A 49,717-nucleotide genomic window follows, 5' to 3' on the forward strand; every position below is an offset into this window, starting at 1 on the left:
TGGCGCCGCCTTTCGCAACCATAGTGGGCGTTGGGAGCCGTTGCCAGGCGCAGGCTCGCTCKACGAGATGGCCCAGGTGGTCGTCACGCTCCTGGAGCCGTACCTACAGCCTGATAATTATTAAATCTATTTACGGGATGTTGTACTAKAGCGCCATCCCGCCTACTCGCTGCGCCGTGAAGCCATCGAATCCGCACGACGAAAGGATKACAGAGTGAATGTGACACCCCGCCAACTCCGGATCTTCCTGGCCCTTGCCAAGTCGCTCAACTTCAGCCGCACGGCCGAGCAGTTCTTCGTGACGCAACCATCGCTGCGCAAGGCCGTGAAGGACCTGGAGGATGCGCTGGGCGTCGTTCTGTTCGAGCGCTCGACGCGCTCGGTGCGCCTGACGCCGGTCGGCGAGCGCATGACCTCGCTGGCAAGGCGCGTCGTAGGCGAATTCGACAGCGGCCTTCAACGCCTGCAGAGCCTGACCGACCTGGAGGCCCACCATATGGCCATCGCCGCTATCTCATCGCTGGCGAACACCGTGCTTCCGGGCGTGTGCGCCAAACTGGAGAGCCGCTTCGCCGGGACACGCTTCACCATCTACGACGGCACCAACGCCTCCACGATCCAGCGCCTGATCAACTACCAGGTGGATTTCGCCCTGGCCTCCGCCGCCCCCTCGCACCCCGAACTGGAGTACGAGGAAATCATGCGCGACCGTTTTGCCCTTCTGGCACCAGCAGCATGGAAAAAGATGGTGCGGCCAGTCATGCGCATGGAAGAGCTTCCCGAACTGCCGCTCATCAGCGGCACCGACGCAAGCACCGCCAAGGAGTACGTGAACGCGGCCTTCCTGCAGCGAGGCATCGTCTTCCGGCCGAAGCTCTCGTTTGACCAGGTGGCCACCGCAGCGGGGTTCGTGCGCCAAGAGGTGGGAATCGCGATCCAACCCTACCTGGGCATCATGCCGTTGCTGGATTTGCGGGGCATGCGCCTCTGCCAGATCGAGGATGGCCCGATCCGATCCGTCGGCATCGTCAGGCGCAAGGGCTCATCCTTGTCGCCCATCATCGAGCAAGCCGTGGCAGAAGTGCGCGCGGCGGCCAAGCAATTAGTGCAGCAGCTTCCGGCCTGGATTCATCCGCCCGCGGCTTCGTGAGCGGTTCTCCTGAAGCGACGGCCTTCGACCATGATATCCCGCGGAGCCCACGCATGCGTCGTCATGCTCGGCGGCGATGGAAAAACACGGTTTCTCAACAGGAATCAATTGCGGGGCCGCCGATCTACCGCGAGCGAGGCGGAAGGCACAGCGGTCCGATTGTGTCCGGTAGCAATGTGGCACAGCCACAGCCATTGAGAAAAGGCACTGAATGCGCAGGCACTCATACTGCGGGTCGACGCTCGCAACGCGCCAAGGTGATGTATGGGACAAAATTCGTGAAAGGGTGCTACGAGGCATCGCCCACGCAAGACAGCGAGGGTATTGCACCACTGTCTGCCAACCCGGCCAGCCGCTTGGCGTCGGGACTACTTTTGTAGGACCAGATCGGGAACTGCCGGATACCATACGCACGGATACGAACCTGAGCCAAAGGCCCGCATGGCAAGAGAAGACATCAATGATTTGCTCGCTTTCGTCCATGTTGCGCGCGAGGGCAGCTTTACGCGCGCGGCGGCGAAGCTGGACGTGACACCGTCCGCGTTGAGCCATGCAGTGCGGGGACTCGAAGCCCGGCTTGGYGTCAAGCTGCTGGTCAGCACGACGCGCAATGTCTCGACCACCGAAGCCGGCGCGCGCTTGTTCGCCAGCGTCGCGCCACGGTTCGACAACATCGACGCCGAGTTGTCCGCGATTGGCGAGTTCCGGGACAAGCCGGCCGGCACGATCCGGATCAATTCGGCCGAACACGCCGCCAACAGCGTGTTGTGGCCAAAGCTGTTGGAGGGCCTGAAGGACTATCCCGACATCCACGTCGAGATTACGGTCGATTACTCGCTGGCGGACATCGTGTCGCAGCGCTACGATGCAGGCGTTCGCATTGGCGATCAGGTGGCGAAGGACATGATTGCCGTGCGTATCGGCCCAGACCAGCGCATGGCCGTGGTCGGCTCCCCGGCCTATTTTTCCGGACGCAAGCAGCCGAAGCATCCACAGGATCTGTCCGCACACGACTGCATCAATCTCCGGCTGCCAACCTACGGTAGCCTGCTGCAGTGGGAATTTGCCAAGGGCAAGCACAGTCTCAAGGCGCGCGTGAACGGGCGCTGGACCTTCAATAGCAGTTCGCCAATGTTGCGCGCGGCGCTGGCCGGGCAAGGCCTGGGCTATGTGCCTGAAGGCATGGCGCTGGAGCATATCGCCAACGGCAGCCTGATCCGCGTKCTCGACKACTGGTGCCAGCCTTATCCCGGCTACTACCTCTACTATCCCAGCCGCCGGCAATCGTCCCGCGCACTCGCCATCGTGGTCGAGGCGTTGCGGCATCGGCGCTGATTCCGTTCGGTGATGGCGTCCGGGGGCGGCCAAACTGGACGCCATTCATGAATCTGGCTCAAGATCACATGCGCCGTTGCTGTCTTAATCTGCGGCTCGGCAGTCCGTAGCATTGGGGTAACCAAAAACGCCCAGTTTGGGGGCAAACCCGCCCCTGCTTTCAGAACGCATGATCCCGCCCCAGTCACCGACCGCCCCGACCCACGCCGCACAGCCMGAGGCAACGCTGCGGCTGATGCTGATCCTCAGCGCGCTGATGTCGTTCGCATCTATCTCGACGGACATGTACCTGCCCGCGCTGCCGACCATCAGCCGGATGATGCATGCGAACCCGGCCAGCCTCCAACTGACGTTCTCCGCATTCCTGATCGGGTTCAGCATTGGCCAACTGATCTGGGGCCCCGTCGGAGACCGTCATGGCAGGCGACTGCCCATTGCACTCGGCCTGGTCCTGTTCACTATTGGTTCGGCCGGATGCGCAATGTCAACGAGCGTTTGGCAGATGATGGGATGGCGGGTGGTCCAGGCCCTCGGCGCCTGTGTCGGGCCGGTGCTGTCACGTGCCATGGTCCGCGATCTGTACGCGCGCGACGATGCGGCGCGCGTCCTGTCGACGCTGATCCTGATCATGGGCGTGGCGCCGCTGCTGGGCCCCTTGCTCGGTAGCCAGATCCTGGCGTGGTGGTCCTGGCAAGGCATCTTCTGGAGCCTTGCCATCGTGGGCCTGCTGACGATGTTTGCATTGCGGGCATTGCCGGAAACGCTGCCGCCCGCCCGCCGGACGACCACGCCGATGCGCCATGTCGTGCGGGACTACCTCGCGCTCGTCAGCGACCCGCGGCTGATCGGCTATGCCTTCTCGGGCGGATTCTTCTATGCCGGGGCCTATACGTTTATTGTCGCGACGCCGTTTGCCTACATCGACTATTACCATGTCACCCMTCGGGCTTACGGCCTGCTGTTCGGCGTGAACATCATTGGGATGATGGCGGCCAATTTTGTCAACGCACGCCTGCTGAAGACACTTGGAAGCGAGCGCCTCTTTCACCTGGGCACCTGGGTCCTGGCGATTTCGGGTGTGGTCCTTGCGCTGGACGCCCGCTTCGGCTGGGGCGGTCTGACCGGCCTGGTCCTGCCTATCTTCGTGTACATGTCCATGAACGGCTTTATCGTCGCCAACTCGGTGGCCGGCGCGCTTGCCGCGTTTCCGCACAAGGCTGGCTCGGCATCGTCGGTAGTCGGCGCCATGCACTACGGCAGCGGCATCCTGAGTGCCGCCATGGTTGGCTGGTTTTCGGACGGCACCCCCTGGACCATGGCATGGATCATGGGTGCGGCCGGCATCGGCAGCCTGGCTACGTCACTGCTCTCGCGGCACCTCGCCGCGCAAAGGGCGGGGGCGTCGTGCCCGACATAGTCATTGACGGGCCGGCATGAACGTCTCCGAYGCCAGTTTTGCCAACGGAACCATCCGGGCGAACGGCCGCAGCCGCTCCCTGGCATCGTTGGCCGGCAAGGACGGCATCGTTGCGCAAGACCACATCGAGTTCGGCGATCTGGCGCGGCGATTCCAGCAATCGACGGCCGATGCGCCCGTCGACCGTTCACACGTTCTCGCGCAGCGCCTCCACCAGCACGGCAAGCGCGCGCGACGAGTGTCGGCTATTGGGGTAGTAAAGGTGATAGCCCGGAAAGACCGGCGACCAGTCTGCCAGCACCCGCACCAGCTGGCCCTGCGCAATGGCCGTATCCACGGCGCTCAGTGGCACATAGCCGATCCCGAATCCGGCCAGACATGTCGCAACGATCTGCGCGACATTGTCGAGCACGAGCTGGCCATTCACCCGCACCTGCAATGAACGCCTCCCCTTCTTGAATTCCCACGCATACAGGCCACCTTGCGTCGGCAAGCGCAGGTTGATACAGCAATGCCCGGTCAGCTCCTGTGGAGCCGCAGGTTGCGGCCGCGTCGCAAAGTATCCTGGGGTGGCGACCACCGCCATTGGCATATCCGGGCCGATGCGTACGGCGGTCATGTCCTTGGCCACTTGGTCGCCCGGCCGAATCCCTGCATCGAACCGGTTCGCCACAATGTCGGTCAGCCCGTAGTCAATGCAGACCTCGATACGGATGTCCGGATACCGCGGCAGCACGTCCACCAGTCTTGGCCACAACACCGTATTGGCCGCATGCTCGGTCGCGGTGATGCGCAGCGTTCCGGCGGGCTTGTCGCGCAACTCACCCACGTTCGATAACTCCGCCTCGATCTCTTCAAACTGCGGCGCAACGGACTGAAGCAAGCGTTCGCCCGGCGCCGTGGTCGACACGCTGCGCGTCGTACGTGTCAGCAAACGCACGCCAAGGCGGGATTCCAGAGACCGGATCGAATGGCTGAGCGCCGACTGCGAGACGCCCAGCTGCCCCGCGGCGCGCGTGAAGCTGTGCTCCCTTGCGACAGCAATGAAGGCCAGCAGATCATTGAAGTTTTCGCGTGGCATTCACGAATCCAGCTCAAGAAGATGTGTGGATTCTATCGGCTAGTTGTCTCACATCCAAGCCGATGCAGTGGTGGCACAGTCAGGGCTGCAGCAGCACCTTGATCGCCCGGCGCTCGTCCATCGCCTTGTAGCCCTCGGCCACCTCGGCGAGCGGCAGCTTCAAGTCGAACACCTTGCCCGGCTCGATCTTGCGCTGGAGCACGAGATCGATGAGGTCTGGCAGATAGCGCCGCACCGGGGCGGGACCGCCATGCAGCCGCGTCTGGGTGAAGAACAGCCGCTGGCCTTCCAGCTCGACGCCATGCGGCACCCCGACATAGCCAACCGATCCGCCCGGCCGTGTGGCATCGATGGCTTGCATCATCGCTTCGCGCGTCCCGACGCATTCCAGGACTGAATCCGCCCCGATACCATGAGTCATTTCCTTGATCCGCTGCACACCGGCATCGCCGCGTTCCGTGATGATGTCGGTCGCACCGAACTCCAGCGCAAGGTCCTGGCGCGTCTTGTGGCGGCTCATCGCAATGATGCGCCCGGCGCCCATCTGCCTGGCGGCCAGCACGCCCATCAGCCCAACGGCACCGTCGCCAACCACGACTACCGTAGAGCCCGGCCGCACGTTTGCCGCGTCCGCCGCATACCAACCGGTTCCCAGCACATCCGACACCGCTAGCAGGCTCGGTATCAGATCCTCGGGCGGCAGCTCCGCCGTCGCGATCAGCGTGCCATCGGCCAGCGGCACGCGCGCGCGCGGCGCCTGCGCACCGCTCATGAATTMGCGCTGCTGGCATGAGGACTGATATCCGAAGCGGCAATGTGGGCATGTGTTGTCGGAAAGGCAGAACGAACCGACCACAAACTGACCCGGACGCACCGACGTGACCTCGCTGCCGACCTCCTCGACGATGCCGCAATACTCGTGCCCCATCGCCTGCGGTTCCGTGACCTCGTTGAGCCCGCGATACGGCCAAAGATCAGAACCGCAGATGCAGCTCGCCGACAGGCGGATGACGGCGTCGGTTGGTTTCAGAATCCGCGGCTCCGGGCGCTCTTCGTAGCGCACGTCGCGCGGGCCATAGAGAACGGTGCCAAGCATAGCTATGTTCCTCGTTGATGTGATGTCACCCACTCGACATGCTATCGAGCGGTCCCCTGTCAGGCGCTCCCCTCGTACTGCTCGGCGCAAACTTGTTCCATCCAGTCCACTACCTTGCCATCGAGAGACTCCGCGATGGCGATGTGCGTCATGCTCGTGGCCGCCGTCGCGCCGTGCCAATGCTTGGTGGATGGAGGGATCCAGACCAGATCCCMGGAGCGGATCGTCTGGACCGGCGCGCCCCATTGCTGCACGAGGCCCGTGCCTGCCGTGACAAGCAGCGTCTGGCCGAGTGGATGGCTATGCCATGCAGTGCGTGCTCCCGGCCCGAAGATCACTGTCGCACCGCCGACGCGCGCCGGCGCTTCCGCCTGAAAAAGGGAATCGATTCGTACGCTACCGGTAAAGAATTCCTCCGGCCCGTCCTTTGATGGTTGTGAGCCGATCGGTGTCACTTTGATCATCATTACTCCTGGTGTGCCGGCGCGAGTCATGCTCGCCATCAGACTGCGCTACGGAAGCGACCGGCATTGATCCACGAAGGTTACCGTGGCAGGAGAGTTGGAACTAGCCGGGAATATCGGCAAGTTGTCGTGAATTCTATTCATGAATCCTGGCGCCCCACGCCGCCCGTCCCGACCGCTGCTTCAGGCGCGCGAAAACCATCGCGACAATAGCTGGTTGACTTCGAGCGGGCGTTCATACTGGACCCAATGCCCCGCTCCGGGTACCACGCACCAGTCGCGATGCGATACTCCGCTGGCGAGTTGCTGTGCGGCCTCGACCGCCTGCGCAGTGACATCGTGCTCGCCCCACATCAGTAGCGTCGGGCCACTGAAACTCGATAGCGCATCGCGCAGCAGCGGCTTTCTGGAAAGCGCCTTGCTATGGAACCGGGTGGCCTTGCACATGCGCTCATGCAGATCCATGGCAAGTGCGTCGATGCTGCCCTGGTCGTGCAGCATGAGCGCGCCCAGGTTGTGCCTGAGCGCAGCGAGCATCTGGCCGCGGTCGTCCGTGCGCCAGTTGACCATTTCCGCCCCCTGGCGCCGGGGGCCGCCATKGCCGGCGGAGCCCAGCAATKCCAGCCGCTCGACATTGGGCATGCTTGCCGCCATGTGAGCCGCAACGACCCCGCCAAAGGAAAAGCCTGCAAGCCCGAACCTGCTGGTGCGACCCAGTAAATCGTCGAGGCTGCCTGCCACTGTGCCGACCAGCCGCGCAAGGCGGTCGGTGGCGTGCGGATCGCCGTCGAGGGTGCCGGAGTCGCCAAAGCCGGGTAGGTCGGGCAGCCACAGCGTATGCTCCCTGCCTAGCGCCTCGATATTCCTGATCCAGTGCATCCAGCTACCATGCCCGCCATGGATCAGCACCAGCGGCGAACCTTGCCCGAACTGCCGCCACACGACCTGCGCGCCGCCGCACTGGACCCGGTGAACCACGGCCATGGCATCGAGCCGGCTGAGCAGGTCATCGGTCCCTGGCCTGTTGCAAGCGGGCGATGCCCTTGTCACCACTTCAGCACCAGTGCATCTACCGCCAGTACCCCGTGGCCTTCCGGGAACACCATGAGCGGATTCACTTCCGCCTCGGCAATCCGCAGGTCCGGCTTCACTGCGAGCTGCGAGAGTGCGGAAACGGCCCTGGCGAGGGCTTCCAGGTCCCCCCGCTGTTTACCCCGCAAACCCGAGACTGTTTTCAGCGCCTTCACCTCGGTAATCATTTCACGCGCTACCTCGACGCTGACCGGCGCGAGCCGGATACTGCGGTCACGCGCGACTTCGGCCCAGATGCCACCGGCCGCCAGCATMACGATCKGACCCGCTTCKGCATCGACGCGGTAGCCTACGAGCACTTCCGTCAGACCCTTGCTCATCGGCTGCACCAGGACTTCATCGCAGCGCTTGCCCGGCGCGCGCTCCGCCAGGTTCTGTCGCAGCGTCGCCAGTGCCGCGTCAAGCTGGGCGTGGTCCTGAATACCGAGCACCACGCCGCCGACTTCGGTCTTGTGCGGAATCTCTTCCGAGCATACCTTCGCTACGAYCGGGAAATCGAACGGAAGCCGGCCTGCCGGCCCGGCCAACGGCAGCGTGACTGCAGGTGCATGCGGCACACCGACCTCGTCCAGGATGCCGTATGCCTGCGCCTCGTTCAGCGGCGTTGCCGATACCGCTGGCGCAACGCCAGCCGTGGGCTGCACCCCCGGTAACCTGCGGGCAAGCACGGACGCAATTGCATCCGCGCAGGCCTCCGGCGACCGGAAGCACGGCACGCCTGCCTTGGTCAGCGACGCAAGCGCTTCGGGCGCGTCCGGCACCAGCATTGCCGCGAGCGGCTTGCGGCTCGCCGCGCTGTCGGTGATCGGCTTKACTGCGAGCTGGGGCTGGAAGCGAGCAGAGGAGCCCACCACCGCCAGCACCACGTCAAACTCGGGGGCGTCAAACATAATGTCGAKGGCACCTTTCATGACGCCATAGTTCGTGCCGKCCAGGGTCAGATCCAGCACGCGGCCGGCGGAGACAGCGATTCCGGCTGCTTCGAGCCTGGCCAGCGTGGCCGGCGATGCCGGCTCTACCACCACGTCGCGGATGCCAAGTTGGTCGACCACCATGGCTGCGCCGCCGCCCGTCGTGGTGACGACCCCGACGCGCCGCCGCGGGGCACCCTCGGCTTCAAGCGGAATGCGCCTGGCCAGCGGGAACGCTTCAAGCAGCGCTTCGATAACGCCAACGCGGGCAATGCCCAGATCCTTCAGGAAGGCATCGGCAATGTCGTCTTCGCCCGCCAGCGCGCCGGTGTGGGTGGCAGCMATTTCAGCGGCTGCAGCTGAGCGCCCCAGCTTGTAGGCAATCACMGGCTTGCCCCGTTTGGCCGCCTCCAGCGCAAAGGCTCGCAATTTGTCACCGTGGCGCAGGCTTTCCAGGAACAGCAAATAGCCTTCGATACCCGGATCGTCCAGGGTTGCGGCACAGATCTCGCCGACACAGAGATCAGCCTCGCCGCCAACCGATACCAGGCCGGCGAAGCCCACGCCACGTGCCTTGCCCCGTGAGACCAGCGCGCCAATCATGCTGCCGCTGTGGGATGCCACGAAGACCTTCCCGCGCGGCAGCTCCGGCTCGGCAAACGCGGCATTCGCGGTGAGCACGAGCCCCGCCTCCGGATTGATTACGCCAAGACTGCTTGGCCCCAGCACGCGGACCCCGGTGGCGCGGCTCAGTTCGCGCAGCGCTTCCTCCCGTGCGGCGCCATCCGGCCCGGATTCCGAGAACCCGCTCGCCAGGATGGTGACGACCTTGACGCCAAGACGCGCGCATTCGCGCACCGCATCCAGCACCGTGTCGGTCGGCGTCAGGATAAAGACATGCTCCGGAACCTCCGGCAGCGCGGCCAGGCTCTGATATGCGGTCTCGCCCTGGACAGTCTGCCGGTTCGGATTGACCGGGTAGACCTTCCCTGCGTATCCCGCGGCACGCAAGAACTTCAGGGGCCGCCCTGCAGTCTTCGCAGCATCGTCCGAGGCACCGAACAGTGCGACGCTGCGGGGGGCCAGCAGAGCTTGGGCGAGTGCATGATCAGGTTGGTTCGAAGCGGTATTCATGTTTAGTCCAACGTTACTTTCACTGTCTTGAAGGTCTTGGCCATGTGCTCGACATCCTTGTCGATATAGGCCTTGAACTCACTCGATGTATTGCCCACCAGCACAGCCCCTTGCGGCTGCAGGTTGTCCCGCATTTCCGTGGTCCCGACCGCCTTGATGACAGCCTGCTGCAGCTTCTCGACGATAGGTCGCGGCGTACCAGCCGGGGCGAACAGGCCGCTCCAGGAATCCACTTCGAGTCCGGGCACACCGGCTTCCGCCATGGTTGGCACGTTGGGCAGCAGCGCCAGCCGCTTCGGCGCCGTCACCGCGATGGGACGGAATTGCCCGGCCTTGAGATACGGCATCGCGGAGACCGAGGTCATGAATGCCATGGAAACATTGCCTGCGATCAGGTCGGTAATCACGCCCGACGCGCCCTTGTAGGGGACATGGATCATGTTGATGCCGGCGTGTTGTTTTAGCATTTCCCCGGCCAGGTGCTGGGTGCCGCMAGTCCCGGTCGAGGCAAACGACAGCTTCCCCGGTTGCTTCTTGGCGAGCGCGATCAGTTCCGCAACCGTATGCACAGGCAAGGTCGGGCTCACTGCCAGGATCGCAGGTGCCGACATGACCTGCGAGATCGGCTCAAAGCTCTTGCGGACGTCCCACTTCAGATTCTTGTAGACGAATCCGTTCGAGGCGATCGGCGCTGCAGCAAACAGCAGCGTATAGCCGTCGGCCTTGGCGCCGGCGACCTGGTCTGAGGCGATATTGGAGCCGGCGCCGGGCTTGTTCTCCACCACGAACGGCTGCCCGAACGTAGTCTGCAATTGCTTGGCCAGCAGCCTCGCAACCACATCGGTAGGGCCGCCTGCCTGATAGCCAACGACCACGCGCACAGGCCGGTTCGGATACTCAGATGCGGGGTCCGCGCTGGCGCCGCCGCTTCCCAGTGCCAGCACCAGCGAAGCCAGCGAGAGCGCTGGGGCGCGGCTTAGTCTTGCAAACATGGTTGTCTCCGGTTCGATTTTGATTATGGGGTGCGGGCGCGTCAGCCAGCCTTGGGGGGGCGCTGCGAGAACGAACGCTCGAACACGCCTTCGGCAATCCGGTTCTTCAGCATTTCAATCGAGCCGCCGGCGATCATCCAGCCGCGGATCCGGCGCAGGCAGTATTCGACAATCGACTCCTGGCTGTAGCCCATACCACCCATTACTTGCAGCGCTTCGTTGGCGACATCCCATCCGGCCTGGTTGCAAGCCAGTTTCGCCATGGCCGTGCTATGCGCCGAAGGCAGGCCATGCTCACCCTCCATGGCGGCGCGGTACAGCAGCAGTTGCGCGGATTCCAGCTTCAATGCCATTTCGGCAAACTTCCACTGKATCCCCTGGAATTCGCACAGTTCGCGACCAAATTGCTTGCGAATCCTGGCGTGCTCCCGGGCGACGTTGAAGCAGTGGCGGCCCAGCGCCAGCGATCGCGACGAATTGCCGAGACGTTCAACGTTGAAGCCGGAAATCTGTCGCTTGAAGCCGCCTTCACCAAGCAAGAGGTTGTTGGCCGGAATGCGGCAGTCCTCGAAATAGAGCTGGCACCACGCTTCGCCGCTCATGAATTTCGACGGCTCACCCACCTGAAAGCCCGGCGCGCCGCGCTCCACCAGCACCGAGCCAATCCCGCCGACGCCCGGACCAAAGCGCACGTAGATCAGGAACAACTCTGCCTCGKGACTGTGCGTCGAGAAGATMTTGCTGCCGTTGATCACATAGTGATCGCCGTCACGCCTTGCCGAGGTCTTCAGTTCCGTGACGGCCGAGCCGGCTTCCGGTTCGGTCATGCCGAGCGCAATGAGCTTTTTCCCTGCCAGCAGGTCAGGCAGGAAACGCGCCTTCTGCTCCGCCGTTGCGTACTCCACGAAGGTGCGGATTGGACCGAAGTTGCCCGCCTGCACGATATCCGCGCTCTTGGGACACACCAGGGCCACTTCCTGGATCGCGATCACGGCGTGCATCAAGGTGCCGCCTTGTCCGCCATCTTCCTCAGGGAACGCGATGCCAAGCAAGCCCTGTTCTGCCAGCATTTGTGCGGCATCCCAGGGATATTGGGCGGAATGGGCACGTTCGAGTGCACCGGGGGCTAGCTTGTCCTGGGCGAAACGCCGCACCGATTCCGCAAACGCCTGGTGCTCTTCGCTGAGTTCAAAGTTCATGTCTGCCTCGCTTATCTGGACTGTTGACTGTTGTCAGGATCGTCCATCGGAGCAGCGTTGTGAACTTCGCGTTTGGCACCCAGCCAGAACAAAATGTAATGTCAGCTAACCTGTGTCGCCCATGGCGCCATGCGTCGAGGGCTCACCGGTCGTTCGCCCGGCCGGCCTCCATCGCGACCGTTTCAAGAAGCCAGTCGCGAAACACAGCGATCTTTCTGGCCTCACGCTGCACCTTCGGGCGTACCAGGTAGTAGGCCTTCTCACCGCGGTAGGGCAGCGCGAAKGGACGTACCAGCCGCCCTGCCTCAATCTCGGCTTTCAGCATGGCAATCTGGCCGATGGCAATGCCCAACCCGTCAAGCGTCGCCTGCCAGGTAAGAACCGAACTGCMGAAGCTCATTCGCTCGGTGCCTGTCGCGGCTTYGGCCATCCCGGCAAATATCAACCAGTCGTCCCAGTCGTTGCGGCGATAGTGGGAAACCAGCAGGCGGTGGTGCAGTAGCGATTCCAGCTTCCCCCGCGGTCCACGATGCCCCTTCAGGTAATCCGGCGTGCACACCGGCTCGATCTCGTCGGGAAAAAGAAAGTCGCTGTTTACTCGTGGCCAGCGTCCGTCACCAAATTGGATAGCCAGATCCGCGGGATCACGGTCAAAGTCCACATCGGGCGTGGCGTTGTCTATGCGCACCTCGATGCTAGGATGCTGTCGACGAAAATCGTGCAGCCGCGGAATTAGCCACTTTGCAGCGAAGGTGGTATAGGTTCGCACGCGCAAGGCGCCCTGCGAGGTACTGCCCAGCAAACGGGCCGTCGCGCCGGCGATGGCATCGAAKGCAGGAACGACTTCCTCGGCATAGTCTTTCCCCATCCGGGTCAGCGTGACGCCGTGACGCTCCCGCCGGAACAGTTCGACGCCCAGGTAGGTCTCCAGCACGGCGATCTGGCGGCTAACCGCCGATTGCGAGACATGCAACTCCTGCGCCGCCAGCGTCAGGTTCTGGGTCCGCGCAACGACCTCGAACACGCGCAAGGGATTCAGGGGGGGAATGCGTCGCGCCATGCGGCCATTGTCATGAGKAATGACTTTTTATTATATCTGAACGCATGCCCCCCAGCGCTCGCATGCCGGCCTGGCTCGCCAGTGCCCGCCCTTTGGCAAGTGCCGGATCCTTCAGAGAAGGATCTGTGCGCCTTCTCCTCGGTGTACGGCTAGAGTTCATCTAGCCCCCGCTCGCGGCCAAACGGTGGACATGGCGCCAGCCTACCCCTCCTTTGCCAACCGCGCCGCTGCGAGGTGCAGCCTCAACGGCGTCCCAGCTTCACGTAGCGTGCCAGGTGGTAGTCCTCGTCGCCCAGCGCGTGGTCGGTCATGACGAGGCCCTTGGCAAGGTGCGAAAGTGGCAGCTCCCACGTCATGCCGATACCGCCGTGCATCTGAATGCACTCCTCGGCCACGCGCGTGCCCACGCGGCCGAGCGTGACCTTGGCGGCCGACAGAGCCCGCTCGCGCTCGATGCGCCCAGCCTGGAGCGCGTTGGCCGCATTGATGACGCTCGAGCGCGACTGCGCGATGCCCAGCCAGAGGTCGACCATGCGGTGCTGCAATGCCTGGTTGCTGCCGATAGGTGCGCCGAACTGCTTGCGCGTGCGCAGGTAGTCGAGTGTCCTCGCATTGGCGGCCTCCATCGCGCCGAGTGCCTGTGCACACAGCGCCAGCACACCATGCCCCAGGGTGCGCTCGATGGCGTCGAAGGCCTCGCCCTCGATGCCGATCAGCGCCCCGTCGGAAAGGCGCACGCCGTCGAGCACAAGATCGGCACCGCGCCCCCCGTCCACAAGTGCATAGCCGCGCAACTCCAGCCCCGCAGTGTCCGCCGGCAACACGAAGAGCGACAGGCCCGCCATCTCGTCGTCGTTGCCCGCGGTGCGCGCCGAGACGATGAAGAAGCCGGCCTGTTCGCCGTGACGAACCACCGCCTTGGCACCGTCGAGCACCCAATGCCCTTTGACACGGCGCGCCCGCGTCGCCACGCGCGCGTGCTCGTACCGCGAACCAGGCTCGCCGTGTGCGAAAGCCGCCAGGACGCGACCGCCGAGGATGTCGGCCAGCAAGTCGCGATGCGCACCGCTGCTGTTTAGCGCGAGGGCCGTGCCGCTCATCAGCGTAGCCAGGAACGGTTCGAGCACCAGTCCGCCGCCAATGGTCTCAAACACCACCGCGATGTCAAAGCCACTGCCGCCGAAGCCACCATCGATTTCCTCGAAGAGTGCGCCGACCGCGCCCAGTTCGACGAAGCGCTGCCACAGCGCTGCGCTGTAGCCCTCGGCCGATGCGGCGATGCGCTCGCGCCGCTCGAAGCTGTACTGCTCCGCGATGAAGCGGCGCAGCGTGTCGGCCAGCATCCTCCGCTCGTCGGTCAGTTCGAAGTTCATTCGCCCTCCTTCACAGGTGCAGCATCGTCTTGGCGATGATGTCGCGCTGAATCTCGTTGGAGCCGCCGAAGATCGACAGCTTGCGGTTGTTGAGGTATTGCGCGCTCGCGGTCGCGGCCTCCACCGGCCCACCCGCCAGGGCCTGCGCATCGCCCAACTGCGGCTGCGCGTATGGCCCGACGGCGCGCCGGATGAGCGAGGCCAGTTCCTGCCGGATCTCGCTACCCAGAATCTTCAGCGCGGAGCTTTCCGGTCCCGGCGCGCCACCGTTCGCGACCGCGGCAGTGACGCGCAGATTGGTCGTCTTGAGGTTCTCCAGGTCGATCTCGACGCGCGCCATGCGTGCCGCGAAGGCCGGGTCGTGGCCCAGCGGCTGGCCGTTGCTCATGACCTTGGCCGCTACCGCCTTCAGGCGCTGAAGCGCCACGACCGAGAAGCCGATACCCGCGTTGCGCTCATGCGTGAGGAGATACTTGGCGCAGGTCCAGCCGTCGTTCTCCTCACCCACAAGGTTTTCGACCGGCACGCGCACGTCGGTAAAAAACACCTCGTTGACTTCATGCTCGCCATCCAGCGTGACGATCGGMCGCACCTGGACGCCGGGCGAAGTCATGTCGATCAACAGGAAGCTGATGCCGGCCTGCTTGCGCTTCTCCCTGGCGGTGCGCACCAGGCAGAAGATCATGTTGGCGTGCTGCGCCAACGTGGTCCATGTCTTCTGGCCGTTGACGATGTAGTGGTCGCCGGAGCGCACGGCCGTGGTCGTCAGTGACGCCAGGTCCGACCCCGCTCCGGGCTCGGAATAACCCTGGCACCACCAGTCGGAGCCGTCGAGGATGCGCGGCAACCAGTGCTTCTTCTGTGCCTCGGTGCCATACCGGATCAGCACCGGCCCGAGCATGATCAGGCCGAACGGCACGGTGCGCGGCGCATCGGCCAACGCGCATTCGTACTCGAAGATGTAGCGCAGGACCGCGTTCCAGCCCGGCCCGCCGTGCTCGCGCGGCCAGTGGCTCGCGAGCCAGCCGCGCGACTGCAGGATGGCGTGCCACTGCTGCATCTCGGCTTTGCCCAGCGTCCGGCCCTCGGCCACCTTGGTGCTTAGCGAGGCGGGCAGCCGCTCCGCGAGGAAGGCGCGCACCTCGGCCCGGAAGGCCTCTTCGGCGGTAGTGAAGTTCAAGTCCATCGCAAGCCTCGGAATATTTCAAAGAGCCCGGCCGCACCCATGCCGCCGGAGCACATGGTCACCACCGCATACTTCGCCCTGCGGCGCCGTCTTTCGAGCAGCACGTGACCAGCCAGGCGCGCACCGCGTGGGCGGCCAGTGCCGGACCGGGCGTGATGTTGAACTCGCCGCGAAACGACCTGGTGAGCGGCGTGCGGGCAGTGGCGACGATAACGGCTTCGCGCATGACCTTGGCCTCATTCCAGCGCGATGCCGCCGATGCGCTGGATCAGTTGACCCCACACCTGCGTGTCCTGTTGCACTGTCTTTGCGAAACCGGCGGCGGACGGGCCGCCTATCTCGTAGCCAACCTGCGCGAGTGCGGAGCGCATGTCCGCGGTCTTCATCACGCTCCCAAAGTCGGCCACGAGCGCATCGACCAGCGGCTTGGACATATTGGCCGGCCCGAAAATGCCGAGCCAGCCGACCAGCGGGCCGAGCGTGGGATAACCGGCCTCGGAAAAGGTCGGAACAGTGGGATATGCCGTGATTCGCCGTGTGCCGGTGATGGACAGGCCGCGCAGTCGGCCGCCCGGCTGCAGGAAAGCGGCGGATGAACCGATGTCGCAGAACACTGCGCTCACCTGCCCGCCGATCAGGTMATTGATGGCAGCGGCACAGCCCTTGTAAGGCACGTGGACCAGGTCGACGCCAGCCTCGTGCTTGAAGACCTCGCCGATCAGGTGGCCGAGCGTGCCGTTGCCATAGGAGCCATAGCTCAGCGTGCCGGGCCTGGCCTTGGCCGCGGCGACGAAGTCGGCGAGATCTTTCGCCGGGCTCTCGGCCTTGACCAGCATCACCAGCGGCGTGACACCGATCTGTGTGATCGGCGTGAGATCCCTGGTCGCGTCGTAGGGCATCTTCTTCATCAGATGCGGCAGCACCGTGATGGTGGAGCCCGCGGCCAGAATCAGCGAACTGCCATCCGGCGCCGACTTGACGATGTTGTCCACGCCGAGCATGCCCGATGCGCCTGGCCGGTTCTCCACGATCACCGGCTGTCCGACTGCGGGCGCCACCTTGGCCGCCAGGCGGCGCGCAATGGTGTCGATGCCACCACCCGGCGGCACCGTGACGACGATGCGGACCGGCTTGCCCGGCGTCGGGGTGGCCGTGGCAGCTTGCGCCCAGATGGGCGGCTGCAGGGCGAGCGCGCCGGCCAGGCACAGCGCGGCCTTGATCCTGATTTTCTTCATGCTTGTCTCCTTCTGTTGTCCCCGGCAAAGTCGAACTCAGATTCGACGGGCTTGATCGCKCCAGTAAGGCTCGCGCAGCAGGCGCTTGAAGATCTTTCCCGTGTCCTCTCGTGGCAGCGCCGCGTGGAAGTCGATGACGCGCGGTACCTTGAAGTTGGCGACGTGCTCGCGCAGGAAGGCCTTGATCCCGCTCGCATCGAGCCGCGCGCCGGGCCGCAGTTGCACCGCCGCCGCGACGGCCTCGCCGTACTCGTCGTCGGGGATGCCGAAGACCGCGCAGTCGGCCACCCCGGGCATGCCCTGCAGCACGGCTTCGACCTCGGCAGGGTAGATGTTGACGCCGCCCGAGATGATCATGTCGGTGCGGCGGTCGCAGATGTACAGAAAGCCCCGTGTGTCGAGGTAGCCCACATCGCCGAGCCCCACCAGGCCATCCATTTCCATCGCGTCGCGCGCTGCCTGGTTGTTGACGTAGGTAAAGTCGGGCAGCGCGGGCTGGCGCACGTAGATGGCACCGACCTGACCGGCCAGCAGCGGTTGGCCCTCATCATCGAGGATGCGCAGCTTCGCCGGCCCTAGCGCCCGGCCGACCGAGCCGGGGTTCTCCAGCCAGGTGGGCGAATCGATGAAGGTGACATAGCCGGTCTCGCTGGCGCCATAGGCCTCGGTGATCACCGGGCCGAACCACTCGATCATCCTGCGCTTCACCTCCGGCGCGCACGGCGAGCCCGTGGACGCCACGTGGCGCAGCGTGGCGACGCTGTGGCGCACACGCTCCGCATCGCCGAGCGCGAGAAGCCGGCGGTACATGGTGGGCACCAGGTAGGCGTGCGTCACCGCGTGTTGCTCGATGAGCTGGAGCGTGCGCAGCGCGTCGAAGGCCGGCTCCAGGATCAGCGTGGCACCAGCGTCGCAGGCCTGTACCAGGTACTGCGTCGACGCGCTGTGGTAGATCGGCGCGCAGAGCATAGCGGTCACCCCGGGCGCCATGCCCGAGGCGATGCGCCCGATGCGGCGCGACTCCTGCTCCAGCTCTTCGCGCACTTCGGGAGACAGCGCCAGGCGCCGCACGCCCTTGGGCTTGCCGGTGGTGCCTGAAGTGTATTGCACCGAACCGAAATGCAGGCGCGGCCGCGGTGCCATCGGCGGTGCACCGACGCCGAAGGTGGCCCACGACGCAGCGCGCCCCGAGACATCGGGCAGTGGCTTCGCTTCGTCGGCCGACACGCTCACGATGGCGACGCGCTCGGGCACGCCCGCGATCACCTGGGCGATCAGGTCGTCGTGGACGAAGAGCAGGCCGGCCCCGCTGTCCTCCAGCATGAACGCTGCCTCCGGCGCCTTGCAATGCCAGTTGAGCGACACGAAGTACACGCCAGCACGCCGGCAGGCCAGGATCAGCGCAGCATAGGCCGGGCAGTTGCGCATCATCACGGCCACGGTCTGTCCGTGCTGCACGCCGGCTGCCTGCAGGCCGGCRCTCACGCGCTCGACCTCGGCTTCCATCMACTCGGGCGTGAAAACCCGCCCTGAAAAAATGATCTTGGGGTAGCTCACTTTGTTGTCTCCTTTTTCTTCTCGCCGAGGGATGAGATGGCGTCAACCGGTCCGCGCCGTCGGGGCAAGTTGCGCGAACGCGTCCTCCGCATGGCGCGCGCCGACGGTCAGAGCCCGCCGCAGGTACAAGCCCGCGTCGTGCTCGTCGGCGAAGCCGATCGCGCCGTGGAACTGCACCACCTCCTTGGTGACACGCAGCGCAGCCGCGGCGGCGCGGTGCACGCTCGCAGCCGCAGCCCAAGCCTCGCGCCCGCCGCCGAAGGCGCGCGCCGATTCGTGCACCAGCGCGCGCGTGGCCTTGAGGTCCACGTAGCAAGCGGTGGCACGGTGCTGCAGTGCCTGGAAGCTGCCGATGGGCACGCCGAACTGCCGGCGCAGGCACAGGTAGTCGAGGGCAAGGCGCAGCGCCGCGTCCATCAGGCCGCAGAGGTAGGCGGCGTCGCCCAGCCACAGCAGGTGCCTACCGCTCTGCCATGCCGCCTGCCCGACCGAGCCCGACAGCACACGCGGCGCGTCGCTCCAGGCGGCGTGATCGATGGATAGGTCGGCGAGCCGGCTGCCGTCTACCGCGGCGCGGGTGTTGCAAACTATTCCAGGCAGGCCCCTGCGCAACAGCCGCACCTCGAAATCACGACCCTCGCCTAGTGCCACCAGCCACTGGTTGGCGGCGTCACCGTCCGGCACCAGCGGCGCCCTGACCGTGGCATCCGTCCCGACCGCAGCGGCCGCAAACGCGACGTGCCCCGCGCCCATCATCAGCGTCTGCAACGCCTCCTCGGCGGCGCCCTGGCCTTTGGCAAGCAAGAACGCGGCGGCCATGCCCATCGTCAGCGGTGGCGTCATCAGCGCGCGCCCGGCCTCTTCCGCGACCACTGCGGCGGCCGGGGCGTCGAGCGCAAGTCCTCCATTCGCCTCGGGCACCGCGATGCCTAGCCAGCCGAGTCCGGCGATGGCCTTCCACGTGGCCGCCTCCAATGCCGCACCGCCCTCATGCACCTGCCGTGCACGTGCGGTACCGCCGTGCGTGGCCGCGAAGCCCGCGGCGCTCTCGCCAATCATGCGCAGCTGCGCGGCGTGTTCGGCGTTCATGCCTTGCTCCCAGCGACGGGCAGGCCGAGCACCCGCGTCGCGATGATGTTGCGTTGCACTTCGCTGCTGCCGCCATAGATGCCGAGGCGGCGTGCCTGCAGGAACATTTCCGTGGCGTCGAGCAGGTCGTCGCCATGGCGAATGGCGTCGCGCAGTGCGGCGCCCTGGCCCGCCACCCGCTGCACCAAGTCGAGCAGCAGGTGCACGGTGTCGGTAGCGAGCAGCTTGAGATAGGAGCTGTCGGCGGCGACACCCTGCTCCGCGGCTTCGGCGGCTTCGAGATAGGCGGCGACCAGCGTCTCGACCTCCACCTCGGCCAGAGCGGCGGCCTCGTGCACGCTCTCACGCAAACGGCCTTCCGGCGCGGCGCGCAGCATCATGCGCAGGCGCTCCAGCGCGCGCAGCGCCTGGGCCGGGGAGCCGATGCGCAGACGTTCTTCGCTCAGCACCGCGGTCGCCACCTGCCAGCCCTTGTCGATCTCGCCGACCACGTTCTCGATCGGCACCACCACGTCGTCGAAGAACACCTCGGCAAACTCCTCGTCGCCGGCGATGGTGCGGATCGGCCGGCGCCGGATGCCCGGCGTCGTCATGTCGATCAGCACGAAGGTGATGCCGTGCTGCGGCTTGCCGGCGCTGGAGGTGCGCACAAGCGCGAACATCCAGTCGGCGTGGTGGCCCCAGGTGGTCCAGATCTTGTGGCCGGTGATGACCAAGGTATCGCCACGCAGCTCCGCGCGGGTGCGCAAGCTGGCCAGGTCCGAGCCCGAGCCGGGTTCGGAATAACCCTGGCACCAGATCGCGTCGCCAGAGAGGATCGGCGGCAGGTGGCGCCCCTGCTGCGCCGGTGTGCCGCGCGCGATCAGCAACGGGCCGATGTGGTTCAGGCCCTGCGTGGGAAAGTCAGGCGTGCCTGCGCGCGCCATCTCCTCCATGAGGATGACCTGTTGCACCGGGCTGGCCCCCATGCCTCCGTGCGCGCGCGGCCAATGTGGTGCGATCCAGCCGCGCTGGTAAAGAGCCCTGTACCACTGCATGCCTTCTGCGGGCAGCGGCCTGAAGGTCTTGTGACGCAATGCATCGGGTACATGGGCGGCGAGCCATTCGCGCACCTCGTGCCGGAAGGCTGCTTCCGTGGTCGATTCGGGTCTCAGCATTTTGCAATAGCGGCGGCGTCAGAGGCTGCCGATCTCCTGATAGACATGTTTGATTTCGAGGAAGTCGTGCATGCCCTCGGCGCCATGGAGGCGACCGAAGCCGCTTTCCTTATAGCCACCGACCTCGGCCTCCGCGAAGAGCTTGTTATGCGCGTTGATCCACACCGTGCCGCAGCGAAGTTCTCTGGCGATACGATGCGCCCTTACGCTGTCGCGCGACCACACGCTGGCCCCCAGACCGAAGCGCGTGGCATTGGCCAGCGCGAAGCCGGTGCGGTCGTCGTCGAACACCTCCAGCGTCATCAGGGGCGCGAAGTGCTCGGCCTGAACGGCTTCGCTTTGCGGATCGTCGACTTCGACCAGCGTCGGCGAAACAAACGCCCCATGGGCCGGCAGATTAGCCACCGGGCCGCCCCGCACCAGCATGCGATGGCGGTCGGCAAGTTCATCGACAAGGGCGAGGATCCGGTCGCGGTTTGCCATATCGATGACGGCGCCCATTTGGCTGTCCGGCAGATGGCCCGGCCCGACGGGGAAGTGCCGCATCGCCGCGACCATGGTGTCGCGGAAATCGTCATAAATCCTCCTGTGCACCAGGATGCGGCTCGCCGCCGTGCATTGCTGGCCCGACAGGATTGTCCCCGCTTCGAGGATGGCTGGGATAGCAATGGCCAGATCCGCGTCGTCGCACACCACGCAGGGCGCCTTGCCGCCGAGTTCCAGCGACAGACGCTTTAGCTGCGGCGCCGCCGCGGCCATGATGGTCTTGCCAACGGCGGTGCTCCCGGTATAGCTGACCACGTCGACATCAGGCGAGGCGACGAACGCCTGAGACACGTCGCTGCCAGGCTCATGCACAACGTTGATCGTGCCCGGTGGCAGATCCACGGCTTCAGACAGGCGTTGCGCCACGCGATGCATAAAGAGCGCTGTCTGCGGCGCCGCCTTGACCACCACAGTACAACCCGCTGCAAGCGCGGGGGCTAGCGAGCGCACGAAGAGAATCAACGGCGCATTCCAGGGCACGATGATCGCCACTACACCCGCGGCCTCGTGCGTAATCAGCGAGCGCACGCCTGGCATGGGCTCCACCACGCGGCCGGCCGCACTCCGAGCCATACCGGCGTAATAGCGCAGCTCTGACGCAGCCCCCTCGACCTCGCCGGCCGACTCGCGCAGCAACTTGCCGTTCTCCAGTGTGAGTAACCGCGCAAGCGCGGGAGCATCGTTCTCCAGCMGGAAGGCCATGTCGAGCAGTACCMGAGCGCGCAGACGCGGACTGTAGCGCCAGGCCGTGGTATAGAAGACATGCCGGGCTGCGTTGACCGCAGCCTTCGCCTCGGCCGTTCCCCCAGCCGGTGCGCTTCCAATCAGCGAAGCGTCGGCCKGGTTGGTCGAATCGAAGTACGCGCCCGAAGACACCCACTCGCCTCCTATCCAGTGCGACGCCTTTGCATCCAGACGAAGCTCCATGTTCATGTTACCGGCTGTGCCAGCCGCGCAAGCGCGATCTCGCGCAGATCGGCCTTGAGCACTTTGCCAACGCCGTTGCGCGGCAGCGCGTCGACGAAGAAGACATGCCTAGGCTTCTTGTAGCTGGCGATGCGCGACTTGGTATGTTCCTGGATCGCATCCACGCTCAACGCCCTGCCGGGATGCCGCTCGATGAAAGCGGCCACCGCCTCTCCGAAGATGTCATCGGGCACGCCCACCACGGCCGCATCGGCGACGTCGGGGTGCTCCGCCAGCACTTGCTCGACCTCTTTCGTATAGATATTGAAGCCGCCGCTGAGCACCATGTCCTTCTTGCGGTCGACGATATAGAGGTAGCCGTCGGCGTCGAAGCGACCCATATCGCCCGTGTGAACCCAGCCATCGACGATCGTCGCAGCAGTCGCCTCCGGCCGCCCGAAATACCCCTTCATTGTGGTGAACCGACCTGCCTCGCCGGACCGCACCAGAATCTCGCCKACATCATCGACGGAGACCTGCTGGCCCTTCTCGTCAATCAACTTCACCTGCACACCGGGTGTCACGCGACCGACCGACGCAGGGTGCGTGAATTGCTCCTCGTGATTGAGGACCGTGACAGATCCCACCTCCGTCATCGCGAAGAACGAGTGAAGCCGTGCCTTTGGCAGATGATCGATCATCCGGCGCTTGAGTTCCACGGGAAATGCTTCGCCGGTGACGATGATGTGGCGCAGGCTGGCACAGCGCGCGGCCTGCTGTTCGAGCACCGGCATCAACATGCGCGCGACGGTGGGCACCATGCCGGCAGCACTCACCTGCTCGCGCTCGATGATGTTAACCGCCGCCTGGGCGTCAAAGCGCTCCATTACCACCAGCGTGGCACCCAGGCCCATGGAGTTCATCAGGCGCGCAAGGCCCGTGCGATGCGCCAGTGGCGTGGTGACGAGAAACACATCGTCGGCCGTGACACCCCACTCCACCGCGTTGACGAAGGCATTGCCGATCACGAAGTTGGCGTGCGTAAGAATGGCACCCTTGGGCTTCCCGGTCGTGCCCGACGTGTACAGGATCATGGCGTCGTCGGGCGTCAATGCCAACTCGGGCAGCCGTTCGTCGGAACGCGTCAGGAGCGTCTCGAGGGATTCGGCGCCGGCCACGTCGCCACCGACCGACAAGCGCCGAACACCCATGAACTCGGAAGATAGCTCTTCGATCGCCGCCGCGCTCTCGGCGTGAAACACCAACATGCGCGCCTGGCTGTCCTGCGCGAAATAGACCAGCTCGCGTGGCGTGTTGCGCGTGTTCACCGGGATGACGATTGCACCTAGCGTGAACGCCGCATACATGACCTGCACGAACTCGATGCAGTTGGGGAGGTACACGACGATCCGGTCGCCTTGCACCACGCCGGCGCGCCGTAGCCCGGCGGCCAGGGAACGCGAACTGCAGAGCAGATCCTCGTAACTCAACCGCTTATCGCCGACGACCACGGCCGCCTTCGCTGGCGTGCGCAACGCATGCGCCGCCATAAATTGTTCGAGACGCATGGCGTTCCTTATTCGAGTTCGAAGGCCGGGTACGGATGCTCGGGCGCCAAGTGGTCGATGGCCAGCTTCACGCGCTTGCCGATCGCCATGTCACTTGGCGCGCATCTCAAGACATTGGCGATGATGCGGACGCCCTCGTCCAGTTCGACGGTCGCGACGCACAACGGAATGCGCCCCTCGACACCGGGGCCGGCGATTCGCACCACGGTGCACGCGTAGATCGTGCCCTTGCCGGAGACTTCGCGCCACTCCAGCGTGCGTCGGCCCGTGAAGCCGCTGACCGGCTTCGGATAGTGCTGGAAGCGCTGGGCGACTGTGCAGTACTGCAGCATCAGCTTGCCTTGCGCGATGCCGTCCCAGAACGGCTTGCTGTCGACAAAGACGCCCTGCTTCGGGATCGGGCGGGACGGGGGAGTGTTCATCGTTTCGTTCATGCTGTTCATGCCTCCAGGACCATGGCCGAGCTGGTACCCCAGTTCCGACCGTAGGGAATGACGCCAATGCCGGTAACCAGCGCGTTGCGCGGATCGTTCACCTGGCGGGCGCCGCCTTCGCCGAACATCTGGCGCACGGCTTCCGCAAGGTTGAGCCCGCCGCTTGCGAGTCCTGGCTGGCCGGCGGAAATCTGGCCGCCGCCAGTGTTGAGCGGCAGGTCACCGTCGAAGGAAAGATCGGTGCGCAGCGTGTAGGCCGAGCCCTGGCCGCGCTCGCAAAAGCCGAAGGCCTCGAACTGCATCATCACGGCAATCGTGAAGTCGTCGTAGGGCTGGAACATGCGGACGTCCCTGGGCGCAAGCTCTGCCTTGCGCAGAACCTCGGGGCCTATCCTGGTGAAACCGGACAGCGTGATGTCGGCCAGCGGATCGGCCCCGTTGAAGTTGGTGACCTCCCCATAGGCGACCGGGTAGACCATCTTCTTCAAACCCAGGCGCCTGGCATTCGCCTCGGTGGTGACGATAAAGGCGTTGGCCCCGTCGCAGAACATCACGCTGTCGAGTACGCGCAGCGGGTCCGCGATGACACGCGACTGCATGTACTCCTCCATGGTGAGTTCTTTCTGGAACTTTTTGTAACCGTTCGGGTTGTGCAGGGCATGCGCGCGCTGCGTGATCGCGATCTTCCCCAGCGCTTCGGGGTCCAGCCCGTACTGGTGGATATAGCGACTCATCAGCAGGCCGAAGGTGGCGGGCGGCCCCTGCACGCCCGGAGGGTCCTGGAACTCGCTGCGGTAAGCGCCGTAGTTCGAGCGCCAGTCGGAACTGGGCGCATCGGAKGACATCACGACAGCCAGCTTGCACATGCCGTCGCGGATTGCCGACATGGCACGCGCCACGCCACCCGTAGCCGAGCAGCCGCCGATACCCCCGTAGTTCAGCCATGTTGGTGTCAGGCCAAGCGCTTCGGTCATGTAGACAGCGAAGAACGGATTCTGGGCTTCCGACAAGGCGGTGGTTACCGACAGCCCATCAATCTCACTCTTGTCGATGCCTGTCTTCGCAAGCAATTGGTCGAGTGCTTCCCCGGCCAGGTCATACGCGCTGCGGCCCGTCTTGTAGTCGATGGGAGTTTCTGCGTATCCCCCAATCACGATATCCTTTTGCTTCATGCTCTCACTCTCCTCGGAAATCCGGTGTACGCTTTTCGCGGAAGGCATTCAGACCCTCCTGGCGATCTTTTGTGAAGTACAGCATGAAGGACACATCTCCTTCCGCCGCCATCCCTTCCATGAGCGGAAGGTCCATCCCGCGGTCGATGACCGTCTTGGTAAACATCACCGACAGAGGTGCATTGCCGCTGATCGTGCGGGCTAGTTCGCGCGACTTCTCCAGGGCCATGCCTGCTTCGGTAACGTGGTTAACCAGCCTGTACTCGCGCGCTTCGGCAGCTGTGATGCGTCGACCGGTCCACATGAGTTCCTTGGCCAACGCGGGGCCAACAAGACGCGGCAGCGTCTGCGTGCCGCCGCCACCGGGCATCAGGCCCAGCCGGATCTCGGGCAGGCCGAACTTCGCGTTGGCGCCAGCGACAATCAGGTCGCCGACAAGCGCCAGTTCCAGCCCTCCGCCTAGAGCGAAACCCTCAATGGCGCTGATGATCGGCTTCGAGAAACCAGGGAGTTCCCGGAACAGTTGGTTCACCTTKCGCAGGCGCCGACGCTTGCGATAGAAGTCAAAATACTCGTTGTCACCGATCGTGAACTCGCTGGTGTCGATACCCGTGCAGAAGGCCTTTTCACTCCCCTTGAGAATCACGGCCGCTATGTCGCGACGCGATTCCACCTCGCTCAGCACGCCCAGAATCTCTTCCGCGGTCGTCTCTCGCAGCGAGTTCAGTTTCTCCGGGCGATGGATGGTGATCTCCAACCAGCCTTCTACTTTTTCGACAATGATGTCCTGATGGTCCTGATTTTCCCGATGGTCCTGATGGCTCATGTGATGCTCGCTTTCTCACTTAGTCTGGGTTGTTGTGGCTTTGGCTAGGTCGACCTGGCGGTCGGGTTGCGTGCCCCCTAATGCACAAGTGACTCGCCTCCGATAGCACGCTCGATTTGTTCATGCATCTCGGCCATGCGAGTGGCATCTCTTCTCTGTTCTGCGTCAATGGATAGCTCAAGACAGACCCGGGCAGGTGCCGCGAGCACAATCACCCGATCAGCAATCTCCAGTGCATCTTCAATACGATGCGTGACGAAAACACAGGTCTTGCGTTGCTCACGCACGATCTCGGAGAAATCGCGTCGCAATGTTTGCGAGGTGACGTGATCGAGCTGACTGAACGACTCGTCGAGCAAGATAAGTGCTGGATCGACTGCCAGGGCACGAGCTAGMGATACGCGCTGGCGCATGCCTCCMGAGAGTTCCACAGGGTACTTATTGCATGCGGAACCAAGTTTCACTCGATGCAGCCATTCCTGTGCGCGCTGCTGTGCCTGCTTCCTTGGGTAGTTCAACAACAGCAGGCCAAGCTCGACGTTTTCTTGCGCAGTGCGCCACGGCAGTAGCCGATCCGTCTGAAAGCTAACGGCCAACTTGCCACGAAGTGCCGTGAACTCGCTAGCTGGATCRACACCAGCAACCATTACCGAGCCCGCATCCGYGGTGGCCGTTCCCATCAGCAGCGACATTACCGTGCTCTTGCCGGCGCCAGTTTGACCAAGCAGCGCAACGGTTTCACCCTCCCGGACCGCCATCGAGAGGTGGTCGATCGCCGTGTAGCTGCCGAAGCGCTTTACTACATCGCGCAGTTCAATAATCAGACAATTCGAATCTTTCATTAGCGCACCTTTGCTTCCTTACGCCAACCGAGGAGCCGGCTTTCCGCGAATGTGGCCACCCACTGAATCGCCAGGTTCAATAAGACCAGAAGGAATGTCCACGCCATCACCTGATCAATCCGGAACGTGGACTGGKCGAAACTCATTCGTGACCCTATTCCGAAAGCCGACGCCACCAGTTCCGCGAAGATCACCATGCGAATGGCATAACCGATCACGGATTTTGTCGTCAGGAATATGTACGGGATAATGTGCGGCGCAACCAGGAAGCGCAGCATCTGCCAGCGTGATGGCCGGAAGCTTTCCAACATGTCAATCCATTCTGTCGAGAGAGCACGAACACCTTCGTACACATTCATGGCATAGAACGGCAKCAAGATCACCGTGAGTATGAAGAAGATGCGGGCTTCCGGATCTTTGAACCAGAAGACGGCAAGCAGCATCCATGAGAGCGCAGGAATGCCTGTATCGATCATTACGATGGCTTTCAAGTAGGGGCCGACGCGCTTCGAGGTTCCCATGAGGAGTCCGACAACGACCCCCGTCACGGCGGAAAAGACGATGGCCGCCACAAGTCTCCCGAGCGTGATCGCCATGTGCAGCAGATCGGCCCCGATCAGCTCGGTTAGCGCCCTGGCAATGACTACCGGAGAGGGCATCACGTAGTCGGGGACGTACCCGCTAGCTACCTGCATCAGAATGCAAAGTAACGCCACCACAATGACCAAGGCTTTCGCGTCGCGACGGTCGTGTTTCCTGGCCGTCGTGCTGGACTGCTTGGTCGAGGAATCCAAAGACTCCACTGGGGACTCGGCGACGTTGGTCCCCGTGATATCTGCCTGCTTCATAGCGCAAAGAATCCGTTGTCAACCGTCTTGGCCAGGGCGCCATTGCGCACCAGGAACTCACTCGCCGCGATAACGGAACGGCGGCCCTCTTCTGTCTGCATCGATGCGTGCTTGAACTCCAGGCGCCGGGAAGCAATTGCCGCCTTTAACACATCCGGCGGCGTTCCGGAGTTCACTCCTGCAATTGCGACGGCTTCATCGGGTCTTGTGGTGATGCCCTCAATGCATTGCGCAAAGGCTTTGTTCAACCTCGCGACAAGAGTGGGGTCACGCGCGATCGCTTCCTTGCGAGCCGCAACGCCAAAATAGKGCAGATCGAGATTGAGCTTGCGGCGATATTCTTCGCCAGCGTTGTAGAGAACGCGCATGTCGGGAACGCGCTTGATCCCCACAGATACATTGGGTTCCCAAGTGAGTCCCGCATCGGCGCGGTTGGCCATCACCAGGGTGATTGCGGCGGCTGGATTGTCGACGTTCTGAACGACTGCGTGCTTCTCGATATCGATCCCGCTGAGCTCTTTTACAACGGCACGCATCATGCGGTACGTGCCTGTCGACTGCGGAGCGGCAAGGGTCTTTCCTTTGAGGTCTCTGACAGCGGCGAGTCTCGTTTCCCGCGTTACGATACTGATCATGTTGCCCGTGGTGACGGAGCAAACGTACTGCAGCGGCACACCCGAAAGATAACGGGATGCAAAGGTGTCCCAGCTGCCGATACAGATATCGTAATTTCCCGCAACGAAGTCGTTGTAGTAGGTCGTAACCGATGTGTAGGCCGTGGGTCTTCCCAGCTGGAGACCGTTTGCCCTGTCGATCCCCTTGGCAACCATGTATTCCGTCAGCAAGGTGGTAAAGCCAGGCGCGAGGTTGGCCCATCTAAGCGGCGTTTGAGCCAAGGCACGTGGAATTCCGAAGGCGCCGAGTCCGAAGGCTGCAGCAGGTGCAAAGACGGATGCCTCCTTCAGCAGCGCCCGTCGCGAGAGTGTGCGTCTGTTCATTGGTTGTCTCCGTATTGTTCTTTTCTGTTCGGGCGCATCGGCGAAGCATTTGCGTCCGGTGTCAAGCTGTGGCCAATGGTAGGATGGTGTCTGCGTTCCGAATAGCTGCAAAAATGGGCGGGGCGTTCCAGTTGTGGAACGCATTGCCGGTGCCTCGCTGGAATGTGCAGCGACTTATCCTGTGTTCCAAATTTTCCCGGTCATGGCAGAAAAACTGGATCTCAACTCCCTTCGTCTCTTTTTTGACGTGGTCAATGCGCAGAGCATCACGCGCGCCGCGAACGAGCTGGGTCTGCCCAAGTCGACGATCAGCCGCAAGTTGACGCAGCTCGAGCAACACATGGGGACAGCGCTTTTAAAAAAAGGCCCGAGGAAGCTGACCACGACGGAGATTGGGGCACGCCTTTACGAACATTGCCGCCGCGTAGTGGATGAAGTCGAACAGGCGGGTCTGGATACGCTCGAACTTCAAACAGAGATGCGTGGGGCCCTGCGAGTCAGCATCCCCATCGATTTCGGGGTGTCCTGGATCGGCCGGGTGATATCCGAATTTGTGCTGGCGTATCCCGAGATTGAATTGGAGGTGGATGTGAACAGCCGCACGGTCGATCTCCGTGAAGAGCCGTACGACCTCACCATCCAGCTCGGCCCACTCAAGGACACCGATTTGACCTATCGGCGCATTGCGACGCTCACCCGCGGTGTCTATGCGAGTCCGGAGTACCTGGCTCGTCGTGGCACGCCGTTGGCGGTGGACGATTTGCACAGGCACGATTGCATCATCACCGCTCAGCAACGCCTGGATGGCATCTGGACTCTCCGCAATCAGGCAACGCACCGCTTTGCCACGATCCACGGAAAGGTGGTGGTGAACAATATCTCCATTGCGCGAGAGATGGCCATCGGCCATGTTGGCATGAGCATGCTACCCAACGTCATGTGTGCAAATGATTTGCGCACGGGCCGGTTAAAGCGAGTGCTGGAGAACTGGGAAAGTCCCTCGATGCATGCGACTGCCATGGTCCTGGGCCGGAAGGGAATGCCCAGCAAGATCCGCACCTTCCTGGACTTTCTTGCCGATCGCCTGAACGTAGACGAATCGAGCCTTCGGCAACGCTAGGCGGGAGCCAGTGATCCGGGCGCCAGGAACAGAAGAATGGCGTTGGCCACGCAGATGATCCAATGGGGCCCGCGAGGTTCCATTATTGCTTTTGGGGCAACCTCACTGCCCAAATGCAAAATGCAGAACGCCCCTGGGATCTTTCATCCCCGGGGCGTTTTGCTACTGCATGGTCGCACTCACGCGGCAAAGAACATGTCGTCCCGGGACACCGCGGCATGCCCCCAGGCGGCCCGGGCGGTCACCGGCCTCAGCAACAAAAAGCGCTGATCTCTGGCCGGCAGCCCGCCCGAGCCACCACGATTTCCCCTCTCTTTACGCCAGCCATGGAAGGCTGTTCAGTGCGCCGCCCATTCGATTTTCGAAAGGTCTGTCCCTTCCTGGTACATCTCCCACAGCGGGCTGAGACTGCGCAGCTTCTCGACGCATGCGCGTACCTGCGCGACAACGGCGTCGACTTCCTGCTCCGTGGTGAAGCGGCCGAGCGTGAACCGGATCGAGCTATGGGCCAGCTCATCGCTGCGACCCAGTGCACGCAGCACGTAGGATGGCTCCAGCGAAGCCGAGGTGCAGGCGGAGCCCGAAGACACGGCGATGCCCCGGAGCCCCATGATCAGCGACTCGCCCTCGACGAAGTTGAAGCTCAGGTTCAGGTTGTGCGGGATGCGGTGTTCCAGGCTGCCGTTGACGAAAACCTGCTCGAGATCGCCCAGGCCTTGCCAGAGGCGGTCGCGCAACGCACTCACCCGGCCCGCCTCGGTGGCCAGCTCTCGCCCCGCCAGGCGGAACGCTTCGCCCATGCCAACGATCTGATKGGTCGCCAGGGTGCCGGACCGCATGCCGCGTTCGTGGCCTCCGCCATGGATCTGCGCTTCCAGCCGGACCCGGGGCTTGCGCCTGACATACAAAGCGCCGATGCCCTTGGGGCCGTACACCTTGTGCGCGGTGACGGTCATCAAGTCGACCGGCAAGGCAGACAGGTCGATCGGGAGCTTGCCGGCCGCCTGTACGGCGTCGCAGTGAAAGACGATGCCGCGCTCGCGACACAGGGCGCCGATCTCGCCAATCGGCTGGATCACGCCGGTTTCGTTGTTCACCATCATCACCGAGACCAGGATGGTGTCGGGCCGCAGAGCGTTTCGCAGCACGTCCAGATCCAGCAGGCCGTCCGGGCCGACATCGAGGTAGCTCACTTCAAAGCCCTGCCGCTCCAGTTCCCGGCAAGTGTCGAGCACCGCCTTATGTTCGGTGCGGACAGTGATCAGGTGGCGCCCCTTGCCGCGGTAGAAATGCGCGGCGCCCTTTAGCGCCAGGTTGTTTCCTTCCGTCGCCCCGGACGTCCAGACAATTTCGCGCGGGTCGGCGCCCAGTAGTCGGGCCACGTGCTCGCGCGCTTCCTCGACCGCCGCCTCCGCTTCCCAGCCGAAGGCATGGCTGCGCGAAGCCGCATTGCCGAATCGCTCATAAAGGTAGGGAACCATCTTCTCCACGACGCGCGGATCGACCGGCGTGGTGGCACTGTAGTCMATGTAGATCGGCGTGTCGGGGGCTGGCATGGCGGAAGGCTTTGGGGATATGGGAAGGGAGTCGGGAATGCACTGGCGGCCTTGGCAACGCGCCTGTCGGTCATGCCGGCGCGGCAAGGCCGCGCCATGTGCCGGTTCCCGATGCTGGCTCAGGCAGCGAGCTTCAGGTCAAGCAGCGAGACATCCTGCTCGACGTATGCGCGATACAGCTCGCCCGTGTAGAGCAGGCGCATCTGCGCGCCGTTCTCGCAGGCCTTCAGGCAACGCTGCTGCAGCTCAGGCGTGGTCGCATGTTCCAACACGATCTGGTAACCGCGCTCGCCGTGGATCTCGTCGGAGACGATGTGGAGATCGAAGAACTCTGCCTCTTCGTCCGTGAAGCCATATTGTTCCCGCAGCGCAGGCGCCTGCTTGCGGTAGATCGATGGCACCTGGGACTCCAGCCCGATCACGATGCCCGCCACCGCCACGACGGGGTCTTCCCGCATGGCCATCGCGTAGCACCAGCTCTGCAGCCCGCGCGTGGCTGCCAGCATGTTGTCCGGATTGACGATGCGCTCGCGCGTGGAGCCGCAGGCCTCGGCAAAGCGGATGAGCAAGTCGGTATGGCGGTCCCCGCCGATCTMTTCCTCGTACATGTTCGCCAGCAGGAAGTCCTTGACATCGGTATAGCCATCGGCCGGCGTGCGCGCGTAGATGTAACCCAGGTAGTCGGCAAACGGGCCGACGTACTGGTAGTGGTTCTCAGCCCAGCGTGCCAGGTGCGTGCGGCTGAGCTTGCCCTGGGCCCAGGCCTGGCTGAACGGCGACAAGTTGGCACTTTTGCCCCGCACGAGGTCTTCGAGGACGGTTCGGAAGCTGTCTTTATCGAGCAATTGGGTCACGGTTGTCTCTCCTTGGGGAATGGGTAGTGGCTCAGGCACACATTGCAGCGATGGCCGGGGCGTGCTTCACAGCATAGTTACAGATGATTTAATAATCAATACGTATCATTTTTTATGATACTTATATCAGCGAGTCTGATTTGCGTCAGGCATCTTTCCTCATCTATGCTTTGCAACAAGTTCACTTGCGATGATGAACAGTCAAAGTGAAATCATTTTCAAGAATGGAGAGGAGGCATATGCCGAAAGTGACCTTTCAGAAGGATGGCGTTGCCCACGAGGGCGAGGTGCGCGCCAACAGCAACCTCGTGGTGCGCGCGGGCATCAAGCAGTTTCCGCACCCCCACCTGCGCTACGCCTGCGGGATGGGCAAGTGCRCCAGTTGCGCGTGCAAGGTGGTCAGCGGGGCCGAGCACCTGCCGGCGCCTAACTGGAAGGAGAAGAAGATGCTCGGGGACCGCCTGGAAGAAGGTTTCCGCCTGGTGTGCCAACTCTGGATCAACGAGGACATCACCCTCAACCAGGATGTGGATCTGCGTCCGGCCGTGGCCGCCAGCGCCACGGCACAGGCCTGAACATACCGTGGAGACCCTGATGTACGTGATTCTCTCAAGCCGTGACGGCCACTACCGGACCGAGCTGGATGGCAGCATGGCGCCGGTTGAAAGCTACGACTACCTGTTCTACGGCCGCCGCCGCGCGCGCTTTGTGATCGCCAGCCTGGCGCAGCCGGTCAAGGTCCGCATCGTTGACTGCGGTCCGCCCGAACGCGTGAGCCTGGTTCCCTCGCGACTTTTGCCGCAGTACCCCACGCTGGAAGCGGCGCGCAGCGCGCTGAACGAACTGGTTAGCTTCGGCACGCTCGACGTGCGCCTGGAGCGCAGCGCAGTGGATGCCACCGGAGAGCCCGCATGATCCGCATCACCTTTCTCAGCAATCAGGAACGGGTCGCCGAAGTGCCCGAGAACAGCAACCTGCTGCGGGCGTCGATGCGCCATCAGGGCGGCATCCCGTTCAAGTGCGGCGGGGGCGTCTGCGGGACGTGCAAGTGCCGCATCGAGACCGGTGTAGAGCATGCCGACGCCGTCAAGCCAAAAGAGCGCAAGCATCTCAACGACGCGGATATCGCCGCGGGCTACCGCATGGCCTGCCAGACTTTCCTGAGTGKAGACGCCAGCGTTTCCTGGGAGGCGCGCGCAGTGGCTGCCAAGACCGCCCMTCAGGCCGTCCCGCAGCCCGCCGCCGTCACGAGCTAGCTTGTTCGCCGCCCAGCGCGCGGATGCGCTCGGTGAGCAGCGCGACGAAGGCAGCGGTTGCCGGTGGCAGCGGGCGGCGCGGGTTGGTCACCGCCACGACCAGCCGCGACAGCCGTGGCGACACCACGGTGCGGGCATGCAACCGCCCCTGCTCCAGCAAGGCGCGCACGGCGACACGGGGCAACACCGTCGCCAGTTGCGAGGACTCGACCAGTTCCACGATGGCGTTCAGCGAATCKGTTTCKAATACGGGCGACAGTTCCATGTTCTCGCTCTGCGCGAAATGCTCGAGCAACGTGCGCAGCCCGTGCTGGCGCGTCGGCAGGACCAGCTTCAGCGAGGCCAGCGTGCGCAGCGGCGTCTGCTGCGGCAGCGACAATTCGCGCTGGGCACTGGTGAGCAAGAGCAGGTCCTCGTCAACGATMGGCTCGATCTGCAAGGGCAAGGCGCGCCGCGGGTTGTTGATGATGGCGGCCTCGAGCTGGCCACCCGCCACCCAGTCGGTCAGAACGCTGCTGTAGCMCTCGGTGACCGACACAGTGACGCGCGGGTTCAGTTGGGCAAAGTCGGTCAGTGCGCCCGCCAGCACGCCCTGCGCGATCGAGGCGATCATGCCCACCCGCACATGGCCGCTGAGCTCGTCGTCCACGCGCAGGATCGCCTCCTGGGCGCTGGCAAAGTCCTGCAGCACTGGCTGGAACAGGCGGTACATCTGCAGACCGGAAGCGGTCGGCACCATGCCCTGCGTACTCCGCTCGAACAGCTTCTGGCCCAGCTCCTGCTCCAGCTTGCCGATCTGCATGCTAAGCGCGGGCTGCACGATGCCGAGCCGTCGGGCGGCGCGCGTCACACTGCCTTCCTCGAACAAGCAGGCGAAATATTGGATCTGCCGGAACTCCATCGTTTCTCCTTGACACGCCGATGGGCAATTCTACTGATTTTTCCCTGCTTCAAATCAGAATTTCTGATGTGCCCGGCGAGCGGCAGTCCTCGCCACCCAGCCATATTGCCCAAGAATGCGACCAATCATCACATCATTAATATTGATATACACCATCATACATGATTATTTGACGTGATATTAGGTTGGATCTAGAATCGATTCACAACATGCCGGATCCCACGGGCAGACAGCGCGGCATCGGTTCCACGACGCAGGCCGCGCCAGCGCGCGGCGACGCGCCAACAGACAAGACAAGACAAGATCGACTGGAGACAACCCCATGCGCTTTACCCGCCCCTTCCGCATCGCCACCTGCCTCATGTTCGGCGCGCTCGCCCTGAACGGGCGCGCCACCGCAGCGGACGCCCCCGCCAGCTATCCGGCGAGCACCGTGCGTATCGTCGTCCCCTACCCGCCAGGCGGTTTCAACGATACCCTGGGCCGCGTCGTCGCCAACGAACTGTCGAGGACCTGGGGCAAGCCGGTCATCGTCGACAACAAGCCGGGAGCCGGCACGATCCTGGGTACACAGGCAGTGGCCCGCGCCCCGGCCGACGGTCTCACGGTGCTGGTGGCGCAATTCCCCTTCGCCGCCAACCCCTGGCTGTACCAGAAGCTGCCCTACGACAGCATGCGGGACTTCACGCCGGTCGTACTCGCCGGCCATTCGCCGATGCTGCTGGTMGTCAACKCCGGCTCCAAGGTGCGCTCCGTCAATGACCTGCTGAGCGCAGCCCGCGCGGCACACGGCAACCTGCCGTACGGCTCCTCGGGCAGCGGTTCGTCCAATCACCTCGCCATGGCGTACTTTGCGCGGATGGCGAAGGTCGAAATGAACCAGGTGCCTTACAAAGGCAGCACGCCAATGCTGACGGATCTCGCGGGCGGACAGGTGGAAGTCGCGTTCGACGCCCTGCCGCATGCCCTGCCGTTCATCCAGTCGGGCAAGCTGCGGCCTATCGCCATCGCCGATGCGAACCGCTCGAGCCTGATGCCGGACATCCCGACCGTGGCCGAGAGCGGCGTGCCGGGATACGACGTGTCGTCGTGGCATGGCTTCATGGTGCGCACGGGCACGCCGCAAGCGATCGTCGACAAGCTCAACGCCGACATCAATGCCATCCTCCGGCGCCCGGAAATCCAGAAGCAGTTCGCGACGCACGGTGTAGCCGTCGACGGCGGTAGCCCGGCCCAGTTCCAGGCCTTCATCGGCCACCAGATGGTGCTGTGGAAACGCGTGGTCGCGGATGCACACATCCCTGCTCAGTAACCGCGAACTCGTGCGCTAGCCCCGAGCGCACGGCTTCCCGGCATCGTCCCCTCCCGCCGTTTCGCGCATTTCGCGCGGGCGGGTGGCAACGTTCATCMCAGCCTTTCTAATTTTCGCTACCCACAATGAGCGACTTTCAAGCCCCCAACCTGATTGGCGGCCAATGGCAGCCTGCTGCCTGCGGCGCCACGGCCGTTAGTCTCAATCCCGCCGACGGCACCTCGCTCGGCCACCTGGCAGACAGTGGCGAGACCGATGCGCGTGCCGCCATCGCGGCCGCCCGGGAAGCTTTCGAGAAGCCGGGCTGGTCCCAGAATCCGCGCTTGCGCCAGATGGTKATGCTGCGCTGGGCCGACCGCGTCGAAGCACGCGCGGAGGCGCTGGCCAACCTGCTGACGCGCGAGAACGGCAAGGTCCTGGCGCAGGCCCGCGCCGAGATCGCCGGCGCGGTCTCGGAGATCCGCTACTACGCCGGCCTGGCACGGCATATCCCCGGCCATGCGCTGGAAGTCGAGCCGGGCGTGTTCTCCACCATGCTGAAAGAGCCTGCCGGCGTGGCTGGCCTGATCATTCCGTGGAATGCCCCGGTCGTGCTCCTTGTGCGCGCACTGGCACCCGCGCTGGCGGCCGGCTGCACCTGCGTGATCAAACCCGCCGCCCAGACCGCGCTGATCTCGACCGAAATCCTCCGTGCCTTGCACGCGGACGAGGCGCTGCCGCCAGGCGTCGTCAACCAGGTCAACGAGACGGGCAGCGCGGTGGCCCGCTGCCTGGTCGCCTCGCCCGAGGTGGACGTCATCAGCTTTACCGGTTCCAACGCCGTGGGCCAGCGCATCATGGCCGATGCCGCGTCCACCATGAAAAAACTGTCGCTGGAACTGGGCGGGAAGTCCTGCTGCCTCGTGTTCGAGGATGCCGACATCGCCAGCGTCGCCCCTCAGCTGGCACGGGCGGCCACGGTGATTTCCGGCCAGCAGTGCACGGCAGCACGCCGCGTGCTGGTGCACGGCTCGCGCTACGACGAGATGAAGCAGGCCCTGGCGCAGGCGCTGCAATCGCTCGAGATCGGGCCCGGCTTGGCCTCGGGCGCCGCGATGGGCCCCCTGATCGACCGCGCTGCAGCCACCCATGTGGCCAACCAGATGGCGGCCGCGATGGATGCCGCCGACGAGGTCATCGTGCGCGGCGGCCCGCTGGGCGGTGCGCTGTCCGCGGGGCACTTCGTCAGCCCTGCCCTGGTCGCGCAACGCGACACCAGCGCCTTCTTCGTGCAAGAGGAAATCTTCGGCCCCTTCGTTGTGCTGGAGCGCTTCGACGACGAGGCCGAGGCCGTGGCCCGCGCCAACCATACCGAGTTCGGCCTGTCCGCCAGCGTCTGGACGCACGACGGCGCGCGCGCATGGCGTGTCGCCCGTGCATTGCGCAACGGGACGGTCTGGMTGAACGACCACAACAAGCTGTTCGCGGAGGCCGAGACCGGCGGCTACCGGCGCAGCGGCATCGGCCGCCTGCATGGCTATGACGCCCTCATCGACTTCGTCGAGATCAAGCACATCTACCACAGCGTCGGCACGATCCGGATGCCAGGTTGACTTAGCCACGACGCGCCTCCCGAGCGCGCGCCAGAACAGACTCCAGGAGACAACCGCCATGAAACCCATCCCCCGCATCCTGACGCTTGCCCTCGGCGCGCTGATCGCCGCTGGCGCGCATGCCCAGCCTGACAGTTATCCGTCCAAGCCCATTACCATCGTCGTGCCGTACACCCCCGGCGGCTTCAACGACACCATGGCGCGCGTCTTCTCCCGCAAGCTGCACGCCGCCCTCGGGCAGCCCGTGGTGGTGGAGAACCGGCCCGGTGCCGGCACCATCGTCGGCACGGAGTTCGGCGCACGGGCCGCGCCAGACGGCTACACCCTGACGGTGGTCGGCTTTCCGCTCGTGGTGAACCAGTATCTCTACAGGAAGCTCGCCTACAACGCGGACCGCGACTTCGCCCCGATCATCCTTGGCGCCCAAACCCCGAACCTGCTTGTCGTGCGCAAGGACTCACCCTACAGATCGATGCGTGAGCTCGTGGACAGGGTCAAGGCCACGCCGGGCAAGGTCAACTACGCCACCGCGGGCAACGGCACCTCCAACCACCTGACGATGGAGTACTTCAAGAGCCTCACGTCCACAGATATGCAGCAGATCCCCTACAAGGGCAGCTCGCCCATGGTGAGCGACCTGCTGGGAGGCCAGGTTGACGTGATGTTCGACAACACGCCCAACGTGCTGCCCCACCTGCGTGCGGGCAAGATGCGCGCGCTGGCGGTGACCAGCCCCCAGCGCTCGCCGCTGACGCCAGAGGTGCCGACGGTGGCGGAACAGGGATACCCCGGCTTCAATGTCTCGGTCTGGTACGGGMTGGCGGCGCCCGCCGGCACCCCGCAGGCGATCGTGACCCGACTGAATGCGGAACTCAACAAGGCACTGCAGTCGGACGACGTCAGGCAGGTGTTCACCCAGCAGGGCGTCATGCCGATGGGCGGTTCGGTCGCCGATTTCAAGACCTTCTTCCAGGCGCAGTCCCGGCTTTGGGAAAAAGTCATCCGCGACAACCGGATCTCGGCGGAATGACAGACATGGCAGTCCTGGAGACGACGCGATGAGCGCACCACGGATACTCTCGCTGGCCGATCTGGAGCGTGCCGCGCGGCGGCGCCTGCCGGCCAGCGTCTTCGGCTACGTCAGTGGCGGCAGCGAGGACGGCAGTTCCCTGGACGGCAACCGCGCAGCGTTCGCCCGTTGGCGGTTCCTGACACGGCCGCTGGTCGATGTGTCGGCGCGCTCGCAGTCCGCAGAGCTGTTCGGCACGCGCTTTGCCGCGCCGCTCGGTATCAGCCCCATGGGCGCCAGCGTACTATGCGGCTTCGACGCCGACTGCGCGCTGGCCGCCGCGGCGCGGCTCGCGAACGTGCCGTTCGTGCTTAGCGCGGCCTCGACCACGCCGTTGGAGAGGGTGGCGAAGGTCAACCCGGACATGTGGTACCAGGCCTACCTGCCGGCGCGCACGGAGGTGATCGATCCCCTGCTGGAGCGGCTGCGCCGGGCTGCGGTTCGTGTGCTGGTCGTGACCGTCGACGTACCGATTGCGTCCACCCGGGAGAACGAGATCCGCAACGGCTTCAGCCTGCCCCTGCGGCCCAGCCCGCGCCTGATCCTGGGCGGTCTCGCACGCCCGCGCTGGCTGGCGGGAACCTTCGCCCGGACGCTGCTGCAACACGGCGTGCCTCACTTCGAGAACTTCGCCGCCACGCGCGGCGGCCCCATCGTGACCGCCATGAAGGGGGACCACCGTGCAGGCCGGGCAGCTCTCACGTGGGAGCACATCCGCCATATCCGCAAGGCTTGGCCGGGCACGCTGCTGCTCAAGGGCATCCTGCGCCCGGAGGATGCACTGGCCGCACTGCGAGCCGGCGCCGACGGCATCTTTGTCTCCAACCACGGTGGGCGACAGCTCGACGGCGCGCTTGCGCCGCTGGACGCCCTGCCGGCCATCGCCCACGCCGTGGCCGGCAGCGGCCTGAAGCTGATCCTGGATGGTGGCATCCGGCGCGGCACCGACGTGCTCAAGGCCCTGGCCCTGGGTGCCGACGCGGCGTTCTGCGGCCGCCCGCTGCTCTATGGACTGGCGACGGGTGGGCGCGCCCTGGCGCAGGAGGCGCTGGAAGTGCTCAAGCGCGAGATCGATGTCAATCTCGCGCTGCTCGGCTGCCCCGACGTCGCGGCGCTCGACCCGTCCTATCTGTGCGCCATCGGCGCCCCCGCCATGCTGGCCAGCGCAGCCTCTATGGCCACTCATCGACACGAACATGCGGAGCTTCCCCATGCAGCCTGACCTCAAAGACCGCACCGGCGGCCAGATCCTTATCGACGCCCTGCTCGCCCAGGGTTGCGACACCGCTTTCTGCGTGCCCGGCGAAAGCTTTCTCGCGGCCCTCGACGCCATGCATGATGCGCGCGCGCGCCTGCAACTGGTCGTCTGCCGGCAGGAAGGCGGTGCCGCCCACATGGCCGAGGCCTACGGCAAGCTCACCGGACGCCCCGGCATCTGCTTCGTGACACGTGGGCCGGGCGCGACCAATGCCAGCATCGGCGTGCATACCGCCAGCCAGGACTCCACGCCGCTGATCCTGTTCGTCGGCCAGGCCGCGCGCGGCCATCGCGGGCGCGAGGCATGGCAAGAGATCGAGTTCCGCCACATGTTCGGCCACATGGCCAAGTGGGTGGACGAGATCGACTCGCCCGCACGCATCCCGGAACTGGTAAGCCGCGCCTACCATGTCGCCATGTCGGGCCGCCCCGGTCCGGTCGTGCTGGCCCTGCCCGAAGACATGCTGGAAGAAGTTGCCTGCGTGGCCGACTGCCCGCCGGCCAGGCCTGCCCAGGCGTGCCCGGATGCCGATGCGATGACGCGACTGCAGGAACTGCTGGCCGGGGCGCGCCATCCTCTGATGGTGCTGGGCGGCGGCGGTTGGACCGAACAGGCGTACGCCGACATCGCGGCCTTCAGCGAGCGCCACGCGCTGCCCGTCATTTGCGGGTTCCGCCGCCAGGGCCTGTTCGACAACCGTAGCCCGCGTTACGCCGGCGAAGCGGGACTGGGCATGAACCCCGCCCTGGCGCGCCGGATCACCGAAGCCGACCTGATCCTGTCCGTGGGCGCCCGCCTGGGCGAGACCAGCACGAACGGCTACACGCTGTTGCAGGTGCCGCGCCCCGCGCAGACGCTGGTGCACGTCCACGCCGATCCGGATGAACTGGGCCGTGTGTACTGGCCGGAGCTGCCGATCAACGCCACCATGCCGGCCTTCGCCCGCGCGGCGCGCGCGCTGCCCGCCCCAGCGGCGGCGCCCTGCTGGCAGGCCTGGACCGAGGCCGCCAATGCCGACTACCGGGACTTCCTGCGTCCCACCGCCATGCCCGGCGAAGTCAACCTCAGCGAGATCATGGCGTGGCTGCGCGAGCGGCTGCCCGCCGACAGCATCCTGACCAACGGCGCCGGCAACTACACCCTGTGGGTCCAGCGCTTCTACCCGTACCGCGGCCTCAACACCCAGCTTGCGCCGACCAGCGGCACGATGGGCTACGGCCTGCCCGCCGCCATTGCCGCCAAACTGCGCCATCCCGGCCGCACCGTGGTMTGCTTTGCCGGCGACGGCTGCTTCCTGATGAACGGCCAGGAGTTCGCCACCGCCATGCAATACGGCGCCAACGTCATTGTCGTGGTGGTCAACAACGGCATGTACGGCAGCATCCGCATGCACCAGGAGCGCCACTATCCACGCCGCGTGTGCGGCACCGACCTGTGCAATCCCGACTTCGCGCGGCTTGCCGAGTCCTACGGCGGTCACGGCGAGGTGGTGGAACGCACCGCCGATTTCGCCGCCGCCTGGGATCGCGCGGTGCAGGCGGGACGGCCCGCGCTCATCGAGTTGCGCACCGACCAGCAGGCGCTGACCCCGCGCCTGACCATTGCCGACCTGCACAACACGGGCACGACGCGCTGAGTGCCCGCGCCAGACTTTCACCGCCTTATGGAGACTCCCATGTCGGATTCCGAAACCTTCACCGCCCGTATCCTCGCCACCCGCACCATCGCCGAACATACCGTCGCCTTCGACCTCGAACGCCCGCCCGGCTTCGAGTTTGAAGCCGGCCAGTTCCTCAGCGTGCAGATTCCGGGCTTCACGCCCACCGAGGAAGACGATGGCGAACGCATGCTCTCCATCGCCAGCGCCCCGCACGACGGCCATCTCACGGTGGCGATGCGGATGCGCGATTCGGCGTTCAAGCGCCATCTCGGGCAAGGCCAGCCAGGCGCGTCATCGGTGCTGATCAGTCCGGCGATGGGCGACTTTGTCCTGCAAGACGACCAGCGACCGGTAGTCATGGTGGCCGGCGGCATCGGCATTACGCCGTTCTACAGCATGCTGCGGCACCTGCAGCGCAACGGCGCAGGTGCTGCGCGCCGGGTCACCCTGCTGTACGGCAACCGCTCGCCGGCTAGCGTGGCCTGGCGCGAAGAACTGGACGCCCTGACGGCCGAACTGGAGAACTTCGAAGTGGTGCATGTGTTCAGCGAAAGCAGCGAAAGCAGCGAAGGCTGTGGCGAACACGACGCTGCGCACGCGAAGGTGCGCACGCGCGGCGGCTTCATTGACGCCGGGCGCATCCGTGCCGACGTGGCGGACTGGCAGGACAGCATCTACTACGTGGTCGGGCCGACCGCGATGGTGGGTGCGCTGCAAGACTCGCTGGACGCCTGCGGCGTGCCGCCCGAACAAGTGGTTGCCGAGTTCTTCGCCGGCTATTGAGGAGAGCACGATGCCTGACTTCACCCCCCGCATCACCACCGTTGCGCTGTCCGGGCGCGGTCGCCTTCATGTCGTGCGCGCAGGCGACCCCCGCGCGCCGGCGGTCTTTCTCAGCCATTCGATCCTTTCCAGCCACGCCATGTGGGACGCCCAGGCAGCACTGCTCGCCAGCCGCGGCTGGCAGGTCGTTCGCGCCGACATCCGCGGCCACGGCGACTCGACCGTCGACACCGCGCCGGCCAGCATGGACGACCTGGTGGCCGATACCGTGGCAGTCCTGGATACACTGGACCTGGAACAAGTCCACTACGTGGGCTTGTCACTTGGCGGCATGATCGGCTTCGGCCTTGGCCTGCACCACGCCGAGCGCMTGCTCAGCCTGTGCCTGTGCGATGCCCGCGCCGATGCACCGCCGGAAGTCGCCGCGCCGTGGGATGCGCGCATCGAGCAGGCCCGCGCAGGCGGTTGCGCCGCATTGGCCGATGGCACCCTTGAGCGCTGGTTCGGCCTTCCGTTCCTGACCCGGGAACCAGAGACCGCGGCGCGGCTACGCGCCATTGCGGCTTCAACCTCAGTGACCGGCTTTGCAGGCTGCGCCCGGGCCATCCAGCAACTGAACTACCTGCCGGCGCTCGCCGGAATCCGCACCTGCACCACCCTGCTGGTCGGCGCGAATGATGGGGTACTGCCGGAAGCCAACAAGGCAATCCAGACGATGATCCAGGGAAGCCGGCTCGACCTGATCGAAGGGGCGGGCCACTTGCCGAATATCGATCAGCCGGAACGATTCAACGCGGCCTTGCTAAGACATTTGGCAAGGAAAGACTAGGACGGCCAGGGCGGACAAAGGTCACCGCCCAGAGGTCAAGTGTCTGATCCCGTGCGCGGTCCTGCAGTTGGGCAACCMGCTGTCCTCGCTCACGCACGAATCTGCTGTCGCCGCTGCCACTGTTCCGGCACATGAAGCTACCTGAAACCCCTCTTTTGGAATGCGAAATTGGCGAGGCGCTGAAGATAGCCGATGCTCGACGCCTGCCAATGCAAAAGTTGGCGATACCGCAAGCGCCCCACCCCGGGAGGGGCCGCAAGACCAAACGGAGACAAGGCACATGATGCAATCGCGCACCGTCGGCGACCTGAAGATCACCCGCATCCTCGAATACGCGGGACCGACGCACGACCCCGCCTTCCTCTTTCCGGACATCGACCGCGCCGTGCTCGACGCCAATGCCGGCCTGATGGCGCCGCACCATTGGATACCGCACATGAACAAGCTGATCGTGACGATCCAGTTCTGGGTGGTGCACGCCGGCGACGACATCATCGTGGTCGATACCGGCGTGGGCAACTTCAAGCCGCGCRCCGGCATTGCGCGCATGAATATGCTCAACACGCTGGTGCGCGAGTGGATGATCGCCGCCKGCGCGCCGCCGGAGAAGGTCACCCATGTGGTGATGACGCACCTTCACGCGGACCACGTCGGCTGGAACACCACCTGGCAGGACAACCGCTGGGTGCCAACCTTCCCCAATGCGCGCTATTACATCCCCAAGGATGACTTCGTCTTCTGCGACGAGGGCCGCAACAAGGAGCCGGGTGTGGTGGACGTGTTTGGCGAGTCCTTTTTTGACAGCGTCATGCCAGTGGTCACGGAAGGTCTGGCGGAAATGATGGTGCCCGGGCAGGAGATCGCCGGCTGCCTGCAGGTCGAGCCCGCCGAGGGGCACAGCCCCGGCCAGGTCGCGTTCCGCATCCGCTCGCGGGGCKAGGAAGCGATCTTCTGCGGCGATATCCTGCACAGCCCGCTGCAAATCGTGCGCCCTGACGTGAATTCCGGCTACTGCATCCGCCCGGACCTGGCGCGCAGTACGCGCCTGGCCTTCCTCAACCAGGCCGCCGACCGCGAGGCGCTCATCCTGCCGGTGCATTTCGGCGAGCCCTACTGTGGCTATGTCAGGCGCCAGGGCGCGGGCTTCCGCTTCGAGCCGGCCACCTGGTAGCTACGGGGCGGCCGCTTGCCCGCCGCGTGCCTTCCCGCCGTCACGGGTATGATCGTGGCACACCCAGTTTGCCGCGAGTCCAGCAGCATGGCCGTTCCCTTCGACATCACCGATTTCCGCCTCTTTGTCAATGTAGCGGAAACACGAAGCCTSACCCGTGGTGCGGAGCGCTCCTTCCTCTCCGTGCCGGCGGTCAGCAACCGCATCAAGAATCTCGAAGACACGCTGGGCGTGCGCTTGCTGGAGCGCTCGCCCCAGGGCGTATCGCTGACAGCGGCCGGCGAGGTTTATCTCCAGCACGCCCGCGTCGTGCTCGCCGAGCTAGAGCGGCTCACAGGCAATCTCCAGCCGTTTACCGCGGGCCTTTCGGGGCAGCTCAAGCTGGTAGCCAACACCACGGCCATCACCGAGTACCTGCCCCCGGTGATCGGCGACTACCTCGCCAGCCACCCGGACGTGCGCATCGACGTGCGCGAGCGCCTGAGCGACGACATCGTCCGCCTGGTGCGCGAAGGCGCCACCGATCTCGGCATCATCTCCGGCAATGTGCCCACCGCGGGCCTGCAAGCGGTGCCCTTCGTCAAAAGCGCACTGATTCTGGTCGCGCCGCTCGGCCATCCGCTGCTCGCGCAACGCGAGGTCTGGTTCGAGCAGTTGCTGGAGTACGCCTTCGTCGCGCTGCTCGAAGGCAGTGCCTTCCAGATGTTCATGATGCGTGCTGCCGGCGCGCTGCACAAGCCCATGACCATCCGGGTGCATGTGGCCAGTTACGATGCCATCTGCCGCATGGTCTCCGCCGGGGCCGGCATCGCCATCATGCCAAAGGCCGCGTTCGCGCGCCTCAAGGGCGAGCAGCCGATCGGAGCCTGTAACCTGCGCGATGACTGGGCCATACGCACCTTCCAGGTTTGCGCACGAGACCTGGAAGGCCTGTCCAGCTTCGCCCGTGAGTTCGCCAACCGGCTGATCGGCCGCTACGCACCGGGCGGCATCGCCAGCTAGCTCGCGCCCTTCCCTGCTTGCACCTGCCCCCGCTCGATCTCCGCCCCGAAACTGGCTAGCKGGGCGCGGTGTCGCCCGCGCTTCGAAGCAGGGACTCTGACAACGCAGCCCTTCTCAACACGCAACCGKGCGTGCAGTCGCCCCGCTTCGCCACGCCTTAAGCCAGCGCTAAGGCAGCTTKCAGAACCCGAAATTGTTAGGCCGCCGACTGCATGGCAACCTAGTCTCGCCAAACAACAATGAAGCGAGACATGATCGATAAGCTCTACAGAACGGCGCGCGAAGCCGTGGACGATGTCCACGACGGCGCCACCATCGCGATCGGCGGATTCGGCGGCGCCGGCATGCCCGATGCACTGATCGACGCCCTGATCGAACAGGGCGCCACGGATCTCACGGTAGTCAGCAACAACGCCGGCAACGGCGACCACGGGCTGGCCGCACTCCTCAAGACCCGCCGGGTACGCAAGCTGGTGTGCTCGTTCCCGCGCCAGCGCGATGCCTACGTCTTCGAAGCACTGTACCGCGCCGGCCAGATCGAGCTGGAAGTCGTGCCACAGGGCACGCTGGCAGAGCGCCTGCGCGCCGCCGGCAGCGGCATCGGCGCCTTCTACACGCCAACGGGCTTCGGCACGCTGCTGGCTGAAGGCAAGGAGACACGCCAGATCGACGGACGCGGCTACGTGCTCGAGTACCCCATCCACGTCGACGTCGCGCTGATCAACGCCGCGGCGGCCGACCGCTGGGGCAACCTCGTCTACAACAAGACCGCGCGCAACTTCGCGCCCGTCATGGCGATGGCGGCAAGCCAGACCATCGCCGCGGTAACGCGGGTCTGCGAGCTGGGCGAGATGGACCCGGAAGCCATCGTGACCCCCGGGATCTTCGTCAGCCGCGTAGTGCTGCGCGACAACGCCGGCACGCAAGCGGCACTCTTGCAAGCGAGTTGAACACCATGGACCAAGTGGCAAAGAACCTTCTGGCCGCGCGCGTGGCGCGGGATATCCCCAACGGCTCTTATGTGAACCTCGGCATCGGCCTGCCGACCCTGGTGGCCAACCACCTGCCCCGCCACCGCGAAGTCATCCTGCACAGCGAGAACGGCGTACTCGGGCAATGGTCGGCAGCGGAGCCGGGACAGGAAGACTGGGACCTGATCAATGCGGGAAAGGAGGCGATCCGGCTGGAGAAAGGCGCGGCCTTTTTCCATCATGCCGACGCCTTCGGCATGATGCGCGGCGGCCATCTCGACATCTGCGTGCTCGGCGCCTTCCAGGTATCGGAGCGCGGCGACCTGGCCAACTGGCACACCGGGGCGCCCGATGCCATTCCGGCCGTGGGCGGCGCCATGGACCTGGCCATCGGCGCCAGGCGCGTGTTCGTCATGATGGACCACATGACCAAGGACGGGGCCAGCAAGCTGCGCCACCAATGCAGCTATCCGCTGACGGGCCTCGCCTGCGTAAGCCGCATCTACACCGAACTCGGCACCTTTGCCATCGGGCCACAAGGCGTCTCGGTCATCGAGATCATCGGTGACATGTCGCCGCAGGCCCTCCAGTCAGTCACAGACGTAGCGCTCGACTTCACCACCCTCGCCATGGCAGAGCCTGCCTGATATCCGCCGGAAAGGCCGGCGCTCGAGGCAGCGATGCCTCGGAACGCGGTGGCACAACACTGACAAAGAACGAGACACAAACAGGAGACAACCATGCTAGCTTGGTACAAGACTGGGACACCCCAGCAGAAGAAGACGTTCTGGGCCTGCTATTCGGGCTGGGCGCTGGATTCCTTCGACATGCAGATGTTCAGCTTCCTGCTGCCTGCCCTGACGCTTGCGTGGGGGCTGACCAAGGCGGAAGTCGGCGTGCTTGGGACCGTGGCGCTCATCGTTACCGCCGTTGGCGGCTGGGGTGCCGGCATCCTCAGCGACCGCTACGGCCGCGCGCGCATCCTGGTGCTGGCGATCATCTGGTTCACGTGCTTCGGCGTGCTCGCCGGCTTCGCCCAGACGTATCAGCAACTCGTGGTCGCCCGTACGCTCCAGGGCCTGGGCTTTGGCGGTGAATGGGCGGTCGGCGCGGCGCTGATGGCGGAAGTGATCGACCCGAAGCACCGGGGCAAGGCCATGGGCTACGTGCAATCCGGCTTCGCGCTGGGCTGGGCGCTGGCGGTCGTCGTGGCCACGCTGCTGCTGGCGTGGCTGCCTCACGAGATGGCATGGCGCGTGGCGTTCTGGAGCGGCATCATCCCCGCGTCGATCGTGCTGTTCATCCGGCGCCATATCAAGGACGCGCCGATGTTCGAGCGCGCCCGGCAGAGCCACGCACCGCGTGCCACGCTGGCATCGGTGTTCAACCGCAAATACGGGCGTTCACTGGTCCTGTCGAGCATCCTGGTAATCGGGCTGCAGGCCGGCTGCTACGCCATCCTGGTCTGGTTGCCGTCCCTGCTTAACCAGCGCGGGGTCGCAGCCACATCGATGATCGTGACCGTCTTCATCATGGCCTTCGGCTCCTTCTGCGGCTTCGCGGTGGCGGCCGACCTTTGCGACCGGATCGGCCGGCGCCCCACGCTGATCCTGCTCTCCATCTGCGCATGGATCGTCACCGTCAGCTATATGCTGCTGCCGCTGAATACCACGATGGCCACCATCCTGGGCTTCCTGGTCGGCTTCTCCGCAATCGGCATGTTCGCCGCGCTCGGGCCCTTTCTCAGCGAACTGTTCCCCACCCATGTGCGCACCACCTGCATGGGATTCGCCTATAACGTAGGCAAGTCGGTGGGAGCGGGCTCCGTCGTCGGCGTCGGCGTGCTGTCCACCCATATCGGCCTCGCCAATGCCATGGGCACCTTCTGTCTGGTGGCCTATGCCTTCGCAGTGTTCGGCATACTGCTATTGCCCGAGACGCGCGGCATTGCCATCGAGAGCATCGGCGAAGAGGACGAGCGCCATGCAGCGGCACCGCTGGCCGCACCGGCGCAGGCGCATACCTGACACGCAGCGCGCTCCCGGCAAGGAGCGCATAAACACGACTGAGCCAACCCCAAACCGAGAGGAGCCAACATGATTCGCCTGCTGTACCTGCTGGTCAAGCCAGAAGGCATGTCCGACAAGACCTTCCGCGCGGAATGCCTGCGCCACTACGAGATGTCGCACGATGTGCCGGGCCTGCACAAATATGAGGTCCGCCTCGTCGCCGCGCAGCCCACCGATACCCATGTGCCCTTCTTCGACATCGGCCACGTCGACGCCATCGGCGAATGCTGGTTCGAGAACGAAGCTGCCTACGAGACCTACCTGGCGTCGGACGTCCGCAAAGCCTGGTTCGAGCATGGCAAGACGTTTATCGGCCGCCTCAAGCCTTTCCGCACAACGCCTGTCACCGGTGACGACAGCGCGGGCTGAAGGCCCGTCCACCCCACTTTCAACAAACAAGGAGACACCATGCTTTACTGCGTACAGATGGACGTGAAGATCCCCGACTCGCTCGCGGCGGAGCGCGCCGAGGCCATCAAGGCTGCCGAGAAGGCGCGCGCCATCGAGATCCAGAAGTCTGGCAAGTGGCCCCACCTGTGGCGCGTGACCGGCCGCTATGCCAACGTCAGCATCTTCGATGTGGGAAGCAACGATGAACTGCACGAACTGCTGTCTTCGCTGCCGCTGTTTCCCTACATGACCATACAGGTCACGCCGCTGGCGCGGCATCCGTCGGCGATTTGAGAACTAGTTGTGATGCGTCAAGACGTTATTTATCGAGGCTGCGAGTGGGGCTAAATCGGCCTGATGTGCGTTTTGTCACAACTTGCCCTCCCGTCCTGGACGGACGGGAGGCAACAGCATGTCTCCGTGCAAGCACGCCAATATCAATCCGCCGGCTTCAACTCGATCAGCAGATCCTTCGCGGCCACGCGGTCACCCTGCTTCACATGCACTGCGGCAATCTCGCAGTMGCGATCCGCGGTGATGTGGGTTTCCATCTTCATCGCCTCCAGCGCCATCAGCGTCGTACCCGCCGCCACGCGCTGTCCTGGCTGGACCGCCACCGTCACGATCGAGCCCGGCATGGGCGCGGCGATATGCAGCGGATTGCCGGGCTCGGCAACCGGACGGCTGCTGCGCACCACGCTCGCATGCGTGGTACTACGCTGCTCGACCAGCGTTGTGCGCGATTGTCCGTTGAGCTCGAACTGGACCTTGATGACCCCCTCTTCGGCGTCAGGGTGCGTGCCTTGCAGCGAGACCAGCAGCGTCTTGCCGGCGGCGATGTCGATGCCGACTTCTTCCTGCGGCTGCAGGCCATACAGGAAGGCCGGCGTCGGCACCACCGACGTATCGCTGTAGCTGCGCACATGGGCGTGGTAGTCCGCGGCTTGCTTCGGATACATCAGGTACGAAGCCAGCTGGCGGTCGTCGAGCGCCTGCTCGCAGGCCGCTTCGCCGGCGGCGCGCGCTGCGTCGAGATCGACTGCCGGTATCTGGTCGCCCGGCCGGTAAGGCGCGGGCGGCTCGCCGCGCAGCACCTTGCGCGAGAGCCCGGCGGGGAAGCCGTCGGGCGGAAAGCCCAGTTCCCCCTTGAACAGCGAGACCACCGACTCGGGGAAGGCGATCTCCTTGGCCGGATCGCACACATCGGCGGCGCTCATATCGTTGGCCACCATCATCAAGGCCATGTCCCCCACCAC

Annotated in this window: 48 protein-coding genes; 21 read left to right on the top strand and 27 right to left on the bottom strand. The window is 64.6% G+C overall.

The window, feature by feature from the left end; all coding sequences use genetic code 11:
• Positions 1-220 precede the first annotated feature (220 nt).
• The 3 genes from AC1DKV_RS28410 (at position 221) to AC1DKV_RS28420 (ending at position 3,902) form a co-directional block, all read left to right on the top strand.
• Entirely contained in the window at positions 221-1,150 is a 930-nt protein-coding gene (locus AC1DKV_RS28410) for a LysR family transcriptional regulator (RefSeq protein ID WP_441622373.1), read from the top strand.
• Positions 1,151-1,591: 441 nt separating this feature from the next.
• A complete protein-coding gene (locus AC1DKV_RS28415; RefSeq protein WP_477138502.1) occupies positions 1,592-2,485 on the top strand; it encodes a LysR family transcriptional regulator in 894 nt (297 codons plus the stop codon).
• Positions 2,486-2,654: 169 nt separating this feature from the next.
• Positions 2,655-3,902: a Bcr/CflA family multidrug efflux MFS transporter gene (locus AC1DKV_RS28420; protein ID WP_477138503.1), complete on the top strand. Its 1,248-nt coding sequence runs from the start codon at positions 2,655-2,657 to the stop codon at positions 3,900-3,902.
• Between the two features lie 187 nt (positions 3,903-4,089).
• Here the strand turns inward: AC1DKV_RS28420 and AC1DKV_RS28425 are convergent, their stop codons facing one another.
• From AC1DKV_RS28425 to AC1DKV_RS28535, 23 genes are all read right to left on the bottom strand, one after another.
• Complete coding sequence (locus tag AC1DKV_RS28425) at positions 4,090-4,983, bottom strand: LysR family transcriptional regulator (protein WP_441622287.1); 894 nt, start codon at positions 4,981-4,983, stop codon at positions 4,090-4,092.
• Between the two features lie 79 nt (positions 4,984-5,062).
• Positions 5,063-6,079, bottom strand: coding sequence for a zinc-dependent alcohol dehydrogenase family protein (locus AC1DKV_RS28430; protein ID WP_477138504.1), 1,017 nt, complete (start codon positions 6,077-6,079; stop codon positions 5,063-5,065).
• Between the two features lie 59 nt (positions 6,080-6,138).
• Entirely contained in the window at positions 6,139-6,543 is a 405-nt protein-coding gene (locus tag AC1DKV_RS28435; protein WP_477138527.1) for a (R)-mandelonitrile lyase, read from the bottom strand.
• Between the two features lie 183 nt (positions 6,544-6,726).
• Positions 6,727-7,527 carry an alpha/beta fold hydrolase gene (locus tag AC1DKV_RS28440; protein ID WP_477138505.1) on the bottom strand — a complete coding sequence of 267 codons (801 nt, stop codon included), beginning with the start codon at positions 7,525-7,527 and terminating at the stop codon, positions 6,727-6,729.
• A 62-nt stretch (positions 7,528-7,589) separates the two neighbouring features.
• Complete coding sequence (locus AC1DKV_RS28445) at positions 7,590-9,680, bottom strand: acetate--CoA ligase family protein (RefSeq protein WP_477138506.1); 2,091 nt, start codon at positions 9,678-9,680, stop codon at positions 7,590-7,592.
• A gap of 2 nt (positions 9,681-9,682) precedes the next feature.
• On the bottom strand, positions 9,683-10,624 hold the full coding sequence (locus AC1DKV_RS28450) for a Bug family tripartite tricarboxylate transporter substrate binding protein (protein WP_477138507.1): 942 nt from the start codon (positions 10,622-10,624) through the stop codon (positions 9,683-9,685).
• 89 nt (positions 10,625-10,713) lie between these two features.
• A complete protein-coding gene (locus AC1DKV_RS28455) occupies positions 10,714-11,871 on the bottom strand; it encodes an acyl-CoA dehydrogenase family protein (protein ID WP_477138508.1) in 1,158 nt (385 codons plus the stop codon).
• A gap of 142 nt (positions 11,872-12,013) precedes the next feature.
• Positions 12,014-12,931: a transcriptional regulator GcvA gene (gene gcvA / locus AC1DKV_RS28460; RefSeq protein ID WP_477138509.1), complete on the bottom strand. Its 918-nt coding sequence runs from the start codon at positions 12,929-12,931 to the stop codon at positions 12,014-12,016.
• A gap of 242 nt (positions 12,932-13,173) precedes the next feature.
• A complete protein-coding gene (locus AC1DKV_RS28465; RefSeq protein ID WP_441622303.1) occupies positions 13,174-14,304 on the bottom strand; it encodes an acyl-CoA dehydrogenase family protein in 1,131 nt (376 codons plus the stop codon).
• A 10-nt stretch (positions 14,305-14,314) separates the two neighbouring features.
• The gene (locus AC1DKV_RS28470) at positions 14,315-15,490 is read right to left on the bottom strand and encodes an acyl-CoA dehydrogenase family protein (RefSeq protein ID WP_441622305.1); all 1,176 of its coding nucleotides are present in this window, start codon (positions 15,488-15,490) and stop codon (positions 14,315-14,317) included.
• Between the two features lie 58 nt (positions 15,491-15,548).
• Positions 15,549-15,716, bottom strand: coding sequence for a hypothetical protein (locus AC1DKV_RS28475; RefSeq protein ID WP_441622307.1), 168 nt, complete (start codon positions 15,714-15,716; stop codon positions 15,549-15,551).
• A gap of 10 nt (positions 15,717-15,726) precedes the next feature.
• Positions 15,727-16,725, bottom strand: a complete 999-nt coding sequence (locus AC1DKV_RS28480; protein ID WP_477138510.1) for a Bug family tripartite tricarboxylate transporter substrate binding protein — start codon at positions 16,723-16,725, stop codon at positions 15,727-15,729.
• Positions 16,726-16,761: 36 nt separating this feature from the next.
• A complete protein-coding gene (locus AC1DKV_RS28485; protein WP_477138511.1) occupies positions 16,762-18,282 on the bottom strand; it encodes an AMP-binding protein in 1,521 nt (506 codons plus the stop codon).
• A 42-nt stretch (positions 18,283-18,324) separates the two neighbouring features.
• Positions 18,325-19,371 (bottom strand): acyl-CoA dehydrogenase family protein, encoded by a 1,047-nt coding sequence (locus AC1DKV_RS28490; protein WP_441622312.1) that lies wholly within the window; start codon positions 19,369-19,371, stop codon positions 18,325-18,327.
• The gene (locus tag AC1DKV_RS28495) at positions 19,368-20,528 is read right to left on the bottom strand and encodes an acyl-CoA dehydrogenase family protein (protein WP_441622314.1); all 1,161 of its coding nucleotides are present in this window, start codon (positions 20,526-20,528) and stop codon (positions 19,368-19,370) included. Before AC1DKV_RS28495 ends, AC1DKV_RS28490 begins: the two co-directional genes overlap by 4 nt.
• Before the next feature lie 18 nt (positions 20,529-20,546).
• Positions 20,547-22,007 carry an aldehyde dehydrogenase family protein gene (locus tag AC1DKV_RS28500; RefSeq protein ID WP_477138512.1) on the bottom strand — a complete coding sequence of 487 codons (1,461 nt, stop codon included), beginning with the start codon at positions 22,005-22,007 and terminating at the stop codon, positions 20,547-20,549.
• Entirely contained in the window at positions 22,004-23,548 is a 1,545-nt protein-coding gene (locus AC1DKV_RS28505) for a class I adenylate-forming enzyme family protein (RefSeq protein ID WP_441643564.1), read from the bottom strand. The genes AC1DKV_RS28500 and AC1DKV_RS28505 overlap by 4 nt, the downstream gene beginning before the upstream one ends.
• 8 nt (positions 23,549-23,556) lie before the next feature.
• On the bottom strand, positions 23,557-23,991 hold the full coding sequence (locus AC1DKV_RS28510; protein WP_441622320.1) for a Zn-ribbon domain-containing OB-fold protein: 435 nt from the start codon (positions 23,989-23,991) through the stop codon (positions 23,557-23,559).
• Complete coding sequence (locus AC1DKV_RS28515) at positions 23,988-25,154, bottom strand: thiolase family protein (protein ID WP_441622322.1); 1,167 nt, start codon at positions 25,152-25,154, stop codon at positions 23,988-23,990. Before AC1DKV_RS28515 ends, AC1DKV_RS28510 begins: the two co-directional genes overlap by 4 nt.
• 4 nt (positions 25,155-25,158) lie before the next feature.
• Complete coding sequence (locus tag AC1DKV_RS28520; protein WP_441622324.1) at positions 25,159-25,980, bottom strand: enoyl-CoA hydratase/isomerase family protein; 822 nt, start codon at positions 25,978-25,980, stop codon at positions 25,159-25,161.
• Positions 25,981-26,057: 77 nt separating this feature from the next.
• Positions 26,058-26,822 (bottom strand): ABC transporter ATP-binding protein, encoded by a 765-nt coding sequence (locus AC1DKV_RS28525; protein ID WP_477138513.1) that lies wholly within the window; start codon positions 26,820-26,822, stop codon positions 26,058-26,060.
• The gene (locus AC1DKV_RS28530) at positions 26,822-27,670 is read right to left on the bottom strand and encodes an ABC transporter permease (RefSeq protein ID WP_477138514.1); all 849 of its coding nucleotides are present in this window, start codon (positions 27,668-27,670) and stop codon (positions 26,822-26,824) included. The genes AC1DKV_RS28525 and AC1DKV_RS28530 overlap by 1 nt, the downstream gene beginning before the upstream one ends.
• The gene (locus AC1DKV_RS28535) at positions 27,667-28,668 is read right to left on the bottom strand and encodes an ABC transporter substrate-binding protein (RefSeq protein WP_477138515.1); all 1,002 of its coding nucleotides are present in this window, start codon (positions 28,666-28,668) and stop codon (positions 27,667-27,669) included. The genes AC1DKV_RS28530 and AC1DKV_RS28535 overlap by 4 nt, the downstream gene beginning before the upstream one ends.
• A gap of 133 nt (positions 28,669-28,801) precedes the next feature.
• Between AC1DKV_RS28535 and AC1DKV_RS28540 the strand changes: the two genes are divergently transcribed.
• A complete protein-coding gene (locus AC1DKV_RS28540) occupies positions 28,802-29,788 on the top strand; it encodes a LysR family transcriptional regulator (protein ID WP_441622332.1) in 987 nt (328 codons plus the stop codon).
• 338 nt (positions 29,789-30,126) lie between these two features.
• Here the strand turns inward: AC1DKV_RS28540 and AC1DKV_RS28545 are convergent, their stop codons facing one another.
• A complete protein-coding gene (locus AC1DKV_RS28545) occupies positions 30,127-31,344 on the bottom strand; it encodes an IscS subfamily cysteine desulfurase (protein ID WP_477138516.1) in 1,218 nt (405 codons plus the stop codon).
• Between the two features lie 119 nt (positions 31,345-31,463).
• The gene (locus AC1DKV_RS28550) at positions 31,464-32,198 is read right to left on the bottom strand and encodes a TenA family transcriptional regulator (protein WP_477138517.1); all 735 of its coding nucleotides are present in this window, start codon (positions 32,196-32,198) and stop codon (positions 31,464-31,466) included.
• A 239-nt stretch (positions 32,199-32,437) separates the two neighbouring features.
• Between AC1DKV_RS28550 and AC1DKV_RS28555 the strand changes: the two genes are divergently transcribed.
• The 3 genes from AC1DKV_RS28555 to AC1DKV_RS28565 are packed head-to-tail and all read left to right on the top strand — an operon-like array spanning position 32,438 to position 33,454.
• Complete coding sequence (locus AC1DKV_RS28555) at positions 32,438-32,773, top strand: 2Fe-2S iron-sulfur cluster-binding protein (protein WP_477138518.1); 336 nt, start codon at positions 32,438-32,440, stop codon at positions 32,771-32,773.
• A 19-nt stretch (positions 32,774-32,792) separates the two neighbouring features.
• Positions 32,793-33,113: a ferredoxin gene (locus AC1DKV_RS28560; RefSeq protein ID WP_441622340.1), complete on the top strand. Its 321-nt coding sequence runs from the start codon at positions 32,793-32,795 to the stop codon at positions 33,111-33,113.
• Positions 33,110-33,454 (top strand): 2Fe-2S iron-sulfur cluster-binding protein, encoded by a 345-nt coding sequence (locus AC1DKV_RS28565; RefSeq protein ID WP_477138519.1) that lies wholly within the window; start codon positions 33,110-33,112, stop codon positions 33,452-33,454. The genes AC1DKV_RS28560 and AC1DKV_RS28565 overlap by 4 nt, the downstream gene beginning before the upstream one ends.
• Here the strand turns inward: AC1DKV_RS28565 and AC1DKV_RS28570 are convergent.
• Entirely contained in the window at positions 33,444-34,355 is a 912-nt protein-coding gene (locus AC1DKV_RS28570; protein ID WP_477138520.1) for a LysR family transcriptional regulator, read from the bottom strand. The two genes, AC1DKV_RS28565 and AC1DKV_RS28570, sit on opposite strands and share 11 nt — an antisense overlap.
• A 322-nt stretch (positions 34,356-34,677) precedes the next feature.
• On the opposite strand from AC1DKV_RS28570, the gene AC1DKV_RS28575 reads away from it, so the two are divergent.
• The 14 genes from AC1DKV_RS28575 to catC all read left to right on the top strand — a co-directional run bounded on the left by AC1DKV_RS28575 (position 34,678) and on the right by catC (position 48,755).
• Positions 34,678-35,667 carry a tripartite tricarboxylate transporter substrate binding protein gene (locus AC1DKV_RS28575; RefSeq protein WP_477138521.1) on the top strand — a complete coding sequence of 330 codons (990 nt, stop codon included), beginning with the start codon at positions 34,678-34,680 and terminating at the stop codon, positions 35,665-35,667.
• Positions 35,668-35,792: 125 nt separating this feature from the next.
• Entirely contained in the window at positions 35,793-37,259 is a 1,467-nt protein-coding gene (locus AC1DKV_RS28580) for an aldehyde dehydrogenase family protein (RefSeq protein WP_477138522.1), read from the top strand.
• A 58-nt stretch (positions 37,260-37,317) separates the two neighbouring features.
• Entirely contained in the window at positions 37,318-38,289 is a 972-nt protein-coding gene (locus AC1DKV_RS28585) for a tripartite tricarboxylate transporter substrate binding protein (protein WP_477138523.1), read from the top strand.
• Positions 38,290-38,317: 28 nt separating this feature from the next.
• Positions 38,318-39,550, top strand: coding sequence for an alpha-hydroxy acid oxidase (locus AC1DKV_RS28590; RefSeq protein ID WP_441622351.1), 1,233 nt, complete (start codon positions 38,318-38,320; stop codon positions 39,548-39,550).
• Positions 39,540-41,222, top strand: a complete 1,683-nt coding sequence (locus tag AC1DKV_RS28595; protein WP_441622353.1) for a thiamine pyrophosphate-binding protein — start codon at positions 39,540-39,542, stop codon at positions 41,220-41,222. The genes AC1DKV_RS28590 and AC1DKV_RS28595 overlap by 11 nt, the downstream gene beginning before the upstream one ends.
• Before the next feature lie 39 nt (positions 41,223-41,261).
• Positions 41,262-42,029 (top strand): ferredoxin--NADP reductase, encoded by a 768-nt coding sequence (locus AC1DKV_RS28600; RefSeq protein ID WP_441622355.1) that lies wholly within the window; start codon positions 41,262-41,264, stop codon positions 42,027-42,029.
• A gap of 10 nt (positions 42,030-42,039) precedes the next feature.
• On the top strand, positions 42,040-42,858 hold the full coding sequence (locus AC1DKV_RS28605) for an alpha/beta fold hydrolase (protein ID WP_477138524.1): 819 nt from the start codon (positions 42,040-42,042) through the stop codon (positions 42,856-42,858).
• 280 nt (positions 42,859-43,138) lie between these two features.
• Entirely contained in the window at positions 43,139-44,029 is an 891-nt protein-coding gene (locus AC1DKV_RS28610) for an MBL fold metallo-hydrolase (RefSeq protein WP_477138525.1), read from the top strand.
• An 87-nt stretch (positions 44,030-44,116) separates the two neighbouring features.
• Positions 44,117-45,031: a LysR family transcriptional regulator gene (locus tag AC1DKV_RS28615; RefSeq protein WP_441622361.1), complete on the top strand. Its 915-nt coding sequence runs from the start codon at positions 44,117-44,119 to the stop codon at positions 45,029-45,031.
• Positions 45,032-45,282: 251 nt separating this feature from the next.
• The gene (locus AC1DKV_RS28620) at positions 45,283-45,981 is read left to right on the top strand and encodes a 3-oxoacid CoA-transferase subunit A (protein ID WP_441622363.1); all 699 of its coding nucleotides are present in this window, start codon (positions 45,283-45,285) and stop codon (positions 45,979-45,981) included.
• Between the two features lie 5 nt (positions 45,982-45,986).
• The gene (locus AC1DKV_RS28625) at positions 45,987-46,649 is read left to right on the top strand and encodes a 3-oxoacid CoA-transferase subunit B (protein WP_441622365.1); all 663 of its coding nucleotides are present in this window, start codon (positions 45,987-45,989) and stop codon (positions 46,647-46,649) included.
• 93 nt (positions 46,650-46,742) lie between these two features.
• Positions 46,743-48,029: an MFS transporter gene (locus tag AC1DKV_RS28630; protein WP_441622367.1), complete on the top strand. Its 1,287-nt coding sequence runs from the start codon at positions 46,743-46,745 to the stop codon at positions 48,027-48,029.
• A 69-nt stretch (positions 48,030-48,098) separates the two neighbouring features.
• A complete protein-coding gene (gene mmlI / locus AC1DKV_RS28635; RefSeq protein ID WP_441622368.1) occupies positions 48,099-48,440 on the top strand; it encodes a 4-carboxymethyl-4-methylbutenolide mutase MmlI in 342 nt (113 codons plus the stop codon).
• A 39-nt stretch (positions 48,441-48,479) separates the two neighbouring features.
• Entirely contained in the window at positions 48,480-48,755 is a 276-nt protein-coding gene (catC, locus tag AC1DKV_RS28640; RefSeq protein ID WP_441622370.1) for a muconolactone Delta-isomerase, read from the top strand.
• 143 nt (positions 48,756-48,898) lie between these two features.
• Here the strand turns inward: catC and AC1DKV_RS28645 are convergent.
• A partial coding sequence (locus AC1DKV_RS28645) for a biotin/lipoyl-containing protein (RefSeq protein WP_477138526.1) occupies positions 48,899-49,717 on the bottom strand: 819 nt, incomplete at its 5' end.

Source organism: Cupriavidus sp. 05T41 (assembly GCF_056396525.1).

Bases quoted from the DNA above. Each gene is read 5' to 3' on its own strand.
- AC1DKV_RS28425 (WP_441622287.1), bottom strand. From the start codon at position 4,983: ATGCCACGCGAAAACTTCAATGATCTGCTGGCCTTCATTGCTGTCGCA.
- AC1DKV_RS28465 (WP_441622303.1), bottom strand. From the start codon at position 14,304: ATGAACTTCGAACTGACCGACGAGCGGAGGATGCTGGCCGACACGCTG.
- AC1DKV_RS28475 (WP_441622307.1), bottom strand. From the start codon at position 15,716: ATGCGCGAAGCCGTTATCGTCGCCACTGCCCGCACGCCGCTCACCAGG.
- AC1DKV_RS28490 (WP_441622312.1), bottom strand. From the start codon at position 19,371: ATGAACGCCGAACACGCCGCGCAGCTGCGCATGATTGGCGAGAGCGCC.
- AC1DKV_RS28495 (WP_441622314.1), bottom strand. From the start codon at position 20,528: ATGCTGAGACCCGAATCGACCACGGAAGCAGCCTTCCGGCACGAGGTG.
- AC1DKV_RS28510 (WP_441622320.1), bottom strand. From the start codon at position 23,991: ATGAACAGCATGAACGAAACGATGAACACTCCCCCGTCCCGCCCGATC.
- AC1DKV_RS28560 (WP_441622340.1), top strand. From the start codon at position 32,793: ATGTACGTGATTCTCTCAAGCCGTGACGGCCACTACCGGACCGAGCTG.
- AC1DKV_RS28590 (WP_441622351.1), top strand. From the start codon at position 38,318: ATGAGCGCACCACGGATACTCTCGCTGGCCGATCTGGAGCGTGCCGCG.
- AC1DKV_RS28600 (WP_441622355.1), top strand. From the start codon at position 41,262: ATGTCGGATTCCGAAACCTTCACCGCCCGTATCCTCGCCACCCGCACC.
- AC1DKV_RS28620 (WP_441622363.1), top strand. From the start codon at position 45,283: ATGATCGATAAGCTCTACAGAACGGCGCGCGAAGCCGTGGACGATGTC.
- AC1DKV_RS28625 (WP_441622365.1), top strand. From the start codon at position 45,987: ATGGACCAAGTGGCAAAGAACCTTCTGGCCGCGCGCGTGGCGCGGGAT.
- AC1DKV_RS28630 (WP_441622367.1), top strand. From the start codon at position 46,743: ATGCTAGCTTGGTACAAGACTGGGACACCCCAGCAGAAGAAGACGTTC.
- mmlI (WP_441622368.1), top strand. From the start codon at position 48,099: ATGATTCGCCTGCTGTACCTGCTGGTCAAGCCAGAAGGCATGTCCGAC.
- catC (WP_441622370.1), top strand. From the start codon at position 48,480: ATGCTTTACTGCGTACAGATGGACGTGAAGATCCCCGACTCGCTCGCG.